The organism is Alteromonas sp. AMM-1, from assembly GCF_047290655.1.
GTDB classification, from domain to species: domain Bacteria; phylum Pseudomonadota; class Gammaproteobacteria; order Enterobacterales; family Alteromonadaceae; genus Alteromonas; species Alteromonas mangrovi.
In genome coordinates this window covers 1-41,652 of record NZ_JBLBUE010000022.1, presented here as the reverse complement: position 1 = coordinate 41,652, position 41,652 = coordinate 1, and the positions used below count along the sequence as shown (strand labels likewise).

General features: G+C 49.5%; 37 protein-coding genes and 1 riboswitch. Of the genes, 15 read left to right on the top strand and 22 right to left on the bottom strand.

Annotated features, from left to right (window positions below; genetic code table 11):
* The coding region (epmB, locus tag ACLR2L_RS06735; protein WP_413366778.1) for an EF-P beta-lysylation protein EpmB at positions 1 to 814 on the top strand (814 nt) is incomplete at its 5' end.
* On the opposite strand, the gene ACLR2L_RS06730 is transcribed toward epmB, so the two are convergent.
* A complete protein-coding gene (locus ACLR2L_RS06730) occupies positions 805 to 996 on the bottom strand; it encodes a putative motility protein (RefSeq protein ID WP_140960564.1) in 192 nt (63 codons plus the stop codon). The two genes, epmB and ACLR2L_RS06730, sit on opposite strands and share 10 nt — an antisense overlap.
* Positions 997 to 1,109: 113 nt before the next feature.
* On the opposite strand from ACLR2L_RS06730, the gene ACLR2L_RS06725 reads away from it, so the two are divergent.
* The gene (locus tag ACLR2L_RS06725) at positions 1,110 to 1,421 is read left to right on the top strand and encodes a hypothetical protein (RefSeq protein ID WP_370298072.1); all 312 of its coding nucleotides are present in this window, start codon (positions 1,110 to 1,112) and stop codon (positions 1,419 to 1,421) included.
* Between the two features lie 25 nt (positions 1,422 to 1,446).
* Here the strand turns inward: ACLR2L_RS06725 and ACLR2L_RS06720 are convergent, their stop codons facing one another.
* The 7 genes from ACLR2L_RS06720 to nudF all read right to left on the bottom strand — a co-directional run bounded on the left by ACLR2L_RS06720 (position 1,447) and on the right by nudF (position 7,829).
* A complete protein-coding gene (locus ACLR2L_RS06720) occupies positions 1,447 to 2,730 on the bottom strand; it encodes a hypothetical protein (protein WP_413366775.1) in 1,284 nt (427 codons plus the stop codon).
* Positions 2,731 to 2,755: 25 nt separating this feature from the next.
* A complete protein-coding gene (locus ACLR2L_RS06715; protein WP_413366773.1) occupies positions 2,756 to 3,406 on the bottom strand; it encodes an HAD family hydrolase in 651 nt (216 codons plus the stop codon).
* A 29-nt stretch (positions 3,407 to 3,435) separates the two neighbouring features.
* Positions 3,436 to 5,328 (bottom strand): DNA topoisomerase IV subunit B, encoded by a 1,893-nt coding sequence (parE, locus tag ACLR2L_RS06710; protein ID WP_413366771.1) that lies wholly within the window; start codon positions 5,326 to 5,328, stop codon positions 3,436 to 3,438.
* A gap of 132 nt (positions 5,329 to 5,460) precedes the next feature.
* The gene (locus ACLR2L_RS06705) at positions 5,461 to 6,045 is read right to left on the bottom strand and encodes a YqiA/YcfP family alpha/beta fold hydrolase (protein WP_413366769.1); all 585 of its coding nucleotides are present in this window, start codon (positions 6,043 to 6,045) and stop codon (positions 5,461 to 5,463) included.
* Complete coding sequence (locus ACLR2L_RS06700; RefSeq protein WP_413366767.1) at positions 6,042 to 6,770, bottom strand: metallophosphoesterase family protein; 729 nt, start codon at positions 6,768 to 6,770, stop codon at positions 6,042 to 6,044. Before ACLR2L_RS06700 ends, ACLR2L_RS06705 begins: the two co-directional genes overlap by 4 nt.
* On the bottom strand, positions 6,767 to 7,165 hold the full coding sequence (locus ACLR2L_RS06695; RefSeq protein WP_413366784.1) for a DUF1249 domain-containing protein: 399 nt from the start codon (positions 7,163 to 7,165) through the stop codon (positions 6,767 to 6,769). The genes ACLR2L_RS06700 and ACLR2L_RS06695 overlap by 4 nt, the downstream gene beginning before the upstream one ends.
* 43 nt (positions 7,166 to 7,208) lie before the next feature.
* A complete protein-coding gene (gene nudF / locus ACLR2L_RS06690; protein WP_140960552.1) occupies positions 7,209 to 7,829 on the bottom strand; it encodes an ADP-ribose diphosphatase in 621 nt (206 codons plus the stop codon).
* A 327-nt stretch (positions 7,830 to 8,156) separates the two neighbouring features.
* Between nudF and tolC the strand changes: the two genes are divergently transcribed.
* Positions 8,157 to 9,527, top strand: a complete 1,371-nt coding sequence (gene tolC, locus ACLR2L_RS06685; RefSeq protein WP_413366765.1) for an outer membrane channel protein TolC — start codon at positions 8,157 to 8,159, stop codon at positions 9,525 to 9,527.
* A gap of 41 nt (positions 9,528 to 9,568) precedes the next feature.
* Here the strand turns inward: tolC and ACLR2L_RS06680 are convergent, their stop codons facing one another.
* A complete protein-coding gene (locus ACLR2L_RS06680; protein WP_413366763.1) occupies positions 9,569 to 9,739 on the bottom strand; it encodes a hypothetical protein in 171 nt (56 codons plus the stop codon).
* An 83-nt stretch (positions 9,740 to 9,822) separates the two neighbouring features.
* On the opposite strand from ACLR2L_RS06680, the gene ACLR2L_RS06675 reads away from it, so the two are divergent.
* A complete protein-coding gene (locus tag ACLR2L_RS06675; protein ID WP_413366761.1) occupies positions 9,823 to 10,632 on the top strand; it encodes an ion transporter in 810 nt (269 codons plus the stop codon).
* A 60-nt stretch (positions 10,633 to 10,692) separates the two neighbouring features.
* Here the strand turns inward: ACLR2L_RS06675 and prsT are convergent, their stop codons facing one another.
* Positions 10,693 to 13,467, bottom strand: coding sequence for an XrtA/PEP-CTERM system TPR-repeat protein PrsT (gene prsT, locus ACLR2L_RS06670; protein ID WP_413366759.1), 2,775 nt, complete (start codon positions 13,465 to 13,467; stop codon positions 10,693 to 10,695).
* A 164-nt stretch (positions 13,468 to 13,631) separates the two neighbouring features.
* On the opposite strand from prsT, the gene ACLR2L_RS06665 reads away from it, so the two are divergent.
* The 3 genes from ACLR2L_RS06665 (at position 13,632) to ACLR2L_RS06655 (ending at position 17,988) form a co-directional block, all read left to right on the top strand.
* Positions 13,632 to 15,392 (top strand): DEAD/DEAH box helicase, encoded by a 1,761-nt coding sequence (locus tag ACLR2L_RS06665; protein WP_413366757.1) that lies wholly within the window; start codon positions 13,632 to 13,634, stop codon positions 15,390 to 15,392.
* A gap of 165 nt (positions 15,393 to 15,557) precedes the next feature.
* Positions 15,558 to 16,940, top strand: coding sequence for a siroheme synthase CysG (gene cysG, locus ACLR2L_RS06660; RefSeq protein WP_413366755.1), 1,383 nt, complete (start codon positions 15,558 to 15,560; stop codon positions 16,938 to 16,940).
* 100 nt (positions 16,941 to 17,040) lie between these two features.
* Positions 17,041 to 17,988 carry a hypothetical protein gene (locus ACLR2L_RS06655; protein WP_413366753.1) on the top strand — a complete coding sequence of 316 codons (948 nt, stop codon included), beginning with the start codon at positions 17,041 to 17,043 and terminating at the stop codon, positions 17,986 to 17,988.
* Between the two features lie 9 nt (positions 17,989 to 17,997).
* Here ACLR2L_RS06655 and ACLR2L_RS06650 read toward each other — a convergent pair whose 3' ends face one another.
* On the bottom strand, positions 17,998 to 19,395 hold the full coding sequence (locus ACLR2L_RS06650; protein WP_413366751.1) for a PhoH family protein: 1,398 nt from the start codon (positions 19,393 to 19,395) through the stop codon (positions 17,998 to 18,000).
* A 305-nt stretch (positions 19,396 to 19,700) separates the two neighbouring features.
* On the opposite strand from ACLR2L_RS06650, the gene rapA reads away from it, so the two are divergent.
* The 5 genes from rapA (at position 19,701) to ACLR2L_RS06625 (ending at position 26,025) form a co-directional block, all read left to right on the top strand.
* Complete coding sequence (gene rapA / locus ACLR2L_RS06645) at positions 19,701 to 22,529, top strand: RNA polymerase-associated protein RapA (protein WP_413366749.1); 2,829 nt, start codon at positions 19,701 to 19,703, stop codon at positions 22,527 to 22,529.
* Positions 22,526 to 23,230, top strand: coding sequence for a bifunctional tRNA pseudouridine(32) synthase/23S rRNA pseudouridine(746) synthase RluA (gene rluA / locus ACLR2L_RS06640; protein WP_413366747.1), 705 nt, complete (start codon positions 22,526 to 22,528; stop codon positions 23,228 to 23,230). Before rapA ends, rluA begins: the two co-directional genes overlap by 4 nt.
* Positions 23,231 to 23,280: 50 nt before the next feature.
* Positions 23,281 to 24,120: a DUF3530 family protein gene (locus ACLR2L_RS06635; RefSeq protein WP_413366745.1), complete on the top strand. Its 840-nt coding sequence runs from the start codon at positions 23,281 to 23,283 to the stop codon at positions 24,118 to 24,120.
* A 102-nt stretch (positions 24,121 to 24,222) separates the two neighbouring features.
* Complete coding sequence (locus tag ACLR2L_RS06630; protein WP_413366743.1) at positions 24,223 to 24,546, top strand: hypothetical protein; 324 nt, start codon at positions 24,223 to 24,225, stop codon at positions 24,544 to 24,546.
* A gap of 147 nt (positions 24,547 to 24,693) precedes the next feature.
* Positions 24,694 to 26,025, top strand: a complete 1,332-nt coding sequence (locus tag ACLR2L_RS06625) for an AmpG family muropeptide MFS transporter (protein ID WP_413366741.1) — start codon at positions 24,694 to 24,696, stop codon at positions 26,023 to 26,025.
* Between the two features lie 32 nt (positions 26,026 to 26,057).
* On the opposite strand, the gene ACLR2L_RS06620 is transcribed toward ACLR2L_RS06625, so the two are convergent.
* The 7 genes from ACLR2L_RS06620 to rppH form a co-directional block, all read right to left on the bottom strand.
* Entirely contained in the window at positions 26,058 to 26,972 is a 915-nt protein-coding gene (locus tag ACLR2L_RS06620; protein WP_413366782.1) for a diguanylate cyclase, read from the bottom strand.
* Positions 26,973 to 27,017: 45 nt separating this feature from the next.
* Positions 27,018 to 28,031: a response regulator gene (locus ACLR2L_RS06615; RefSeq protein ID WP_413366739.1), complete on the bottom strand. Its 1,014-nt coding sequence runs from the start codon at positions 28,029 to 28,031 to the stop codon at positions 27,018 to 27,020.
* Positions 28,032 to 28,042: 11 nt separating this feature from the next.
* Positions 28,043 to 28,876 (bottom strand): thymidylate synthase, encoded by an 834-nt coding sequence (locus tag ACLR2L_RS06610; RefSeq protein ID WP_140960527.1) that lies wholly within the window; start codon positions 28,874 to 28,876, stop codon positions 28,043 to 28,045.
* Positions 28,877 to 28,890: 14 nt separating this feature from the next.
* The gene (gene lgt, locus ACLR2L_RS06605; RefSeq protein WP_413366737.1) at positions 28,891 to 29,706 is read right to left on the bottom strand and encodes a prolipoprotein diacylglyceryl transferase; all 816 of its coding nucleotides are present in this window, start codon (positions 29,704 to 29,706) and stop codon (positions 28,891 to 28,893) included.
* A gap of 4 nt (positions 29,707 to 29,710) precedes the next feature.
* On the bottom strand, positions 29,711 to 30,517 hold the full coding sequence (locus ACLR2L_RS06600; RefSeq protein ID WP_413366735.1) for a sulfite exporter TauE/SafE family protein: 807 nt from the start codon (positions 30,515 to 30,517) through the stop codon (positions 29,711 to 29,713).
* A gap of 139 nt (positions 30,518 to 30,656) precedes the next feature.
* Complete coding sequence (ptsP, locus tag ACLR2L_RS06595) at positions 30,657 to 32,954, bottom strand: phosphoenolpyruvate--protein phosphotransferase (RefSeq protein ID WP_413366780.1); 2,298 nt, start codon at positions 32,952 to 32,954, stop codon at positions 30,657 to 30,659.
* A gap of 39 nt (positions 32,955 to 32,993) precedes the next feature.
* The gene (gene rppH, locus ACLR2L_RS06590) at positions 32,994 to 33,521 is read right to left on the bottom strand and encodes an RNA pyrophosphohydrolase (protein ID WP_140960521.1); all 528 of its coding nucleotides are present in this window, start codon (positions 33,519 to 33,521) and stop codon (positions 32,994 to 32,996) included.
* Positions 33,522 to 33,668: 147 nt separating this feature from the next.
* Here rppH and mutH point away from each other — a divergent pair, with 147 nt between their 5' ends.
* Positions 33,669 to 34,349, top strand: coding sequence for a DNA mismatch repair endonuclease MutH (gene mutH, locus ACLR2L_RS06585; RefSeq protein WP_413366733.1), 681 nt, complete (start codon positions 33,669 to 33,671; stop codon positions 34,347 to 34,349).
* 102 nt (positions 34,350 to 34,451) lie between these two features.
* A complete protein-coding gene (locus ACLR2L_RS06580; RefSeq protein ID WP_140960517.1) occupies positions 34,452 to 34,697 on the top strand; it encodes a YfhL family 4Fe-4S dicluster ferredoxin in 246 nt (81 codons plus the stop codon).
* An 82-nt stretch (positions 34,698 to 34,779) separates the two neighbouring features.
* Here ACLR2L_RS06580 and ACLR2L_RS06575 read toward each other — a convergent pair whose 3' ends face one another.
* Positions 34,780 to 35,868, bottom strand: a complete 1,089-nt coding sequence (locus ACLR2L_RS06575; RefSeq protein ID WP_140960515.1) for a hypothetical protein — start codon at positions 35,866 to 35,868, stop codon at positions 34,780 to 34,782.
* Between the two features lie 12 nt (positions 35,869 to 35,880).
* On the bottom strand, positions 35,881 to 37,392 hold the full coding sequence (locus ACLR2L_RS06570) for an inorganic triphosphatase (protein WP_413366730.1): 1,512 nt from the start codon (positions 37,390 to 37,392) through the stop codon (positions 35,881 to 35,883).
* A gap of 162 nt (positions 37,393 to 37,554) precedes the next feature.
* Between ACLR2L_RS06570 and ACLR2L_RS06565 the strand changes: the two genes are divergently transcribed.
* Positions 37,555 to 38,145, top strand: coding sequence for a TIGR04211 family SH3 domain-containing protein (locus tag ACLR2L_RS06565; protein WP_413366728.1), 591 nt, complete (start codon positions 37,555 to 37,557; stop codon positions 38,143 to 38,145).
* 58 nt (positions 38,146 to 38,203) lie between these two features.
* Here ACLR2L_RS06565 and ACLR2L_RS06560 read toward each other — a convergent pair whose 3' ends face one another.
* Positions 38,204 to 38,758, bottom strand: coding sequence for a TMEM165/GDT1 family protein (locus ACLR2L_RS06560; protein WP_413366726.1), 555 nt, complete (start codon positions 38,756 to 38,758; stop codon positions 38,204 to 38,206).
* A gap of 82 nt (positions 38,759 to 38,840) precedes the next feature.
* Positions 38,841 to 38,936, bottom strand: a riboswitch (yybP-ykoY riboswitch).
* Between the two features lie 125 nt (positions 38,937 to 39,061).
* On the bottom strand, positions 39,062 to 41,652 hold a 2,591-nt coding region (gene putA / locus ACLR2L_RS06555; protein ID WP_413366724.1), incomplete at its 5' end, for a bifunctional proline dehydrogenase/L-glutamate gamma-semialdehyde dehydrogenase PutA.

Sequence of the window (41,652 nt, the reverse complement as noted above, 5' to 3'; positions counted from 1 at the left end):
CCAGGAATTTTTAACGCCCCCTGGGTTTGTCCTTGATCCACTGAGCGAACACGACACAGCAGGGCGTGGGTTGCTGCACAAATACAATAGTCGGGTACTCATGATTGTGCGAGGTGGCTGTGCCGTGAATTGCCGCTATTGTTTCAGGCGCCACTTCCCCTATAGCGATAATAGCTTGTCGAAGCAGGAGTTTGCCGCGCACTTAAATTATATTGAAGCGAATACCAACATAAACGAGGTCATTTTCTCAGGCGGCGATCCGCTCATGGCCAAAGATTCACATTTAAGTGATATGGCACAGCAGATTGCCGGTATTGCGCACATCAAACGCCTGCGTATTCACACCCGCTTACCCGTTGTGTTACCCGAGCGGCTGGACAGTGCATTCTTCGATTGGTTCGCCACCAGCCCTTTGCAGCGCATTATGGTGTTACATGTGAATCATGCAAATGAGCTATCTGGTGAACTTATAAAGCGCCTTGCCAGGCTTAAACAGGCGGGCGTCACCTTGCTGAATCAGGCGGTTTTACTGCGAGGCGTAAACGATACAGCAGACACGCAAACGGCACTAAATGAAGCGTTATTTGACGCAGGCGTAATGCCTTATTACCTGCATACGCTCGACAAAGTGCAAGGCGCTGCGCATTTTGACGTATCACTAGAGGAAGCGAGGGTATTAATGGCTGAAGTGATAAAGCGTCAGCCAGGATTTATGGTCCCCAAACTCGTTACCGAAATTGGTGGCCAACCTGGCAAAACGCCGGTCGACTTACGTCTTCATCCACAGGAGCAAAGCTCCGTTAATCACGCATAGGTATCGATGTTGGCGCCGATAGCCGGATTTGCGGATGCGGTTTTTGGTACGTCAGCAGCTGATTCCAGCAACTGAAGCGTAGCCTGACCATCTTGCTTCTGCTGGTCTTTGGCCAGTTTCAGCGATGCCAACTCAAGCGACGCACCGGACGTTCCAGAGGCACCTGCACCTTGAATATCCATACCAGTTTCCTTATTTGCTTGTAGCAATGTTAAAAAGTGGGCAGAATTGCCCACCTCATGGCTGTATCGGCCACTCTTTAGTTAACTTTAATGAAATTTACAGGAGCGCTCACTTGGATTCTGTACACCAGCAATTACAAGAAACGCTGCAAACGTTATATCGCAAGGCAGTAGACGCCGACGCGCGACTCGATCAGTTGCAACAACAGCAAAAAGGCAAGTTTGTGGCAATCTTTGCCGAGGACAGTGGTTTTACAACACGGGCGAAACGCTTTTCGCCTTATGTGGAAGAAATTGCCCAGGACTGGCAGGCATTAAAATCGCAGTCAGACGACGAAGCCAAAGCGGCACTGGTGCCGTTGGTTAAGAAAATTGAACTGGCTTTGGCCACGCTTCAGCAGTTTACTGCGGTATCACATCAGTAATATGCTTGCTCATACCGACAGCGCGCTACTGCGCGCCGAGTCGGTAAAGAGGCAATTTATCAATTCTCTGCTGAATGTCCGCTACTTGTTCACGATAAGCAGGGCTGTCTACCTCATTGTAGCGGCGTCGGAATTCAGCTTTGCTAAGCCCTTCAGGTAATCCGCCGATATACGGCAAAATATCGCGCTCGCGAAAATGTGCTTCGGCTAATGCCTGCACCTGGGTTGCCGTTGTAGCCTCACTTGCTACGCGTCCAAATGCCATACCAGACATATCCGCAGCGAGATCCACAAAGCTATAGCCGCTGCCGCCCATGGCTCTGTCCATCAGCTCTTTAAACTCACCAATGGCGAGCGTCATGTTTTGCTGTGACAAAATTTGAATGGCCGCAGAAATGGTAAAGTGCTTGGCTAAATCATTGCGTTGGGCAAGTACAGCTGGTGCACGCGGCTGCGCTATTTCACCAGATGTTGGGTGACTTGCCCCCACCAATTGCGAAATCCGGTGGTCGCCAAGATAAATAGCCAACGACAACAGCGCTGCCTGATTATGCAAAACAGCGTCGTCTTCATCGCTAAGTGAAGCCGCCCGGCTCAATACCAGATTCAGGTATTTCGCAAGGGTTTGTGGCGTTGGGGAATTCCCCAATGGTGAAGCGTCTAAGTACGCCAGATACTCCGTAGTGAGGTCACCCAACGGGTCCTCGCCGCTACTAATATTGCCTCGGGCAACATCGATTTGTGCCAGCAATTCATCGAGGGGGCGCATATCCAGAGTCAACTGGGAGTCGGTCATGGTAACCCGGGTGATTTGATTAGCAGCCGTGCTGGCCACATCGCTTTTGGTAAATTTGTCTACCAGCCACACCGCCATATTCAGTGCGGTTTCACCCGGAATAATCAAACTGCCCACACGCACGTAGTCGATGTCTACCCCATCAGCAGGAAACACCTGTGCAGTCACATTTATGTATAAACTGTTTGCGGGTGCAGGCAATGCCATACTGGCCTGGATCAGCGTTTTATGTGGCTCAATATCAACCGCTCCCTGAAAGCCTGGTAACGCCCGCTGAGCAAAGCCCATTAAACTTTCAAATTGCGATTGCGATATATGTACTTGTTGTTGCGCATGGCGGTCTTCCACACTGTTCTTTAACTGCCTCAACAACTCTTTAACGGTATCGGCATTATCTACCTGTTTGGATGATTCCCTGGTGACAATGGGGGCCTGATCAAGTGTTAAGAACGCCAGCCCGATTACGCCGACTAACAGCACTAGCAAGATGATAAACAGTAAACGTCGAAACATGTAAGCGTGACTCTCCCGCTCGCAATTATAATGGGGTTATTTCAGCACTCACCCAATCGGTCAGACTGGCAAACCTGGCACTGGCAGCACTAAAATCGTGAGACTCAGATTGAATGGTAGGAATAGCAACACAGCGCAACCCTGCTGTCACGGCGGCCTTTAAACCGTGCTCAGTGTCTTCTACCGCCATCGCTTCAGAGGCTGAAATGCCCATCTCTTGCAGCGCTTTTAGGTAGCAATCGGGGGCTGGTTTACTGTGCTCTACATCCTCAACAGCCACCACGCATTCAATGATCTCTTCGTAACCATAACATTCAATGGTACGCATCACCGACAAACGGCTACCGCCGGTAACAATAGCAATCCGGTGTCCTTTTTCCTTGCAGCGCTTTAGCGTTTCGTCAGCCCCGGGCATTAACGGGAACGGGGCTTTCATCAGATGCTCTTTAGTAAGTAACTGCTTACTTTCTGCAAGATCTTTAGCAGTAATAGGTAAATTAAAATCCCTTACAGCGTCGATTGCGTTTTGGGGCACGGGAATACCCGCCATCACGCTATTGTAGTACTGTTCGGTTAATGTCACATTGAACGGGCTCAGTACTTGTTGCCAAAGCGCAAAGTGGACGGCTTCAGAATTAATGAGCGTGCCGTCGTGGTCGAATAAAATTGCTTTCAATCGTTGGTCTTCCGTGAAAACGAGGGGCGTTACACCACCTCAGCCATATTACCCTTGCTTTCCAGCCACTGCTTGCGATCGCCGGAACGTTTTTTATTTAACAACATGTCCATCATTTCCAGCATGTCATCAGCATCATCGGCGGTAAGCTGAACTAATCGTCGGGTGTTGCCATCCATAGTGGTTTCCCGCCCTTGAATAGGGTTCACCTCGCCCAATCCTTTAAACCGCTGCACGTTAATTTTGCCACGGCGTTTTTCGGCTTCAATGCGGTCCAGAATGCCCTGCTTTTCTGATTCGTCCAATGCGTAAAAAACTTCTTTACCCACGTCAATGCGAAACAGCGGCGGCATTGCCACATACACGTGACCTGCATTTACCAGCGCTCTGAAGTGGCGTACAAACAACGCGCACAACAGGGTGGCGATATGCAGCCCATCGGAGTCGGCGTCGGCCAGAATACAAATTTTCCCGTACCGCAGTCCCGACAAATCCTCTGAATCAGGATCAATGCCCAGCGCAACGGAAATATCGTGAATTTCCTGCGAAGCCAGTATCTGACTGGAATCGACTTCCCAACTGTTCAGAATTTTACCGCGTAACGGCATAATGGCCTGGAACTCGCGATCACGAGCCTGTTTGGCTGAACCTCCCGCAGAATCCCCTTCCACCAAAAACAGCTCTGAGTAGTTAATGTCCTGCGACGAGCAATCAGTTAACTTACCAGGCAACGCAGGGCCCTGTGTGACCTTTTTACGTGCAACTTTTTTGTTCTGACGTAAACGACGCTGAGCGTTATTAATACACATATCTGCCAGCGCTTCGGCAACGTCAGTGTGCTGATTCAACCACAAACTAAAGGCGTCCTTTACTACGCCTGATACAAACGCCGATGCCTGACGCGACGATAGCCGCTCTTTGGTTTGTCCGGCAAACTGTGGATCGTGCATCTTGGTAGAAAGAATATAGGCGCAACGCTCCCAGATATCATCAGGGGTTAATTTAACCCCCCTTGGCAACAGGTTGCGGAATTCACAGAATTCCCGCATGGATTCCAGCAATCCCTGACGCAAGCCGTTTACATGCGTTCCCCCCTGAGCAGTGGGGATCAGGTTTACGTAACTTTCGGTAAGTAGTTCACCACCTTCCGGCAACCACATGACAGCCCAGTTAGCCGCTTCGCCATTACCGCTGAAGTTGCCAATAAACGGCACATCTTCCGGCACAGTGATATATTCTTTTACAGCACTTAACAGGTAATCCTGCAAGCCATCTTCGTAAAACCACTCGTGGCTTTCTTTGTTAACCTTGTCGTCGAACTTGATCCGCAGGCCTGGGCTGAGTACCGCTTTCGCCCGCAAATTATGGCGCAGGCGCGACACCGAAAACTTAGCTGAATCGAAATACTGTGGGTCAGGCCAAAAACGCACACTGGTACCGGTGTTACGACGGCCACAGGTATCGATTACGCGCAAATCTTCGGCTTTATCACCATTTTCAAACGCAATAAAATACACCTGACTGTCGCGGCGAATGGTCACTTCTACGCGGGTAGACAACGCGTTTACTACCGAGATCCCCACGCCGTGCAAACCGCCGGAGAACTCGTAGTTTTTATTTGAGAACTTACCACCGGCGTGCAGCTTGGTCATGATCAACTCTACGCCAGAGATACGCTCTTCCGGATGAATATCCACCGGCATCCCACGGCCATCGTCGATCACTTCCAGCGACTGATCTTCATGCAAGATTACTTTAATATTTGTTGCATGACCCGCTAACGCCTCATCCACACTGTTGTCGATAACTTCCTGACCCAAATGGTTAGGGCGAACGGTATCGGTATACATTCCCGGGCGGCGTTTTACCGGCTCAAGGCCATTTAACACCTCAATTGCATCAGAATTATATTGATTCGACATAGTTGTGATTGTTCTTCGTTGTCAGGTGTTTGGGTTACTCAGTACTCAAGCGCAGGAGACTGTTCCAGGCTAAAAAAACTGCGTTGTTTTGGCCGATGTTATCAGGCACTTGGAGGAAGCGCAATTTCAGCCTTAGGCAGAAAACAAAAACGCCGCAATCGCTGGCAAATGCTGCTCGTAATCCACAAAACTGTGATCGCCACCCTCTTCCACAACTACCTCTGCCCCTTGGTAATGCTGCACCGCCAAACGGTAGTCCAGGGTTTCATCGCCAGTTTGTAACAGTACTTTAAAGTTGGCTGGGCTGGTAATGTGTGGCACATAGAGCTGCCTGATATGCTCAATGTCTGATTTACTCAATGTAAACTGTTTTTGAGTATAAGGATTGATATGCGCGCCTAAATAGCCTTCCAGCAATTCAAAGGGCTTTACTGCTGGGTTAATCAGTGCCGCCTTGCCGTTGAACTGTGCCATTAGCCAGGTGGCTAAATAGCCGCCCATGGAACTGCCAATCACTTTTAAGCCGTTGTCGGTTAACACAGGATTCGCAGTAATAAGCGAAAGTAGTTGTTTGCTTAACTCGGCCGGATGGTTCGACAATTCAGGGCAAATGAACTCGATATCAGGATGATGCTCTGCCAGATAGGCGCGCGTTTGCTGGGCTTTTACCGACAAAGGGGAACTTAAAAATCCGTGTAAATACAAAATGGCACTCATGTCACTCTCCCTATTTCTGTGCTCAGTGATGAGGTTAAATTGAATTGTCTGAATCCTGGTGCCACGTCGGCTAGTCCAAATTCTGGCGTTAATGCCCACTGCCAACAAGTCGATGGTGCACCGTAAACCGGCCGGCCAGCCAGACTAGCCAGATTATCGGCGTGGATATGCCCGTGTAACAGCGCGGCAACAGGATGCTCGGCAAGCCAGGCTTCAAGTAACGGCACACCCTGTAACGCGTGTTTATCCATCCAGCTGTATGTGGCTACCGGATGGTGATGCAGTGCCAGCAAATGCTGTTTTTCGGCATGTTGTTGTATTTGCGTACTGATCTGTTGCAACTGGTTCGGGTTAATAATCCCCAGCGTACCTGTTGAGCGGGTGTCCAGCCCATGAATACACCAATCGCCAAATTCCCAGCAGGTGTCAGCCGTTAAAAGCCAGGGAGCAAGGCGCGAGTTAAACAATGGATTATTGTCGTGGTTGCCGGCAATTACTTTAACCGGCACATCTGGCAGCCATTGATTCAGTGCATCAATAAAAAACTGGTAACTGGCATCGGAATCATCACCACTGATGTCGCCGGTTACAATAATGCCATCCGGCTTTTGCGTTGCAACCAGGTTTAATACCGCAAGCAGGCTTTGCAGTGGATTAATACCGCCATACCCTTCGCGCTCCGGGTTCTCCAGCAAATGGCAATCAGAGAGTTGAATCAGCTTCATTGCGGTTGAGCAATCGGCTGGGCATCGTGATTAAGGCAAAAATGCAGCCACTCGGTAAGAAATAAATTCACCATGTGCTTTTCGTTGCGCAGCCGCATTTTGGCATTGGGATATTCATAAGAGGGAGCCAGTGCACCCGCGTTCTGACTGGACGTGACTTCTGCCATTCTGGCGTCGTGATACAAGCGCACGGTCATGGCCGGCTTCATGTAATCGGGTGTGCCAGTATCAACCTGTTCTATATCGAGGGTACTGGTATAACGGGCCGAGTCGACAATCCTGATTTGATAGCAAAGCCCTTTGCCTGCGCTGAAGCGATAGGTAAGGGCCTGAGTGTCGCAGTCTGGCAGCATCGACAACAAATGCACGTAATTACGCTCACAGATTGCCTGCAGCGTAGGAAGATTTGGTACATATTTGCGCAAAGGGGTTGCCACGTTATTGCCAGCTCGCCAGTAAATTTTGCTTATTCATAAAGAACCATTGTAACGCAATAATGGCCGCTGCGTTGTCTATTTTGCCGTTTGCCAACCACTCACGTGCGTCGTTCTCTGCCACCCGATGCACTAAAATATCTTCTGATTCATAAGCTAAGCCATGCACGCCGGATGCCTGAGTGGCATCGGTTTTCGCCATATAAATATGCAAACGTTCGGTTGTTCCTCCAGGACTGGCAAGATAGCTCAAGGCTTTAGTCAGATGGGTTAAGGCTATACCCGCCTCTTCTTCCGCTTCCCGGTGACAAACTGACTCCTGAGTTTCACCTTCGTCAATGATCCCGGCAATCACTTCAATTAACCAAGGCGAGTCAGATGTGGCCAGCGCGCCCATTCTCACCTGTTCAATCAATACGAATTCTTCGGTAACCGGATCATAGGGCAATACCGCTACAGCATGGCCGCGTTCAAACATTTCACGGCGAACAATATCACTCCAGCTACCATCGTATTTTTTGTGTCTGAACTCATACAGCATCATGGTAAAAAAGCCATTGTAGACAGGCTTTTTACTGAGTATTTCCACGTCAGCTGAGTTGAAACGCTGAATTTTCGCTTTCATTGCATTCTCTTTTACTGTGTAAACCGGTTAATATACGAATTTGAACATTTACGATCATCCGTGTATTTATAATTTGAGTAATACACGATTGGGCAGACATAACACATATTCTGTTACACTTGCTCAAGCTCTGTTACGTCTTATAAGTATCTTTTAGTCGTTGACTTACTTAAAGTACGAAACAGATCATGGAACAGTATTCAATGGCGTTGAGGTGTGGGTCTCCCGGTGTGGGTTACCCGATGTAACACAGGCACCTTACCACCGTATAAACAGTCCATCAACACACCTTGAATACGCAAAACAGTTGAGATTGAAGGCGCACAAATGAAAAGAACACTCATATCACTAATGCTCGGTTTTGGTATAACTACACCGGTATTAGCCGATAGTTTACTGGAAGTTTATCAACAGGCCCTTGCTAACGATCCGGTCGTTAATCGTGCCAAGGCTCAACGCGATGCAGCCTATAAAGGTATTCCGCTAAGCCGCGCCGCATTACTTCCTCAAATTTCCGGTTCACTGGGTTATTCCAAGTCATCACGGGAAACCACGCAAACTATCCAGGTTACCAACGATGACGGTTCAACCGGCTTTAACATCGTTGATGTTGACATTGACAGCAACTCCACCAGCTATGGTGTTGACCTAACCATGTCACTGTACGACCACTCTAACTGGCTGGGTCTTGACCGCGCAGAATTAACCGCAGAACAAAGCGATGCCAGCTATGCTGCCGCTACTCAGGAACTGATTGTGCGCACAGTTACCGCGTATTTAAACGTACTGCGTGCCCAGGACAATCTGGATTTTGTTCGCGCAGAAAAACGTGCCATTGAGCGTCAGTTGGAACAAACTAAACAGCGTTTTGAAGTGGGCTTAACGGCGATCACAGACGTGCATGAAGCACAAGCTAACTTTGACAGCACAGTAGCGCAGGAAATTGTAGCGGAGAACCGCATTGAACTGGCTCGTGAAGCGCTGCGTGTTATTACCGGTAAATACCACGACCGTTTGGATATATTAAACACCGAGCGTTTTTCAGCAACCGCACCAAGCCCGGAAAATGTTGATGGTTGGTTGAGTATTGCTGAAAATGCAAACCTGACATTGTTAGCCCAACGTCTTGCGCTTGATGTAGCAAAAATGGATATCGATATTGCCACCGCAGGGCATTATCCAACAGTGGGTTTAAGTGCATCTTATGGCGCATCAAAAGGTACCACTGAATCTCCATTCTTTAAAAACAGCACACCGTTCTTCGACAGTCAAAGCATTGGCTTGTCGGTAAGTGTACCGATTTATCAGGGCGGCTCAGTATCAGCTCAGGCTGACCGTGCCCGTGATTTGTATGTCTCCTCCAGTCAGGATCTTGAATTGGCTTACCGTCAGACTGTTCAGTCGGTTCGCAGTTCTTACAATGATGTTAAAGCGTCAATCTCGACTATTCGCGCACTAGAACAGGCCGTTATTTCAGCGGAAAGCGCACTAAAAGCAACCGAAGCTGGTTTTGACGTAGGTACGCGTACCATTGTTGACGTACTGGACAGCACACGTAACTTATTTAACGCTCGCGCCAACCTGGCTGGTGCGCGTTACGATTTTATTCAGGCTATGGTTACGCTTAAACAAGCGGCTGGTAACTTAAAAGCCGAAGATATCGAGTTACTCGAGCAAGGCATGAAAGCTGCCGGGTAAGGCTTATCTAACTTATTAAAAAGCGCCCGGTTGGGCGCTTTTTAGTTTATACGTTGGGAATCCGGCAAATCAGACAATAATTCCAGATCTTCAAGAATGTCCTGCATTGCCAGCTTTAACGCTTGTATGTCATCCACGGTGGACGAGTAATTGTCTAACTGGTCGTTCAATTGGGATAATTTTGCTTGCAAACTCTTGTTGCTCTCGTCCATGATACAGCCTGCTCTGAATGGAAGTGATTTCCACTTAAGTATAAGCCTAAATAGTAATAATTCTCAATCTTTACACTTCAACTATGCAAGCGTCTCAATTACAAAACCGATTTGAACACATTCGCTCTAACAAAGCCTTTGAGCTTTTTGTTATTGGCGTGATCTTGTTTTCCGCCTTACTGGTAGGCGCAAAAACCTATGATATGCCAGCTGCGGTAAACCATGTCACCAACATATTAGACTGGCTTATCAGTGCGTTTTTCCTGGTCGAACTCACCATCCGCTTCCTGGCAGAGCGACGTAAACTCGATTTTTTCAAAAGCTTTTGGAACTGGTTCGATACCATTATTGTATTAGTGAGCCTGTTACCACTGGAAAACAGTGATACTGCACTTATTGCCCGCCTGGTAAGGGTTTTCAGGGTACTGCGGATGATTTCGATTATTCCGGAATTGCGCATATTACTGGTGTCACTGATGAAGGCATTGCCCCAACTCGGCTACGTGATGCTGTTAATGTTCATTATTTTTTATATTTACGCCGCAGTGGGCAGCACGTTGTTCGAGCAAATCAATCCGGTACTGTGGGGCGATATTACTATCTCGTTACTTACGCTATTCAGGGTGATGACCTTTGAAGACTGGACTGACGTAATGTACGAAACCATGGAAGTGTATCCGCTCAGCTGGTTCTACTATTTAAGCTTTATCTTCTTTACTGCTTTTGCGTTCCTCAACATGGTAATTGGTATAGTGGTAAACGTTATGGAAGAAGAAAACGCCAAAGCCTGGCGTGAAGCGCATAAAGATGAACCCACATTGAAAGACATCGCAGAGCAATTGGCCGCTCTAGAAAAAAAACTGGACCAAAACATTAACAATAAAGTGAATTAGCACAACGCTCGTGCTCACTAAAAAAACGCCCGGCTTAACCGGGCGTGTTTGTTTATCAGATTAGATATTGTAGGTTTTCTTGAGCGCTGCAACCCGGGCCTGGGATTCGGGTGCATCAAACACGCGGCTACCTAAACGTCGGTTTGCCAGTGTCTTCATGTCCATCTTCAACAGTAACTCAATATAATTGAGAAACACTTCATCACTGCGCACGTTTTCGTCCACAATCTTATCGTAGATGGATTTAGCCTCTTCCATTTCCCCTTGAGCTATCAGTATTTGCGCCAGGGTGTCGGCGATTTCAGGCGCATTGGGGATCACTTTTAATGCCTGACGGGCATGCTCTTCGGCGTCGTCCAACATCCCTTCTTCCAGTTCCAGGAAAGCCAGGTTATTCAGTGCAATGGCGTTATCTGGCCAGTCCTTCGCGACTTTGCGATATTCGCCAATCGCTTGTTTGCGATCTTTTGGAATCATGCGCTCTGCGAATAATAATCTAGCTTGCAAATTCGCCGGATTGTTCTGTAAAAACTCGTTCAGAACGGCAAAGGCTTTATCGTTACTGCCAGAAAGCTCATAGGCGGCCATCAGCACCAGTAAATTACGTGTGCTAGGGATTTCCTCATAGGCAGCCAGGGCATTCGGCACCGCATCCAGGTAATCTTCCCGATAGATTTGCAAACGCGCTTCTACACCGCGTACAAACGGCAACATGCGTTCTTCGGGGGTCAGTTTGCCAAGTATCGCTTCGGTTTCGCGAATTTCACGCAACATCGAATGCAAATACGACTTCACTATTTCTATTTGACGATCCGGGCGCTTTTCGAGGAATTTTTTGGTTACTTCCAGTGCGTCGGCAAATTTGTTCTGCACATCCAGAATCATCACCAGGCCCAGCGTAGCGGTTTTGTTGTTAGGCGAAATAGACAACCATTCGGTATACAGCGCTTTTGCTTCGTTTACCTGATTATTCGCCAGCAACAACCTGCCCTTGGTATCCCAGTATGGCATCGCGACATCGGGGCGCTGAGGCACCTGATTAATCACTTTCAGGCCTTCTTCGTAACGATTTTCACTTAACAAGATGCGCGCCAGAACAATTTTTGGCGTGTCAGATTTCGGATTGCGCGAGGCAATCTCTTTTATGTAATCAATCCCTTCGTTTGCTTTACCGGCTTGCTGTTTGATCATGTAATACATGGCCAGCGCAGACTGGTGCGTCGGGTCGATTTCCAATGCCTGTTTTAACCAGTTTACGGCTTCATCAGGCTTTTTCTCGTTCATGGCAATGGAAACACGCTGCAGTTTCGCCTTGATATTACGGGGATCGAGGGATTCTGCCTTTTCGATGGCCTTTGTTGCTGCCGCAAAGTCATCTTTTAAAATGCTAACCTGCGCAATGGTCAGCCACGGTTCGGCGTTTTGCGGTTCCTTTTCCTGCCATTCACGGGCAACACCCAAGGCTTTGTCGAACTGTTTGGTTGCAATGTAAGCATTCGCCAGCGTTTGCTGACCACTTGAAATTTCAGGCGCCTTCTTTACGGCTTCTTCAAGATTAAGAATCCCGTCAGCATCATTTAAAGACAGCTGAAGCACGCCAATCCGGGTTAAATCTTCTGCCGTGGTGGCCAAATCCGCCGACCGCTCAATCATTGCCTGAGCATCAACAACATTGCCGTCTTGCAGTAATTTATAACCCGCTTTTGAAAACAGGGTGGCATCGGTACTAAAATCACCGTCTACACGACTCAGTACGTCCATTGCTTCTTCGTTTTCTCCCTGATACAACAGGCTGTCTGCCAGCATGCGCAATGCAGGGTGAGTCGGCGGCAGGTTAGACGCAATCATCGACAAGTGCCGTGTTGCCGCCGCGTAATCTTTTAACTGATAGGCACTGTATCCGCCGACTAAACGGGCTAACGGATCGGTTCGCCCGCCCTGAATCGCTTTCTCAACATGTTGTAAGGCACTGGCAAACTCACCGGCCCGGACTTCGATAACCGCCTTGTACTGATTGAGCAGCGGGTTACCGGCACTCTTGGTAAGTAATTTATCTACCAGCGGTTCTGCGTCTTCGTAACGTTCGTTGTCCATTAACAGCGCCGACAAAATGAACGAGGTTTCCGCGTCTTCAGGATAGGCCTGAACATAGGCCTGATAAGCTTCAATTGCCTGGTCTGGTTTCTTCAGATACAAATTCAAACGCGCTTGTAGTTGCAGCACGTTTTTATTTAGTGGTGATTGTTCACGCAGGGCTTCAACCTGTGTAAGAGTTTTCTCGTATTGCTCATCCAGCATACTTTCGTAAGCCAGTGACAAGCCTTTGTACACACTGTTGGTATCCAGCTCGCGGATTTCATCGATAAGCTGGCGTGCTTCGGTTTTTTTATCGAGTTTAATCAGCGCTTCCAGTTTATAGAAGGTCACTTCTGCGCGCTTTACTGCTGTTAGGCCATCAACACTGTGGTCTATTTCAGCCAGCGCAACGTCTGCGTTGGTTTCCTGATATGCCAGTGTGAGTAGAGGAATGACTGCGGAAACGTCATAGCCGAGTTCCAGCGCGCGGTTTAATTCCTTTTCTGCGGCAGCAAAATTGCCTTCATCCACATAAAGCTGACCCAGTTCGAAGCGGGGATTGGGATCCTGAGGATTTTTTTGAATCGCATTTTTGAACTCCAGAATCGCTGATTCTGTGTCCCTGGCCTCTATAAACTGGCGCGCCGCGAGTAAGTGTTCTTCACTGGTTTTTTGCCCGCAGCCTGTTAAAGACGTGGCACTCAGCCCCATAAGAATAGCCGAAAGAAGTACCCGGCGGTGTAATGACCTTTTCTTCATTGTGCTTACCTTGCTCATGATTCCTAATACTGTCCCTATAAATTTACCAGTCGGTTTCCTATACAATAATGGTATCCGCACTACTATTGGCCTATAATAGCACTTTATATATATCGCTGGCTTTTCTGCTATGCCCGTCCGAGTTATCCAGGATCTTTAATTTAATGACCACAAACGTCGAACTGACCTTTACCGATCTCAAACTACCGCAACCTATCTTACAGGCCCTTGAGAAAGTTGGCTACGAGAAACCGTCGCCAATTCAAGCTGAAAGTATCCCGTTACTACTGGATGGCCATGACCTGCTGGGTCAGGCTCAAACTGGTACCGGGAAGACGGCAGCCTTCGCTTTGCCTATGCTGGCAAATCTTGACGTAGAAGGCAATTATCCGCAGCTTTTAGTGCTTGCTCCCACTCGTGAACTGGCCATACAGGTAGCCGAAGCGTTCCAGGCTTATGCCACCTTCTCACAAAAAATCCGCGTACTGCCAATTTATGGTGGACAGTCTTACGACAACCAGATCCGCCAGTTAAAGCGTGGCGTTCAGGTTGTGGTTGGTACACCAGGACGGGTAATTGACCACATCAATCGCGGTACGCTGAAACTCGACAAACTGAAGTTCCTGGTTCTGGACGAAGCAGACGAAATGTTGCGCATGGGTTTCATCGATGACGTAGAGTTGATTTTAAGTCACGCGCCAGCAGAACGTCAGACAGCACTGTTCTCGGCCACCATGCCAGGTCCAATCAAAAAGATTGCACAGCGATATCTGAACGATCCCAAGCACGTGAAGATCGAGTCAAAGGTAAGTACCGCCAGCACAATTCGTCAGCGTTACTGTCAGGTTGCCGGACACCAGAAACTGGAAGCGCTGACGCGCATTATGGAAGTGGAAACATTCGATGGCATGATCATCTTCGTACGTACCAAAACCGCCACGCTGGAACTGGCTGAAAAGTTAGCGGCACGCGGGTTTGATGTAGAGCCACTGAACGGTGATATTCCGCAGGCCGCTCGCGAGCGCACGGTAGACCGCTTGAAACAGGGCAAAATTGATATTCTGGTAGCCACCGACGTAGTTGCCCGTGGACTTGACGTTGAACGCGTTAGCCACGTTGTTAACTTTGACATTCCATACGACACAGAGAGCTATGTTCACCGCATTGGCCGCACCGGCCGCGCCGGTAGAAGCGGTGATGCTATTTTGTTTATTTCTCATCGCGAAAAGCGCTTACTGAATGCCATTGAGAATGCCACTCGCCAGCCAATTGAAGCGATGCCGATTCCGTCGATCAGCGAACTGAACGAAACGCGTTTAACCAGGTTCAAGCAGAGCGTTATGGAAGCCACTAAAGACGACAGTCTGGAAGGCCTGATGCCAATTGTGGATATGCTGATTGAAGAAAACGAAGCCAGCCCGGAAGTGTTGCTTGCAGCGTTAATTAAATTGGCGCAGGGCGATGAACCCTTGCTGTTAAAAGAGACTGACCGTCCGGATCTGCATTCTGCCCGCCAACGTGGTGACGATGACCGCCGCGGTGGCGATCGCGAAGGGCGTCCTCGTCGTGAGGGCCGTGAAGGTCGCGAAGGCCGTGAAGGCAGAGACAGTCGCCGCAAGTCGCCGCGTGACAGCCGCCGTCCTGAAGAAGGCATGCAGCGTTTCCGCATCGAAGTTGGCCACACGCATGGCGTGAAACCAGGTAATATCGTAGGTGCCATTGCCAACGAAGCTGGCATCGACAGCAAATACATTGGTGCCATCGAAATATTCGATAACTTCTCTACGGTAGATTTACCGGAAGGCATGCCCAAAGATGTGAAGCAAACGCTGCAGGATACCCGAGTATCCGGCCAACGTTTAGGCTTACGCGAGTGGTCAGATAAACCACCCGCGCGGAAAAAGGCTCCGAAGCCTCGTGGTTAAATAAAATCAACCGGCAGCGTGATTATCACCCTGCCGGTTTTTCGTTAAGCTCCGCCAAAATCAGTCATCACTAATAACTTTTTAATCTGAAAAATATTTTTTAATTCATTTATACAATATAAATTTCAGGCAAACTAAACACAGTTACAGTGACAAGAGTCTGCTATGCGATATTTCCCGATTTTTATTGATGCCCAGGCGCTGCAGGTGCTGATTGTTGGCGCTGGCGAAGTGGCCGCACGCAAGCTGGAATTGTTATTAAAAAGCCCGGCGATCATTACGGTGGTGGCACCTCAAGTGTGCACAACGGTGCGTCATTTAGCAGAATCCTCACAAGTTACCTTGCTTGAAAGACCATTCGAACAAAGCGATCTGGACAATCACCGCATGGTGTTTGTTGCCACCAGCGACGAGGCGCTAAACGCAGACATTCACAAACTTGCGACCGAACGCAACATGCTGGTGAATGTAGTAGACAACACGCCGCTTTGTGGCTTTATTACGCCATCTATTATCGACCGTTCCCCACTGGTAATTGCCCTGAGCAGCGGTGGCAATGCGCCTGTACTACTGCGCTATTTGCGCCAGAAACTGGAGTCTGTCCTGCCAGCAAACCTCAGTAAGCTGGGTTCTTTCTCGGAGCGATTCCGCGAAAAAGTAAAGCAGTCTCTTGCCACAGTTACCGAACGACGCTATTTCTGGGAATCAGTATTGGAAGGCGATATTGCCGAAGAAGTCACCCAAGGCAACGATAGTAAAGCCGAGCAAAAATTTTTAGCGGCGCTGGACGACGCTGCCGCGCAAAAGCAAACCGAAGGCCAGGTGTATCTGGTGGGCGCCGGTCCGGGCGATCCTGACTTACTAACCTTCCGCGCACTGCGTTTGATGCAAAAGGCTGACGTGGTAGTGTACGACAGACTGGTATCACCACAAATTCTTGAGCTAGTGCGCCGCGATGCCGAAAAGATTTATGTAGGCAAAGCCAAAAGCCATCACACTGTTCCACAGCAAGATATCAATCAGATTTTGGTTGAACAAGCTAAAGCCGGCAATCGCGTGGTGCGCTTAAAAGGTGGTGATCCGTTTATTTTCGGACGCGGTGGCGAAGAAATCGAAACGCTGCTGGCCGCCGGGATCAGTTTTCAGGTAGTACCCGGAATCACTGCTGCCGCTGGTGCGGGTGCGTATGCGGGTATTCCGCTTACACATCGGGATCACGCTCAGTCTGTGGTATTTGCCACTGGGCATCTTAAAGACGGTACTATCGACCTGAATTGGCAAGGTCTGGCGCACCCTAATCAAACCATCGTGTTTTATATGGGGCTAACCGGTTTAGCTATTATTTGTGAGCAGTTGATTAAACACGGACTGTCCAAAGATACACCTATTGCTCTGGTTCAAAAAGCCACCACCAGTGAACAAAAAGTGATTACTGCCACGCTATCTACCATATTGAGTCATCCAGAACTCAGTGACATGAAGCCGCCTACGTTGATCATTGTTGGCAGCGTGGTGTCGTTGCAGGCAAAGCTTAACTGGTTCGAATAATACTAAGCAATTCGCATTAATCTGCAAATAGCCACTATACTCAGGTAATCATCCCTCGGGAATTTACGTTAACCTCAGTATGCTGGCTCGCCTTTTTCCAATGACACTCCTTGCTCTGGTTGCATTTTGCGATTACGTGAGCGCCGAGCAAACCCAGTATCTGCGTAAAGCGGTTGGAGATGACGCTCGCTACGAATACCGCTGGCTGGATCACGATGGCAAAGCCCGCAGGATTGCTTTTACCTTGCCGCAGAAAACCCTGCAAATGTTGCCTCAGCAACAGTTAAACTACCAACCTGCACTGGCCATGCGGGAAGTGGAAGTCGCCTTACTGAAGGCCGCGCAACAGATTGATCCCAGAGTTGCCCGTTTTTCCCTGGTCAAGCGCCACGATACCTTGTCGTTCACGCTCTCAGGTAAAGATGATGCGCAGCTTGAACAGCTTACTCAATCGCTCAAGGACACCCAAAAGGCCACGTTAGATACCTACCTGGAAGAACGCTATTATCAGCACTACACCACACCTTTGTTGCAAAAAGCAGTAAAACCCAATCACGTCAGATATATTGCGGAAAGTGTCTTTCCACTGATCCCGGCGGCTCAGTCGATTTATGACATAGTGGATGAACAATCCAATGCCCGCTCTTATCTAAATTTGTTATTAAGCTGGGCCCAGGCTATACCCTACGACACCCTGGAAAACAGGATCACCAGCAATGGCTCGGGATTTTCACCACCGCTGGCAATTTTGAATCAAAACAAGGGAGACTGCGATAGCAAAGCGGTATTGGCGGCTGCGCTCATACGCGCATTTTTGCCCGGCAATCCCATGAAACTGGTGCTGTTGCACGATCACGCATTGTTGGCCATCAGTATGACGCCGTTGGCTACGGATGAAACGCTGATGGTAGAGGGTTTGCCTTATATCCTCTTGGACCCAACCGGTCCGGGGCAATTGAAATTGGGTGAAGTGAGTGATTCAACCCGACAAGGGCTTGCTTCCCGAAACTATATTCTGGAAAACATTCCCTCGTCGGCGCCTCAGTAAACGTTTATATCACAAATGATTTTCGGCAAAATCTGCCAGACGCGAACGCACTACTCCGTCCAGGTTAATGGTGGCACTGCCCGCAAAATCCTTAAATTTTTCCACCAGATAAGTTAAACCGGAGGTTACCGGGCTGAGGTAGTTGCTGTCGATCTGTGCCAGGTTACCGCTACAAATCAGTTTAGTCCCCTCACCACAACGGGTAATGATGGTTTTTAGCTGAGAGGCGGTAAGGTTTTGTGACTCATCCAAAATCACGATCGCATTCTGAATACTGCGCCCGCGCATAAAGTTAATCGACTTAAACTGGATATTGGCCTTTTCCATGATGTAGTTCATTGAGCCTTTGGTGTTTTCATCATGTTTATGCAACACCTCAAGCGAGTCAGTAATGGCCGCTAACCAGGGTGCCATCTTCTCTTCTTCGGTGCCGGGTAAAAATCCAATAGACTCCGCAATTTCAGGGGTATTCCGGGTAACAATAATCTTGTCGTACATGTTCCGTTCAACCACCATTTCCAGTGCCGCGGCTAATGCCAGTAGCGTTTTACCGCTCCCCGCCGGGCCGGTAAGGATCACCAGGTCGATGTGAGGGTCCAGCAACGAATGCAGTGCCATAGCCTGCCCAATATTTTTAGGATTAATTCCCCAGGCGTGACGCGACATTAAGCGCTCATAGCCCAAATCCAGAATATCCAGGTTGTCACTGGTCATCGACTCAACCAAGCCTGCGAAGTGCTGGGTATCGTCGAGCAGATACTCATTCACATAGGCTTCTGGCAACAAGGAGCGTGGCACAGTATGAATGGTATCGCGCCCCTCTGAACGGCTATCCACCGATTTAACCTGCGTCCAGAAGTCGCCCTCAAATTTGTGGTAACCCTTGGTAAGGTATTTGATATCGGTGATCAGCTGATCGGTACGGTAATCTTCAACATGCGCAAGCCCCGCTCCCTTGGCCTTTAACCGCATGTTCAGATCTTTGGTTACCAGCACTACCTGTCTGGGCGCAAAGTTTTGCTGCAAATGCAGCGCAACGTTAATGATGCGGTTGTCGTTGGCATCGCTGCTGAAAATTTGCTGCGATTGCTTCATGTTTAAATCAGCATAAATCGACAACGCGCCAGTAGGTCGGTTCTCTCCTGCGCCAATTCCCTCCAGCGGTACACCTTCCAGCAAGTCTTCAGGCGTCGCCTCGCTGAGTAAGTCTTCCATTGCCCGGATACACACCCGCGCATCCCGCGCCACATCTTTCTTGCTGTCTTTTATGTAATCCAGTTCTTCCAGAACGGTCATAGGAACAACAACGTCATTTTCTTTAAAAGAGAGGAAAGCGAGGGGCTCGTGTAGCAGAATGTTGGTATCTAGGACGTAGATTCTTGTGTCTGTATTTGATTTTCTTGGCATCCGTCACTCCAATGAACATAACCAAGCTCGTCTGTACAACGACGCGCTAACAGGGCCAGTATGAACGGAGTTAGGGTGTCGATTCTGACCGTAAAACTCCGCATCACATCGACCTACATTTCCACCATAATCCAGTTTGCTAACTTATTCACTTATTTTCGCGCTAATTTTTTAAAAATTATCTCCTGATGCAGTTATCCCACAGGTTCAATACGCGTAATTCCTGAAGATTGCTATATTGAACAAGACATGCCGCTGTCCGATAAGTACAATACGCCCCCCGTTATAACGGAGTAGTAATTGAGATGAGTTCCGACACACAATTTGCCATTGGTCAACGATGGTTAAGTAACACCGAAACCGACCTGGGCCTGGGTGCCATTATCCGGGTAGATTTTCGCGCCATTGAGGTGCTTTACCCTGCCACGGGTGAAAGCCGTATTTACACAAAAGATAACGCGCCGCTCACCCGTCTGGCGTTTGCGCCGGGCGAGACTGTGAAGTCCCAGGAAGGCTGGAGCCTGTGTGTCGAATCAGTTATCGAACAACAAGGTGTGCTGATTTACAAAGGGTTGCGGGAAGATACCAAACAATCGGTAACGCTTGCTGAACCTCATCTTGATCACCATATTCGTCTGAATCAGCCGGAAAAGCGTCTGTTTAACTACCAGTTTGACAATCCAAACTGGTTTGATGTTCGCGAAGCGGCTCTGAGCAGCCAGCACCAGCATGCTCAGTCGGATACCATTGGTATGGTGGGCGCTCGCATTGAACTGATCCCACACCAATTGCACATAGCGTCTGAAGTAGGCCGCCGTCATGCCCCGCGGGTACTGCTGGCCGACGAAGTAGGATTGGGTAAAACCATTGAAGCGGCGCTGATCATCCATCAGCAAATACAAACTGGCCGGGCAGGCAGAGTGCTGATCATTGTACCTGACACCCTCATCCACCAGTGGCTGGTAGAAATGTTGCGTCGGGTAAATTTAGCGTTCGCTATTTACGACGAAAGCCGCTGTGAGGCATTGGCAGAGAGTGAAGAAGGCAGTAATCCCTTCGACAACGACCAGCTCATTCTGTGTGGCTTGAACTGGCTGACACAGCATCCAAAACGCCAGCAGCAAATCCAGCAAACCAGCTGGGATTTAATGGTGGTAGACGAAGCTCATCACCTGGCCTGGTCGGCGGACGCGCCTTCCGATGAATATCAGCTGGTTGAGCAACTGGCTCAGGCTACTCCGGGTGTATTACTGCTTACCGCCACGCCGGATCAGTTGGGTCACGAAAGTCATTTCGCGCGCTTGCGTCTTCTGGATCCTGCCCGGTTTTACGATTACGCCACCTTCCTGGAAGAAGAATCAAAGTACTCAGCGCTGGCCGATGCTGTTGCACCACTTATCGATGGTGAGCCCCTGTCGGAAGACGCGTTCAATTCATTGCACCAACTGGCACCAGACATTGTGAGTCAGTTCGACGATTTGAACGACACCGCGTCCCGCGATGCACTATTACATCAGTTAATTGATTGTCACGGTACCGGGCGTTTACTGTTCAGAAACCGTCGCGCCGCTATTGAAGGATTCCCGGGCCGTCAGTTGCATAGTTATGCCCTGCCTCGCCCTGAATGTTACCCGGTTGAAGCCATCGACTCACTGGCTTCAGCCATGTTCCCGGAACGTCAGCCGGGCTTATCCGAGCGTTGGTTGGCAGAAGATCCAAGAGTGAACTGGCTGCTGGACTTCTTACCTTCGGTAAAACCCAGCAAAGTATTACTTATTTGCGCCAGCGCCGCCACTGCTCAGCAACTCGCTGAAACCATTCGCGTAAAAACGGGTATCCGTCAGGCCGTTTTCCACGAAGGGATGAGCATTGTGGACCGCGACAAAGCAGCCCACTACTTCGCCGATCCGGAAGAGCGTGCTCAAATTCTGTTGTGTAGCGAAATCGGCAGTGAAGGCCGCAACTTCCAGTTTGCCCATCACCTGGTATTGTTCGACCTGCCGCTCACTCCGGATCTGCTGGAACAGCGCATTGGCCGATTAGACCGCATCGGACAAACCCAGGATGTACAAATTCATGTGCCGGTAATAGAAAATTCAGCACAAGCCGTGCTGCTGAAGTGGTACCACGAAGGCCTGAATGCGTTTGAACACACCTGCCCAACGGGTGGAAAAGTGTACGAAGACGTAGAGGAGATGTTAGTAACCGCTTGTCTTACCCCAAATGACACGGCGTTAATTGGCACACTGATAAGCCAAAGCCATACACTGAATAGTGAGCTGAAAGCCAAACTCGACGCAGGCAGAGACAAACTGCTGGAAATGAATGCTGCGGGCGTGGGCCGCGTGGATAACCTGCTTGAACAAATCATTGCCCGCGACAGCTCAGCCGACTTGCCCAAGTTCGCCGGCAGACTGTTTGATGCAATCGGTATTGCACAGGAAGAAAAGGGCCAGGATTGCTTTATTCTGCGCCCTACCGAATCCATGATTGGCTATTTACCGGGGCTCGACCCTGAAGGCATGACGGTGACGTACCGTCGCCGTACCGCGACAACGCTTGAAAACGTGCATTTCCTGACCTGGGACCACCCACTCATTCACAACGCCATTGAGTTAGTACTTACCGACGTGCACGGCAAGAGCAGTGTTGGATTTATTGCCGACAAAGAACAGCCAAAAGGCGCGTATTTTGTGGAGACCTTGTTTGTGTTGTCTGGCAAAGCACCCGCGAATTTGCAGTTGGAGCGTTTTTTACCGCCCACACCAATTCGTTTATGCCTGAACATAAAGGGGCAGCATACGGAATTGGAAAATCAGGGGCTGCGCCCGGTGGGTCGCAAAATTGCGCAACAGCTCATTCAGGCGCTCACCGCACAGTTGCAACAGCAGTTAGAGCGCGCCCGTGACCAGGCACATCAGCACGCCAACCATATTCTGCAGGATGCATTGCAGCGCATGCAGCAGTCGTTAGGCAGTGAGGCGCAGCGTCTTCGCGATTTACAGCAGCAGAACCCGGCTATTCGCGACAGTGAAATTACGTTTATTGAGCAGCAAATTGCTGCGCTCACCGACGTATTACAGCGCTGTGACGTTCAATTAGACGCCGTTCGTATACTGGTGAATAACCCGTGAGTGCAAACCCCGACTTTGAATACAATCCGCCGGTTTCACCTTACCTGAGTTTGTTGTACTACGATGACGATATCATCGTAGCCAACAAACCCAGTGGGTTGTTAACCGTTCCCGGCAAAGCCCTCGAACACCGCGACTCTCTGGCTTCACGTATTCAAACGGTGTTTCCCGATGCGCGTATTGTTCATCGGCTCGATATGGCAACGTCGGGGGTGATTGTAATTGCTCAACACAAAGCCAGTCATAAGCATCTTTCCCGACAGTTTGAAACCCGCCACACTGCCAAGCGATATTACGCGCGAGTGTTGGGCGTGCCTGTTCAACAATGCGGCGAAGTTAATCTGCCGCTGATATGCGACTGGCCCAATCGCCCCAAACAAATGGTAAGCCATGAACACGGTAAACCGGCGTTAACGCACTATCAGGTAGTGCAACAACTCGCAGACGAAGCGCTGGTAGAGTTGCGCCCGGTTACCGGTCGCTCGCATCAGTTACGGGTACACATGCTGGCATTGGGGCATCCAATTCTGGGCGACCGCCTTTACAGTCCACCCGCGGGACTTGCCAAAGCTAATCGCCTGCAGTTGCACGCCGAATCTTTAATGCTCACTCACCCCACCTACAATGAGCCGATGTGCTTTAGTGCACCGCTGCCGTTTGGCAATTTTACACCCGCACCATTTCAGATTAACTTTTCATAACCGCTGCCGATACCACTATACTGGTATCAACTTCCCAGACTGAACAACAGATGCGGGTATCTCAGATCACAATCAGCCTATTTGCATTTTGCCTGTGTGCATTGGCAAGGCATGCCTGTGGCTCGGTATCAGACGACATTGCCCGCTATTTCCCCTCTGAAAAAGTCACCCAACTCGCCGTACTCGACGAGCAGGTGGCAGCGTTAACACTCCCCTCTAAAAGTCCACTCAGCCGGGGCGTGGCGATTGTACTGGTAGACGCGCAGTCTCAGTCTCTTAATCTGGATGGCGGCCTTATACTGGCTGACACCCTTACCGCAAAGGGCTGGCATTGCCTACTCATACCGGTTGACCGCCCTGCCGTGTTGCCAACTGAAACGCCGGCGATGCCACTAAAGCCCATTGATAACACCACCAGCATGACCGCAGACTATGATAGTTACTACGCCAAAGTACTCGGCCGTGTTAACGCTGCCTATAGCTTTGCCCAACAATACCGGGGATATACATTTATCATTGCCGAAGGCATGACCAGCGCCAGCCTTATCGACGCATTCCAACGAGGCGCGTTGGATATGCCCGACACGTTAGTTAGCCTTGGTGCGTTTTGGCCTGAATATGAAAAAAATCAACAACTGATCGCCTGGCTGGCAGAAAGCAGCTATCCGGTACTGGATTTAACTATGCCCATGCTTAGTCAGTGGCAATCCGCCACCGCAGATGCCCGTTTAACGGCGGCCAAAGTGAGCCTGAAAAGACATTACCGCCAGCGCCAGTTGCTCCCCACCGTTGGGCTTGGCAATGCCGGTGCCGGTACATCGATGCCAAACCCGGCAGGGGCCTGGCTTGGTCAGGAAATTTATAGCTGGCTGAGATACTTAGGCTGGTAGTTATTTAATTTCATACCGGCGTTGATAACTTTACGTGTAATTTGCAAAATTCTGCCAATTTTGAACTATACTCACAGAGTGTCGAATTCTTGGATCCGCGGCGTGAGCATTACTCCATTTATTGAAGAAAAGTCCCGTCAGTTGTGTTGCTATTTACAAGCTTTCTGGAGCGGTGCACTGGATTATCAGGAGTTGAATTATTTCTTTTGGGACACCCTGGAAGAATGGTCCCTTTACCGATGCGATGATGCCGAGCCCTACTCACACACGGAAAGGGTATTTTGGCACTTACTGCACCAAATACATTACTGGCGCGAAGATCAACTGCTCAACGACGACATTCTGCGTGACGAACTAAAACAATGTGTGCGCTTTTTACAAGGCGGCACCGTGTTTCCGTTTGATTGTATTGGTATCAGACCTTAATACCAATTCGCATAGAAGTCGTCTGGTTGGTATCCCACATCCACTGCGCCGGTTTCCTTAGCGCATCCCCCTGAGTTATTCCTTGCTCACACTGGTTATCCGTGATCCAATAGACTTATCAGTTTACAACGTTGAGGAAGGGATGCGGTGTCCTCCACATTTGCTACATTTCGCGATAAACGCCTGATCAGTATATTTCTATTTGGTATTGCCAGTGGATTTCCCTGGCTGATGATAGGCTCGGTATTATCTGCCTGGCTAAAAGACGAGTCCCTTTCACGCTCAGCCATCGGCCTGTTCGGCGCCATCTTTGCAGTGTATTCATTCAACTGGCTTTGGGCACCGCTAATCGACAGGGTGAAGCCGTTCTTTCTGGGCCAGCGACGCGGCTGGATTGGGCAGATGCAACTCCTCATCATTGGATTCTGCGCGTGGATGTCGACACTCAATGCCCAGTCGGATTTATTTTTGATTGCACTGTGTGGTTTGTTAATTGCCATTGCGTCTGCCACCCAGGATATTGCTATTGATGCTTATCGTATCGACGTAATTGGCGAACAGGAAAAAGCCACCATGTCGGCAGCGTCCTCATTGGCAACAGCAGGATGGTGGACCGGTTATGGTGGACTTGGCGCTATTCCCTTTCTGCTAGCAGATCTGCCGGGCTGGCACTGGCAGGCAATCTATCTGGTGCTTGCTGGGATTATGGCACTGTGCTTTTTTGCCACTCTGTTAGCAAATGAACCCGCCATCGACCGCGAAGCGTTATTGCAGGATGCCAAAGCACGTTACAGCAATTTACTGGGCAACGCACAATCGGTTACCAGTACTTTGTCTGCCTGGTTACTGATCACGCTGGTAGAACCATTCAGGGAGTTCTTTCAGCGCAGTGGTGCCCGTCTGGCACTCAAGCTGCTGTGCTTTATTTTCCTTTTCAAAATCGGCGAAGCTTTCCTTGGACGCATGAGTATTGTGTTTTACAAAGAGCTGGGATTTAGCAATACCGATATCGGTACTTACTCAAAGTTACTCAACTGGTGGGTTACGATTATCTTTTCAGTACTGGGCGGCATGGTGAACATTCGCTACGGCATTTTTAAAGGGCTGCTGATAGCAGGGATTGCAATGGCTGCCAGTAATCTGTTGTTCGCACTGATGGCAGTGGTTGGCCCACATAAAGGCTGGTTTGTAGTAACCATCGTTCTGGATGTGTTTACTTCTTCATGGAGTACGGTAGCCATGGTGGCGTTTATTTCCCTGCTGTGCAACCGGGCTTTTTCTGCAACGCAATACGCGCTGATGGCGTCACTCAGTGTTCTGAGCCGCACATTACTTGCATCAGGTAGCGGAATGTTAGTTGATGGATTAGGGGGGAATTGGGCGCTGTTTTTTGTGATCACGGCACTTATGGTGATCCCAAGCCTGATTATTCTTACGTCACTAAAAGACAAAATTGCAGAGGTAGAAACATCGCGATAAGGGTATTCGCCTTATCGCGTTTTGTATTTGTGTTACAGCGTTACCGCCTGGTTACGGCCGCCTTCTTTGGCTTTGTACAGCGCTTGGTCTGCGCGGTCGAGCCATTGCATTTCATTGGCGAACGAGTCGTTGAATTCAGCTAAGCCCAGACTCACGGTAAACGTAATCTTCTGACCTTCGTGTTCCACTACGGTATTTTCCGCCGCGCGGCGAATACGCTCAGCGACTAGCAACGCATCGGCCAGCTTGGCATCAGCTAGTATCACGGCAAACTCTTCACCGCCATAGCGACCGGCTAAATCGGTTTCACGCACACATTGCTTAATCACATTTGCCAGCGCCTGGATAACTTTGTCACCCGCTTGGTGCCCGTAGGTATCGTTTACCGATTTGAAATGATCGATGTCCAGCATGATCGCGGTCTCTAGGGCACCGCGTCGACGCGCCAGTTTAAACTGCTTCTCAAAGCGTTCCTGCCAGTATCTGCGGTTGTACAATCCTGTTAACCCGTCTAAACGACTGACGTTAGTGAGTTTTTCATTCAAACCTTCAATGTGCAAACGCCCTGTGGCCTGGTCGGTTACATCATACACCAGCATACACAAGCGCTCTATTTTTCCCGTTAACGACGACAGCGGGAATAACGTCACATTCTGGTACATAAAGTCCAGCTCTGACGTTATGGGACGATTACAACCAAATTTAAATAAATAAGGACGTTGTTCCCAAATCAGAAATACCGGTGTTTTCAAATCAAATACAGGCCCGGCTTTTAGTTTTAACCAGTCGGCACTGATCTCCGGAAAACTGTCGAACAAACAGGTACCCACAATTTGGCTGGGGCGCAGGTTGCTGTGGTTTTCCATAAACTGGTTCCACACTTCCACCTTAAACTCGCGATCCAACACCACAATACCCACTTCCAGCGAGCTGAGCAGATCGTGCATCCAGTGTTGTCGGCTTAGTTCTTCTATAACGTCAGCGGTCACGGTTTACTCCTCAAAATCAACCAGTCTAGAGTAAATGCGTTCCATTGACGTATCAGGGAACAGCAGTAACAAATCAAAGTGTATGTTCTTATTCTTAATCGCATAACCAATTTCAATTGCCATAATGCGTTGCCACCGCTGCTTGGTGGTGGTTAGCATGCTGTCGAGATCGCGGTTACGTCCAAGGATAATAGGAGAACTATGGCTGAAGGTCACATTGAGCTGATCAGACAGCGCGTTCAAACAGGCACCAATCAGAATATTGGAAATATCCATCAGCGCTTCCAGCTGGGCTGGCGCGGTACTTAACTGGTCGTAATTGAGTAATTGAATGATGTTGTCGAAATCAGTATCGTTAAAAATCACCAGCGCTTCGCCGTTAATCCCCGCACTCACAAAACCTTTTGATACCGCCGACACACTGTTATTGCGGTTTACTTCCGCAATGGCCATGTGAAGCTCGTTATTTTCAATCACGTTCACATTGGGAATGGGCAGATCAATAAACTCGCCTAACAGCCTGGCCAGGTTTTCACCTGCGCGTCCCATGGCTACGTTTACCATTTCACGGTAAGCGTCAAATTTATCGTTTTCACTATTGGTAGTGAGTACGTTTACTTTTTTACGCTTTTCGGCGTTGCCGTCACCGGTGTAAATGCCGTACTGCTTCAACAGTGTAATGAGTTTTTCGTTGTCGATTGGCTTGCGAATAAAGTCCAGTGCGCCCATTGCGAGCATACGGGTACGCGCTTCTTCCTGTACGTCACCAGACACTACAATAACCAAACAGGGCAGATCTTCCCGACGAATTATATCCATGGTCTCATAACCATCCATCACCGGCATGTTGAGATCCAAAAACATCACGTCGCCTTTACCGGCGCGAATTTGCTCTAATGCCTGCTGACCGTGCTCCGCATAATGGATATCAATATCCCAGCCGTCCGGAATGGAACGGGCCATTTGCTTTCGCGCAAAGCCCGAATCGTCGCAGATTAATACATTTGTTTTGCTCATTCCCTCAAGCCTTATATTGCGACCGGCGCCTTAATGTGTGGATGGGCCTGATAGTTTTCCAACGTAAAGTCTTCGTAGGTAAAACCAAAAATGTCTTTGACTTCAGGGTTAATTCGCATAGTTGGACGCGCAAATGGCTCCCGACTTAACTGCAATTCGGTTTGTTCCAGGTGGTTCAAATAAAGATGCGCATCGCCCAGTGTGTGAATAAACTCACCGGGCTGCAGGTCGCACACCTGGGCCACCATCAGTGTTAACAGCGCATAGCTGGCAATATTGAATGGCACACCCAAAAAGACATCGCCACTGCGCTGATATAACTGACAAGACAGTTTTCCTTCCAGCACATAAAACTGGAATAACGTGTGGCAAGGCGGCAACGCCTGTTTGCCATTGGCGGCGTTTTCTTTAGGTGACACGGTGGTGTCGGGCAATACGGCTGGATTCCATGCACTTACAATTAATCGACGTGAATCGGGATTGGTTTTGATTTGCTGTATTACATCACTGATTTGGTCGATAACCTGACCGTCCGCACCCGTCCAGCTGCGCCACTGATGGCCATAAACCGGCCCTAATTCGCCTTCGTCGGTAGCCCATTCATCCCAAATGGATACACCGTGCTCCTTGAGGTAAGCGATATTAGTCTCACCTTTTAAGAACCACAGTAATTCGTGGATGATAGATCGCAGGTGGCACTTTTTGGTAGTGACAAGCGGAAAGCCCTCAGCCAAATCAAAGCGCATTTGATAGCCAAATACACTGATTGTGCCCGTGCCGGTGCGATCTTCTTTTTTTACACCATGATCACGGACATGGCGCATCAATGCTAAATACTCTTTCATAATACAGATGTGTTCTAGTTTTGTTTTGCCTGTTTTGCAGGGACGCTGTTGCCGCGATAAGCCCGCACCATCAGGAACAGTCCTGCGATAATCATGGGCAGGCATAGCAACTGCCCCTGACTCAATCCTACCTGGTATAAACCGATGTGCGCATCGGGCTCCCTGAAATACTCTACAATGAATCTAAACGTACCATATCCGACCAGAAACAAACCACCTATAGCCCCAGTTGGGCGAGGTTTGGCCGAATACAGCCAAAGAATGATAAACAGTAATACGCCTTCCAGTGCAAACTCGTACAACTGAGAGGGATGACGCGGCTCTGGCCCGGCGCCGGGAAAAACAAATGCCCAGGGCACATCGGTTGGACGCCCCCACAATTCGGCGTTCAGAAAATTACCAATCCGTCCTGCGCCTAAGCCAATAGGGACGAGTGGTGCAATAAAATCCCCTACTTGCAGCAATGAGCTGTTTAATCGTTTAGCCTGCCATACCATAGCGGCAATAACCCCTAGCAAGCCACCGTGGAACGACATACCACCCGTCCAAATTTTAAATAAGTAGGTGGGGTCGGCAATAAACATGTCCCATTGGTAGAAAAACACATATCCCAAACGGCCACCAATGATCACGCCAACAAAGCCCCAAAACAGGAGATCGCTTAACTGCTCCTGATCCCAAGGCGACTGTGGAAGGCGTTTCCTGGCCAGCAGATAAGCGGCAATAAATCCCACCAGATACATCATGCCATACCAACGGACACTCAACGGCCCAAGGCTTACGATCACCGGATCAATATTTGGAAACACCAGATATTCTGTTCCAACCATGCAACTATTCCATTCCCATAATCATGCGGATACTTACTAAGACCAGTATGCCTGCTAAAATCTTTTTTAATAAATCGGTGGGCAGTGTTTGCCCTAATCTGGCGCCGTATCCGGCTGTAAACACAGACGTTGCCATAATGCCAGCGCCTGCTGGCAAATACACATACCCCAGCGCCCACTCCGGCAACTGTGGTAGCCCCCAGCCGGCCAGAATAAAACTACTGGTTCCAAACAGGGCAATGACCAAACCACTTAACGCAGCACAACCAATTGCCTGTCGCATTGGCACCTGAAACCACACCAGAGCAGGTACCAACAGTGCACCACCACCAATGCCCATTAATGCCGATATTACGCCGGCAACCAGTCCTACCACTATAAAAATCAGCGGTGTTGCGGAAAAACGCGAGGCTTGCCGCTTTCCAAATACCATTTGTGCAGCAATCACAATTACCAACACAGCGAATACTTTCTGTAACAGTGCGGCTGGCATCAAACTGGCTATTTGCGCCCCAATGACAGCGCCAAACGCAATGCCTGAACCACACCAGAGGATTACACGGGGAACGATATTCCCTAACTGGTAATGCGCTCTGGCTGAAAAGAAACCCGTTACAATAATAGTGAATAAAGACGTTGCAATGGCCATAGGCATGGCAAGTTGCGCATCGATATTTCCCACGCCGGTCAACAATGCAGAGAGTACCGGCACAATGATCAATCCACCGCCAATCCCCAGCATACCGGCCAGCGTACCGGTAACCATACCCAGCGCCATACAACTTAAAAATATTATGATTAGCGCATCCACCAGCTCACTCCTGCTTTTTCGGCGCCAAGCATACCACACTTCGTTATACGAGTTGTGTCAGTTTTTTAACACATCCTGCCAACTTTTTGTCGCAACGAATGTTGAATTTAAATACGGGAATGCAGGGTAAGGCGTTAGGTTAAGAGCCCGCGCGAACCAGGCCACCTAATCCGCGTTTTTCCAGGTACTGATTGATATGGTGATACACTTCTTCGTAGCTATCGGAGGTCAACGCCCGGGATAATAAAGCTTGTGCCTCAGCCAGATTGACGTTGCGGATCACCCAGTTAATTTTGCGCAGGTTAAATGCGTTCATACTGAGCTTGCGGTAGCCCATACCCATTAGCAGCACTGCACCACCCGGCTCACCGGCAATTTCGCCGCAAATTGATACTGGCACCTGATGCTGATCGGCTTGTTTTACAATGTCGTACAGTGCAGACAATACCGCCGGGTGATAAGTGTTGTACAAACTGGCTACACGGCTGTTATTGCGATCAACGGCTAACAGATACTGGGTAAGGTCGTTGCTGCCTACCGAAAAGAAGTCCACTTTTTTTGCCAGTTGTGGCAACTGATAAAGCACCGATGGCACTTCCAGCATTATACCCAGACGTGGGCGATAAAGGGTAACGCCCTGATGCCGGGCTTCTTCTTCCACTTCGAAAAATGCCTGCTCTACCAGCCGACGGGCTTCGTTGACCTCAGCGACGCTGGAAATCATTGGCAGCATGATACTGAGGTTTTTCAGACCAATGCTGGCGCGAAGCATGGCTCGAATTTGAACAAGAAATATCTCTGGGTGATCCAATGTTAAGCGAATCCCCCGCCATCCTAAAAACGGATTCTCTTCAGTGATGGGGAAATACGGTAAAGGCTTATCCCCACCCACATCGAGTGTTCGCATGGCAATTTCGCTGTCTGGGGCGCTTTCCAGTATTTTGCGATACAGCGCCACCTGCTCACTTTCCGATGGGAAACGCTCGCGCAGCATAAACGGGATCTCGGTGCGGTACAAACCGATACCAATTGGCTTAGACGACGTCGTAGCAGTCTCTAGCTCTGTAGACAAACCGGCATTCACCATCAGTGAAATTTCGCAGCCATCTAATGTTTCACAGGCTTTGTCTGCTTCGCTATCGATGCGGACAGACAGTAAACGTTCTTCTTCAATTAACTGGCTAAACTCTGCCCGAATCGCTTTTTCCGGCGATACGATCACTTCTCCGGCATAACCATCGAGCAGTATTTCTTTGTGTTCTAACAGCGTGGGAGAGACGTTTTGGCACCCCATCACCGCAGGCACGCCCATCGCTCTTGCCAGAATGGCAGCATGGGAGTTGTTGGAACCTTTTATCGAAATAATACCGGCGAGTATTGCTTTGGGGAATTCTGCCAGCATAGGGGCCGACACTTCTTCAGCAACCAGAATACAAGGTTGTTGAGGTCGGTCGCGTTCGAATACAGACTTACCTTTTACTTCAGACAGAATATTCAGCAGGATCCGGTTCGACAAATCCACAATATCGATGGCCCGCTCTTGCATATACGGATCTTCCATCGCCTCAAAACGCGCAGCATAAGCTTCTACAACCAACTTCAGTGACGAGGCCGCATCCCATCCTTCGCGGATTTTTGCCTCCACTTCGCGTCCCAGGCTGTTGGCATCAAGCAGTTGGTGATACAACTGAAAAATAGCGCGGACATCGTCAGGCACCTGCCCTTCGAGGCGGTCAGACAACACTTCCACCTGCGCACGGGTCGCTTCAACCCCTTTGCGGTAAAAGTCGATTTCGCGCTGATTATTGGTACTTTGCTTTACTACCCAGGTCTTCAGAGTATACGCGGCATGCGGTGAATACCCCATTCCCATGGCAAGACCTGGCGAGCCTGGTACACCCCTGACGTTTTTTTGCATGTTGCCAACATACATACCGGCATGAGGGTTCAGTGCACCACGGGTTTCCGCATTGGAGATTTCCAGTGCAATTTGCGCAGCCAGCGTAACCAGAAAAGCTTCTTCGTCTTCGCTGAATTTGCGCATGGCACTTTGCTGCATGGTAATAACACCCAGCACTTTGCGCTGGTGAATAATAGGGGTACCCAAGAAAGCGTTATAGTGCTCTTCCTTTACTTCAGGATAGTGTTTAAAACGCGGGTGTTGGTGGGCGTTTTCAATATTCAGTGGTTCTTCGCGCTGTCCGACCAGCCCGATAAGCCCCTCTGAAAAACCAATTTTTACCCGTTCCACCGCATCACGAGCCAGACCGTCAGTCGCCTTTAATATAAATTCCTGATGAGTGTAATCGGCAAGGTAAATGGAGCAGGAATCCACTTGCATGGTTTCTTTTACTCTGGCGGCGAGACGAAACAAGGCATCGGTTAACCTGGGTATCTGGTTAACCTCCTGAACAATGCTTTTTAGGACAGTAAGGATACTGCCTTTTCCACCTTGTATTCCCGCCACAAAATTCCTCTAGCCGCGACGACGACGGCGATTTTGCTTAGACTGATTTACATTGCGGGGCTGCATACTCATCACCGTGCCGGAAAATTCCTTCATCACACGACGATACACATCCCGTTTAAACGACACAACATTGCGTATCGGATACCAGTAACTCACCCAGCGCCAGTCATCAAACTCCGGGTGACCCGTTTTTAGCACATCGACTTCTTTTTCATGACATTCGAGTTGCAATAAAAACCATTTCTGCTTTTGTCCGATACAAACAGGATTACTGCCTTGGCGAATTAACCGCTTGGGCAGCTTATATCTCACCCAGTTACGCGTCACATTCATAATGCTTACGTCTTTAGGTGTGAGCCCAACTTCCTCATTAAGCTCACGATACATTGCCTGCTCTACAGTTTCCCCTTCATCTATTCCGCCTTGAGGAAACTGCCATGAATGCTGACCATAACGCCTTGCCCAAAATACTTGACCCATTTTGTTGCAAATCACTATGCCCACATTCGCACGGAATCCATCGGTATCTATCACTCAGACTCCCGGGCACTTTACATTTTTATGTGATAGCATTCTTTCACAATCCTTTGCGCATTCAAAGTATTAAAAACATTCTGATAACACCTTGCATTTTGGGGCCCGCTCAGCGGTCTTCAGTTTGCAGAATAAGAGGTAGCGGGTTTGCGAGTACCCACAAGTGCACCGCGCGATATTACTGAGCTGGCGTCCAGGGCTGCATGTATTGCAGGTCTTAGCCTGGGTGAGTTGGCCGCCATGGCAAATATTGTATTGCCCGCCGATTTTAAGCGGCAAAAAGGCTGGACCGGGCAACTTATCGAGTTATGGCTTGGCGCAACTGCAGGATCCAAACCCACACAGGACTTTCCTGAATTAGGTGTTGAGCTGAAAACCTTGCCCATTGATGCCAATGGGATGCCGCTGGAAACTACCTACGTATGCTATGCCCCCCTAATTCCTGTACCCATGATGACCTGGGAACGGAGCAATGTGCGCAATAAGTTGCAATGCGTCATGTGGGTGCCCGTGGAAGGCCAGCGCGACATCCCCATTCCTGAGCGCCGGATTGCCACGCCGTTTATCTGGCACCCGTCAGCGCAACAATCACAGCAGTTACAGCACGACTGGGAACTGTTAACAGAATTCATCGCATTAGGCCAGGTAGAGTCGGTAACCGCCCGGCACGGTGATTACATGCAGCTGCGTCCAAAGGCCGCCAGCGGCAAAGTACTCACCGATGCACTGGGGCCAGAAGGCCAACGTATCAAAACCCGCCCCCGTGGTTTTTATTTGCGCAAGCAGTTTACCCACGCGATTTTACAGCAGCATTTTGGCCACTATTGACCTGTATCAAGCAGGGGCAGTTTAGGCTTTGCATATTCGTTTAAGCTTATATAAAGTCATCGGCAAACCAGCAACCCTAATTGCAACGCTGAGGAATTCGCCATGGCACTGTTAATTACCGACGACTGTATAAACTGCGATATGTGTCCCACTGAATGCCCGAATGAGGCTATTAGCATGGGCGCAGAGATTTATCAGATAAACCCTTCACTGTGCACCGAATGTGTGGGGCATTACGATGAGCCAAGTTGTGTGGCTGTGTGTCCCATTGAGTGTATTGTGACCGACCCTGATCACAAAGAAAGTCTGGATGCTCTGGCAGAAAAATACGCCGCTATGTATGCGTAATTGCCGAATGGATCGCCGAATGGTTTGCCAAATGAATGCCGTTAGCAGCACTAACGATTGCGCCGCTAACGGCCAATTTCCGCTATTGTTTGTTTTCCAGGTATTTTAAAAACGTGTGACTAACCGTCCCTTTGTTGCCTAATTGCAAACGCTTGGTTACCTGGTCCAGCTTAATATCCGAACGCAACAATAATTGCTTAGCGTATTTCATTCTGAACTGGTAGATATAATTTCGAAAATGCTGCTTTTTTACTTTCAGTAGCGCCAGACACAACACAGTAGGATCCAACTGCGCCTGGTTGGCAAACGATTCCAGCGTTAAACCCACCTGCTTATACGCTTTCGATTCGATCACCGCAGCATCAGCATGTTTAATAATGGCCAGGGCGCGTCCCTCGGTAAGTGCCGGCGCGGCATGAAGTGCGGCATGATCAAACGGCGAAGGCGAGGTGTTTTGCGTTCGGCACAGATTCATCAATACCGTTAACATACTGAACGCCACTCCGCAGTGGAACCAGGCAAGCCATCCCTGAAAAGGCAATATTCCAAACGCCACCAATGCCGTTATCACCACCAGAAAAAACGCCACGCCAACAGTAAACCCACTAGCGCCAGCGATGCCTTTAATCTTGTGCTGACGGGTATCCACTGCCTGTAGTGGCAAATCGTGATGATATTGCTGAATATGCTCTACCTGCATTATGGCGGTATACAACATCGCAAAGGCTATCAACAGACAACTGGCGTACACAGGCCAATACACCAAAGGTTCACCATAAGGGGCCAGCCCTTTCCAGCCTGACAATTCGGGTAAAAATACCCATAACTGATAACCCAGTAACGCGAGTAACACCACCGCAATAATCAGCAATGGCCAACGGGCGTAATGAGGTTTACGCCACAACAACGCCATTGAACTCATTTGCATACCATATAATTGCAACGGCACAGTTGTTAGTGCCAGTAGGCTAAGCAGCGAATGCCCTTGCCCATTGCCAAGTGCCCATAATTCACTGCACACCAACAACGGCCAACTCAACAGCATCAACGTACGCCCGCCACTGCCGGTATTTGCAGGCTTCTGCTTAATGCTTATCGCCAGCAATATCAACCAGACACAGGTAAGCAGTGCGGTAACCCATACCGACACTGAATCATTAGACAAGCTCATTGGTATGCCTCATTACCAGTAAATATCACCAGACATAGCTGCCTGGCGACTTCGCTCCATAACACGCAATAAACTCTGTGTTTTTTGCTGAATCCACTCCAGTATCTCCTGCTGTTCGGCCAATTCCGCATCGAACACGGATTTTTTCAGCAACAGCAATGCGTTGAGTTCATCGATACCAGTAAGAATGTCCAACCAGGGCGCGCGAAAATGGCCCCGCGATTGTGCAAATAAATCAGCAACCAAAAATCCGTTGAACAGGGTTTGGCGAAGTAACACTTCCACTGCGGTATAATTTGCTGCGTGCATCTGGCGCTGAATAGGCATTGTCTGCTGAACGGTTTGCCATCCTTGCGACAACCATCCTTTCGCATGTTCCATTAAAGGTAAATCATAGCCGGTTGCCACCCCGCGCCAGGGCTTTTGTTCCAGCACCTGTGCAATCGACAATTTCAGGCGCGAGGGTGTATCCTCGTACAATCGGCTCGCCGGATCATGCGCATGAAGCAAACCCGCCTGGCGGCCTTGCAAATAACTCAACAGTGCCGGATACCGTGATAACCGCTTATTAAACAAGCTCTTTTTCGACAGAAGCATACGAAGGCTATGCAAATCATCCTGCCACAACCAGGCCTCGGCATAGCGCATCAGGCTTTTGTGTAAAGACAGCATCGCCTGGCATTGCAATACCGGTAAATACAGCGACACCGTTTGCATAAGCATACGAACAGCGCGGGAAATTTCAGCCAGCATTTTGGGGGAACGGGTTTCGAAAAACAGATGTTCGTGCGTTTGCCAGTGCCGTAAACAACATGCCAATGCCTGACAAAATGCAGATTCAGTGCTGACATTCTCGGTAAGCGGCAGAAAATCTGGTAACGGCGTAATGCGATTTGGAATGCCGTGGAGCAACTGGTAGCCCTGTGCCGCTTTCGAGGTATCGCTAAGTCTCACCGGCAATTTGCCCGGTAACAGGTTAGCCAGTTCAAACATACGCTGTAAATTGCCTTGTTTGAGTTCCAGTTCAATCTCACAAATGGGTGATTGATGTTGTTGCTGTGGTGCGCTCACCTGACCGATATCCACCACCAGTTCAATGTGTGCATCGTCAAACTCAATATCGAACTGTGTGCGGGTAAAGTGTGTACCAAATTGTTTAGCCAACCGCTCATTCAGCGCACCGGCGCTTTCACCTTCCGGCCATTGCATGGTGTCAAACAAGGTTAAATCCGGCTGCTCATTTGCCAGCGGCACATTAAGTTCAAGGCGCTGATGCAGTCCGCCACTCACCTGACCGTTTGTTTTTATGGTTTGCTCAAACTGACCATTGGCTCCGCGCACCCGCATGCCAATTTTGTGTTGCTGAAACAGGTGATCGGAGGTGTCGTAATAGTCATTTTGTAAATACGACTCCCCTTCCTCCTGAACGCTAATGCCTTTTTCCTGCAGTAACGGAAACACAGCGCTTCGCAGCTGTTCAAGTGGATTTTCCCGGGCAACAAATTTTATTTCAGTTTCTGACATGTGATGAACAAAGATTAATAACAACGCGGATAATGGCTGGTACATTACCTGCCTGTCGCACCTTTGGCAATGTTACTGTGTGGTGCTCGCGAGCCTGTAGACTTGCCTTTCTGGGCAACACCCCCTAACATCAGGGCTTTCGTTCAGGTTGTTGGAAACGTTATGAGACTGCTCTCTTTTATTTTCGGTTTACTGGTTATTACATTACCAGCCAGTGCCCAGGACACTGCCGACCAGCCAGGTGCCTATGTTGCTGATGATTTGTACGTTTTCATGCATTCCGGCCCGGGCCGCAATTACCGCATCGTAGGATCGATTGAAGCGGGCTTACCAGTAACCATTCTGGGGCGCAGCGACGACGGCTCATACACGCAAATTCAGGATGAAGAAGAACGCGAAGGTTGGATTGAAACACAATTTTTAATCAATACCATTTCCCGTCGGGCGCAGTTACCCGAGCTGAGCCAACGTGTTGCCGAACGCGATCAGCAGGTTAGCGCGCTCACAGCAAAGCAACAAAAATTGCAACAACAACTGGTTGAAGCTAAACAACAAATCAGTGAACTGGAATCAGATCAGGCCCAGGCTCAACAGCGCATACAGCAGCTAACCGCGCAGATTCAATCTCAGGATAATGAAGAGCTGTACCGTATGTTTACCTATGGCGGTATCGTAGCCGGCGCCGGAGTATTACTGGGGATAATCGTAACCTTTATTCCCAAGCGCCGACGTCGCAACGACACCTGGATGTAGAAAACAGCCAGGTTGGCGAAGTGCCGGGTTGATTTATCAAGCACTTCGCCTGCGGAAGCTAACTCACCAGCCAGTAGATCCCCAACGCAATAAACAGCACCGACGCTCCTATGCGCACCTGCTTCATAGGAATTGCCCGCATCAGCGGCTCACCTAAATACACTACTGGTACATTGGCGACCATCATTCCCAGCGTCGAGCCCAATGTCACCCAGGCGATACTTTGGTATTCACCTGCCAGTAATATCGTGGCCAGTTGTGTTTTGTCGCCCATTTCGGCCAGGAAAAACAACACGCTGGACGCCAGAAATGCGCCGTATCTATCGAATGACGACGACACATCCTCGTCTTTATCAGGAATCAACAGCCACAGACCAACAGCAATAAATGCACCGGCAAACAGCCAGTTACTTAGCGCAGGGGTAAACCAGGAGGCCAGCCAAATACCAGCCCAGGCAGACACAGTATGATTTAGCAGCGTTGCTACCAGTATGCCAGCCACAATCGCCAGGTTATTTCTGAAACGGACAGTCAGCAGTAAAGACAGGAGTTGAGTTTTGTCACCAATCTCGGCAATGGCTACCGTGGTTAACGAAGAAAGAAATGCTTCCATTAAAATTTCCGGCGGGACAGTACAGACATAAGACAACAGCCGGCGTCCCGCGTAGGACCGGTTATCGTCTTAGGTCTTGCTAATAGTTGATGCCAACTACGCCGTTACCATGGAAATGCGTTCCAAGTATGTTGATAACGACTCTCGGTTGAGAAAGCTACTCCCCTAACACAAAAAGGGCACAGGTTTGTTAAAGCTTGCACCTGTGCCTTGATGCGAACTATACCACTTCACCCGGCATTCACCAACACATTGCGATAAGCGTCAGTCTTGCCGGGATAGTCGTCGGGATAGTTGTCGGGATTACTCGTCTTCTTCTACCATGGTCATCAGCGACGTATTACCGCCAGAGGCGGTTGTATCGGTGCTGATGGTCTTCTCTGTCATCAAACGCTGAATCAGCTTGTCGGTATATTCAGCGGTGATCACGGGCAGTATAGCCCCTTCACGTTCCGCCAGCATCGCTGTAATGTGCGCAGTTCGCTCAGTATTGCTGTCTGCCACTACACCGGCCAGCTTCTGATCTTTGAGCAACGCGTCCAGATGCCCCAGTCGCGCTACCTGGAAAACAGCCTCAGGCGCGCCAACGGCTTTAAACTTATCCTTAACCGCCATTGCTTCTTCGTAGAACAGTTCAGACACAACCGACACCACACAGTTACCGGTTGCCAGCGCAGTAACTATCGACAACGCCCAGTATTCAAAGGTGACGTCCTTATCGGCAAAACACACCAGTACACCACGTGGCTCAAGGTAGAGCTTGTTCGACTCACCCGTTGGGCCAGGTAACGTCAACGGCCGGGCCAGTTTTTTCTCAATACTCATCAGTTGTGAGCGGGCGGAAGCCAGCGTACGGTTGAGATCGTCAGCCAATTCCTCAACGCTGTCAACGGTAGCCAGTTTGGCCAGCAATTGACGTACTTTGGATATACGCTCGTTCAGTGGAGTATGTCTCCACAGCTCTTCAACCTCACAGGCGCTGCGCATGATTTCCGCAGCTTGTTTGGCTTGTTCAGGCGTCCCCGTAAGAGCCAAATCCGGACTTACATCGCCAGCTAAGCGGGTTGGCTTTGGCGTGGCTTTTTCCATCATTAGTCGCGGCAGATAGTTCGGACCACCCGCTTTTGGCCCCGTGCCAGACAAGCCGCGACCACCAAACGGTTGCACGCCCACAATCGCACCAATCATATTGCGGTTAACATACACGTTGCCTACCCGGCAACGCGCTGCCAACTCGTTGGCCCGCTCTTCAATACGGGAGTGAATCCCCATGGTCAGGCCAAATCCGGTACCGTTTATTTGGGCCAGCACATCGTTCAACTGCTTGGCTTTGTAACGCACAACATGGACAACCGGACCAAACACTTCGCGGGTAAGCACGCTCAAATCACGGATTTCGTATAAGGTTGGTGGGAAGAATGTACCGGTTGCACATTCCTCAGGAATAGCAGACTGATACAACAACTTGCCATTTTGCTGCATGTACACTTCGTGCTCTTTCAGCGATTTGAGCGCTTTTTGATCAATAACCGGGCCTACATCAGTGCTTAACCATGCTGGATTGCCAATCTGTAGTTCTTTCATCGCCCCGGTTAACATGCTGATGATGGTTTCGGCGATATCTTCCTGCACAAATAACACGCGCAGGGCAGAACAACGCTGCCCGGCACTTTGGAAGCCGGAATGGATAACATCATCAATTACTTGCTCGGGTAACGCCGTGGAGTCAACAATCATGCAGTTCTGACCACCGGTTTCGGCAATCAGCGGCACTTGCTCCCCACCCCGTTGTGCAAGCACTTTGGAAATATACGTACCGGTTTGCGTAGATCCGGTAAACATGACCGCTTTCACACGTTCATCGGGCAATAATACGCTGCCCACATCCGACCCTTTTGCAACAACCAGTTGCAGCGCATCTTCCGGTAACCCTACGGCGCGCATTATTTCCACTGCACGCACAGCGATAATACTGGTTTGCTCAGCAGGTTTGGCAACCACCGTGTTACCGGTTACCAGTGCAGCAACAACCTGCCCCAGGAAAATTGCCAGCGGGAAGTTCCACGGGCTGATACACAGCACGACTCCGCGCGGCACCAGGCGATCGTCTTGTCCCAACTCGACCGCACGGGCAGCGTAATAACGGCAGAAATCCACCGCTTCGCGAATTTCATCTACTGAGTCTTGCGTTACCTTACCGGCTTCCCGGATACACAACGCGATCAGTTCGTCGGTGTGGCGCTCTAACGCATCGGCAAACTGATTCAGCAACAGAGCGCGTTCGCTCATGGAGCGCGATGACCAGGCTGCAAAACCGCTATCAGCTTTATCTAACGCGGCCCGGATGCCGGCTTCACTGGTGTAGTGGTGATACCCTACTACATCGTTATGGTTTGCCGGGTTTAACACGGCTACGGCCTGTTCTGGCAGTGCTGAAGCATCGATACGATAATGCTCGGCCCAACGCGATAAGCTGTATTTAAGGTTACCCACTGTGTTGAGATCAGTCACATCCAACCCTTTGGAATTAATCCGCTCGGGCGCATACAGGTCAGAAGACTGCTGAATTTGTTTGTTGTAACGGTACGTTAATCGCTGGGTTTTCTCTACCGGGTCTTCCAATAACGCTTCTACCGGCTTGCTGTCATCTACAATGGCATTCACGAATGATGAATTTGCACCATTTTCCAACAACCGGCGTACCAGATAGGCCAGCAAATCTTCGTGTACACCCACCGGGGCATACACACGACACTGAATGTGTTCTTCTGACACGACCTGGTCGTACAGCGTATCGCCCATGCCATGCAGGCACTGGAATTCAAAACCTTGCTTATCGTCACCGGCCAGCTCAATAATAACCGACGCGGTGTAGGCATTGTGAGTGGCAAACT

Excerpts from the sequence above, each read along its gene's own strand:
- ACLR2L_RS06730 (WP_140960564.1), bottom strand. The coding sequence starts at position 996 with ATGGATATTCAAGGTGCAGGTGCCTCTGGAACGTCCGGTGCGTCGCTT.
- ACLR2L_RS06720 (WP_413366775.1), bottom strand. The coding sequence starts at position 2,730 with ATGTTTCGACGTTTACTGTTTATCATCTTGCTAGTGCTGTTAGTCGGC.
- parE (WP_413366771.1), bottom strand. The coding sequence starts at position 5,328 with ATGTCGAATCAATATAATTCTGATGCAATTGAGGTGTTAAATGGCCTT.
- ACLR2L_RS06705 (WP_413366769.1), bottom strand. The coding sequence starts at position 6,045 with ATGAGTGCCATTTTGTATTTACACGGATTTTTAAGTTCCCCTTTGTCG.
- ACLR2L_RS06700 (WP_413366767.1), bottom strand. The coding sequence starts at position 6,770 with ATGAAGCTGATTCAACTCTCTGATTGCCATTTGCTGGAGAACCCGGAG.
- nudF (WP_140960552.1), bottom strand. The coding sequence starts at position 7,829 with ATGAAAGCGAAAATTCAGCGTTTCAACTCAGCTGACGTGGAAATACTC.
- tolC (WP_413366765.1), top strand. The coding sequence starts at position 8,157 with ATGAAAAGAACACTCATATCACTAATGCTCGGTTTTGGTATAACTACA.
- ACLR2L_RS06680 (WP_413366763.1), bottom strand. The coding sequence starts at position 9,739 with ATGGACGAGAGCAACAAGAGTTTGCAAGCAAAATTATCCCAATTGAAC.
- ACLR2L_RS06675 (WP_413366761.1), top strand. The coding sequence starts at position 9,823 with ATGCAAGCGTCTCAATTACAAAACCGATTTGAACACATTCGCTCTAAC.
- prsT (WP_413366759.1), bottom strand. The coding sequence starts at position 13,467 with ATGAAGAAAAGGTCATTACACCGCCGGGTACTTCTTTCGGCTATTCTT.
- ACLR2L_RS06665 (WP_413366757.1), top strand. The coding sequence starts at position 13,632 with ATGACCACAAACGTCGAACTGACCTTTACCGATCTCAAACTACCGCAA.
- cysG (WP_413366755.1), top strand. The coding sequence starts at position 15,558 with ATGCGATATTTCCCGATTTTTATTGATGCCCAGGCGCTGCAGGTGCTG.
- ACLR2L_RS06655 (WP_413366753.1), top strand. The coding sequence starts at position 17,041 with ATGACACTCCTTGCTCTGGTTGCATTTTGCGATTACGTGAGCGCCGAG.
- ACLR2L_RS06650 (WP_413366751.1), bottom strand. The coding sequence starts at position 19,395 with ATGCCAAGAAAATCAAATACAGACACAAGAATCTACGTCCTAGATACC.
- rapA (WP_413366749.1), top strand. The coding sequence starts at position 19,701 with ATGAGTTCCGACACACAATTTGCCATTGGTCAACGATGGTTAAGTAAC.
- ACLR2L_RS06635 (WP_413366745.1), top strand. The coding sequence starts at position 23,281 with ATGCGGGTATCTCAGATCACAATCAGCCTATTTGCATTTTGCCTGTGT.
- ACLR2L_RS06620 (WP_413366782.1), bottom strand. The coding sequence starts at position 26,972 with ATGCACGATCTGCTCAGCTCGCTGGAAGTGGGTATTGTGGTGTTGGAT.
- ACLR2L_RS06615 (WP_413366739.1), bottom strand. The coding sequence starts at position 28,031 with ATGAGCAAAACAAATGTATTAATCTGCGACGATTCGGGCTTTGCGCGA.
- ACLR2L_RS06610 (WP_140960527.1), bottom strand. The coding sequence starts at position 28,876 with ATGAAAGAGTATTTAGCATTGATGCGCCATGTCCGTGATCATGGTGTA.
- lgt (WP_413366737.1), bottom strand. The coding sequence starts at position 29,706 with ATGGTTGGAACAGAATATCTGGTGTTTCCAAATATTGATCCGGTGATC.
- ACLR2L_RS06580 (WP_140960517.1), top strand. The coding sequence starts at position 34,452 with ATGGCACTGTTAATTACCGACGACTGTATAAACTGCGATATGTGTCCC.
- ACLR2L_RS06575 (WP_140960515.1), bottom strand. The coding sequence starts at position 35,868 with ATGAGCTTGTCTAATGATTCAGTGTCGGTATGGGTTACCGCACTGCTT.
- ACLR2L_RS06570 (WP_413366730.1), bottom strand. The coding sequence starts at position 37,392 with ATGTCAGAAACTGAAATAAAATTTGTTGCCCGGGAAAATCCACTTGAA.
- ACLR2L_RS06565 (WP_413366728.1), top strand. The coding sequence starts at position 37,555 with ATGAGACTGCTCTCTTTTATTTTCGGTTTACTGGTTATTACATTACCA.
- ACLR2L_RS06560 (WP_413366726.1), bottom strand. The coding sequence starts at position 38,758 with ATGGAAGCATTTCTTTCTTCGTTAACCACGGTAGCCATTGCCGAGATT.